Genomic DNA, 48,680 nt, shown 5'->3' with positions numbered 1-48,680 from the left:
GATGCCCCTGGAGGGACTCGAACCCCTGCGGCTCCGCGCTCTGCGCGCCCGTCCAGGGGCACTTCTCACAAGCGCCGATCGGCTACGCGGGCAGCTCGGGCAGGGCCAGGAGCGCGATGCCGAGTGCGGCCGCCACCGCTCCCAACGCCGTGATCGCCACGCCCGGCAGGGCGCTGCCGCCGTCCCGCTGCCGGACGATCAGGACGCCGCCGACGATGCCGACGAGCCCGAGGACGAGGAGGGTGGTCGAGAACACCATGAGGAGCCTTCCGGTTGGTGGGAATGGTGCTGACGTCGCCGAGCCTGCGTGGGGGAGTCGCCGGCGCACACGCCACCGTGAGTGCCCGTCGCGCTCAGACGGCCGGGGACCACGCTACCTGGAGGCCCCGATCGCCGAGGGGCCAGAGTGGGCACATGCCGACCGCCGCTGAGACCGCCCGCACGACCCGCTACGACCGGCAGATCGGCCGTCGCGACCTCACCGAGTGGCGCTCGAGGCCGGGCCGGCGTCTCGCGTCGCGGCACAAGGCCGTCGCGCAGAAGGTCGGCGCCCGTCGCGCCCTGGTCGCGACGCTCGCCGTCGGCGGAGGCATCGCCCTCGCGGCGACCGCCGGGGCGGCCTACATCTACGACGGTGTCACGGGTCGGGACGGCATCGAGAGCCTCGACCGGCCGGCGCTCGAGCGCGCGAAGAAGCTCCGGAGTCCGGCGACGAACGGCGCGGCCGCCGCCCTCGCCCACGTCTTCGGGCCCGTCGTCCTGCCCGCCGTCACCGTCGGAGCCGCGGCAGCCTTCGGCTTCCGCGACCGCCACCCCAGTCCCGTCGCCCTCGTCGTGGCGGCCGGTGCGGGATCGCTCGCCATGACGGTCGTGGGCAAGAGGCTCATCAAGCGCAACCGGCCCGACCGTCACGAAGCCATCCCACCGTACGAGAAGTCCCCGTCGTTCCCGTCCGGCCACACGCTGAACACCACCACGATCCTCGGCGTGCTCGCCTACCTCCTGGCTCTCCGGCAGGAGAAGCAGGCACCGCAGGTCGCTTTCGTCGGGGCGGCGGCCGGGACGGCCGGCGTCGTGGGGTTGTCCCGCGTGCTGCTCGGGGCCCACTGGTTCACCGACGTCGCCGTCGGCTGGGTCAGCGGCATCGGCTGGCTCTCGCTGATCGTCACGAGCCACCGGCTCTACCTGAGCACCCAGGACGACGACGACGTCCACGAGTGACGCGGAGCACGACCGACGGGACCACCGCGGCGGGCGTGCGCCGCGCCTCCTCGTCCGGCGCCTCGTCCTGGGACGGCGGCGACGGGCGTCACGCGCGGTCGTGCAGGGTGACCTGGTAGCCGTCGGGGTCGACGAAGGTGAAGGTGCGGCCGAAGGGGCCGTCGACCGGCGGGGTGGCGATCTCGACGTCGGCGGCGACCAGGGCGTCGTGGATCGCCTGCGCGTCGGGGGCGAGCAGCCAGAGGCCGACGCCGCGACCGAGCGGGGCCGCGTCGAGGTCGACGCCGGGCAGCGGGCCCCGCACGGCGAACGCGATCGGGGTCGTGGCGAAGACGACGGCGTGCGGCGGGCCGTCCTGCCGGGTGAGCCCGAGGTGCCGTTCGTAGAACGCGGCCGAGCGCTCGACGTCGCGGACCTGGAGGGAGATGAAGTCGGGGCCGGTGGCGGTCATGGTGCCTGCTCTCGTGTCGTGGCGGTTGATGTCAGTTGACTGACACGGCAGAACCTATGTCAGACTACTGACATGAGTCAAGCCGCGTCGACCATCGACCTCGAGACCTCCGTGGGCTACCTGCTGAAGGAGGCGTCGAGCGCCCTCCGCGCCGCCATGGAGGCCGAGCTGCGCCCGTTGGGCATGACGATCACGCACTACTCGTGCCTCGAGCTCCTGGCCCAGCGCCCCGGGCTCTCGAACTCCGAGCTCGCCCGCGGCGCCTTCGTCACGCGACAGTCCATGAACGTGCTGTTGCAGTCGCTCGAACGCGACGGGCTCGTGCGGCGTGCCGACCGGGCGCCGTCGGGGCGGGCGTTGCCGACCGAGCTGACGGCGGCGGGCCGCCGCCAACTGGCGACGGCGAGTGCGGCCGTGCGGGGCGTCGAGGACGCGATGACGCGGGGGCTCGACCAGGAGGCGCGGCGCCAGGTGGTCACGGCCCTGCGGGGATTCGCGGCCGCGTTGCGCTGACCGACGTCGTCGGGGCTCGTCTCGTCGCGCCTCCCCGTGTGGTGCCGGGGACGGGTCAGGCGCTCTCGCGCCACATGATCTCGGTCGGCAGCAGGAGCGCGGTGTGCGTCTCGTCGGTGCCGCCGAGCTGGTCGAGGACCTGGCGGGCGGCCCGTCGGCCCAGCTCTTCGGCGGGCTGGCGCACGGTCGAGAGGGGCGGCGTGCAGCGCAGCGCCCACGAGCTGTCGTCGAAGCCGACGATGCCGAGGTCGCCGGGCACCGAGATCCCGCGCCGGTGGAGGACGTCGAGAGCCCCGGCGGCGACGGCGTCCGACGCCGCGAAGACGCCGTCGACCCGGGGGTCCCGCTCGAGCAGCTCGGTCATGCCGTCGACGCCGGCCGAGTAGCTGTAGAACGGGTTGCGCACCACGAGGTCCGGGTCGTAGAGGTCGCCGAGCGCGGCGCGGAAGCCGGCGAGGCGGTCTTCGCCCGAGTCGCGGTCGAGTCCCGAGGCGAGCATGCCGACCCGGGTGCGCCCCGTCGACACGAGACGGCGCACGATCGCCTCGGCGGCGGCCTGGTTGTCGATGCCGATGAACGGGATGTCGGGAGCGTCGCTCGGGTGGCCGACGAACGAGGCCGCCAGCCCGAGCTCGGCGACGGCCTGCGAGATGGGGTCGCCCGTCCGGGCGGACAGGATGATCGCCCCGTCGACGAAGCCGCCGCGCAGGTACTCGACCACGCGGTCGCTGTCGCGCTGGGAGTCGATCATCAGCGTGACGAGTTGGTGGTCGGCCTGCGACAGGACGGCGTTGGTGCCGATCAGGATGTTGCCGATGTTCGGGTCGTCGAGCACGACCGAATGGGGCTCGTGGACGATCAGCGCGATCGCGCGCGACCGCTGGGTGACGAGGTTGCGCGCAGCCGCGTTGCGGACGTAGCCCACCTTGGCCACGGCGGCCTCGACGGCCTCGCGCGCCTGGTGCGAGACGTACGGTTCGTTGTTCAGCACGCGCGACACGGTGCCCCGGGAGATGCCGGCTTCGGCTGCCACGTCGTGGATCGTGGCACGCCGACGCGGAGATCTCGGACCGGGCATGTCGGTCACCCTAGCGGAGCCCGGGACCCTCGGGATCGTTCCCGGGAGGGCGAAGGGAGGGCGAAGGACGGACGGCCGGTCGGGTAACCGTACGATCACGGTCGGCCCCTCCGCTTTGACAAACCGGCGGCCGTGGGCTTAGCTCTGTGAACGTTCCCAGAAAGTGCCACCCGATCCTTCGGATCATCGTCTGGGAACGATCACAGAAACCCTGTGAACCTTCGCCGTCGAAGGGCCTCCGGCCGTTCGTGAAGGATACCCGCCGAAGAAGCCGAGGCCCCGTGTGACCCAGACTGCTGCCGAGCCCGCCGTCGTCGCCCCGCCGTCCCCGCGTCCGACGAGACCGCGGAAGCCGTTCCGGTACCGCAAGGCGATCGCGATCTTCATCGTCCCCTTCGCGGCGCTCTTCGCGGCGTTCTACCTGACGCCCATCCTCTACGCCGTCTTCCAGTCGCTGCAGAAGGTCGAACGCGAGGGCACGTTCGGTGCCCCGACCCAGGTCTTCGGCGGCCTCTCGCAGTACGCGTTGGTCTTCCAGAACACCGAGTTCTGGTCGTCCATCGGCCGGGTGCTGCTCTTCGGCGTCGTTCAGGTCCCGGTGATGCTGCTGCTCGCCCTGCTCTTCGCGCTGCTGCTCGACTCGCCCCTGCTGCGCGGCAAGCGGTTCTTCCGCCTCGCGTTCTTCGCGCCCTACGCCGTGCCCGGCGTCATCGCGGCGATCATGTGGGGCTACCTCTACTCGCCGAGCCTCTCGCCGTTCTCGGCCGTCACGTCGCGGGCCGGCCTCCTCGACGGCGGCACGGTGCTCTGGGCCGTGGCCAACGTCGTCACCTGGGTGTTCGTCGGCTACAACATGCTGATCATCTACTCGTCGCTCTTGGCGATCCCCACCGAGATCTACGAGGCGGCCCGCCTCGACGGGGCCTCGCAGTGGCGCATCGCCGTGTCGATCAAGATCCCGCTGGTCGTCCCCGCGATCGTGCTGACCGCCGTCTTCTCGGTCATCGGCACCCTGCAGCTGCTGACCGAACCGCTGGTCTTCCGCCAGTTCACGTCGACCATCTCGTCGACCTTCACGCCGAACATGCTCGTCTACTCGACGTCCTCGGTGCCCAACTTCAACCTCGCGGCGGCGTTCAGCGTCGTCCTCGCGGTCGCCACGTTCATCCTCTCGATCGGGTTCCTCCGGTTGACCCAGCGGAAGGCCGACCAGTGACCGTCGACGCCCCCATCCGTCCCGCCCAGTCGTTCGACGACGCGACGACCCCTGCTCGCCGACGCGGCGGGGGGCCCCGCGAGAGCGTGATGTCGCGAACGGCCGCCATGGTCATCATGGGCGCCTTCACGCTGTACTTCCTCGTGCCGATCTTCTGGCTGCTGGTGTCGTCGACCAAGACGCTCGACAACTTCAACTCGAGCGCCGCCCTGTGGTTCTCGCCGACGTCGGCGCAGGACTTCGTCGGCAACGTCGGCCGGCTGTTCACGTACAACGACGGCATCTTCCCGCGGTGGATGCTCAACAGCATCGTCTACGCGACGGTCGCCGGCGCGCTCGGCACGATCCTGTCGGCGATGTGCGGCTACGCCCTGGCCAAGTACCGCTTCTGGGGTCGGGAGGCGCTGTTCAACATCTTCCTGGGTGGCGTGCTCGTGCCGGCGACGGCCCTGGCGCTGCCGCTGTTCCTGATCTTCAGCAAGGTCGAGCTGACCGACACCTTCTGGGCGGTCTTCCTGCCCAGCATCGTGAGCCCGTTCGGCGTGTACCTCAGCCGCATCTACGCCGCGTCGAGCGTCCCCGACGAGATCGTCGAGGCCGCCCGAATCGACGGCTCGAGCGAACTGCGCACGTTCTTCACCGTGGCGATCCGGCTGATGTCGCCCGCCCTCGTGACGGTGTTCCTGTTCCAGTTCGTCGCCATCTGGAACAACTTCTTCCTGCCGCTGGTGATGCTGCGGTCCCAGGAGCTCTTCCCGGTGACCCTCGGTCTCTACACCTGGAACTCCAACGTGAGCCAGTACCCCGAACTGCGCACCCTGGTGCTCGTCGGCGCGCTGGTCTCGATCATCCCCCTGCTCGTCGCCTTCCTCAGCCTGCAGCGCTTCTGGCGCAGCGGCCTGGGGTCCGGCGGCCTCAAGTAGCCGATCCCGCGGCCCCGGCCGTCCCGATCTGCCGCTCCCGTCCTGATCCACCGACCCGCACCTCCTCGACCTCCTCTCCGCAAGGCAACGACGTCGTTCCCTCCCGTGGCCGGCCCCTCCGGCTCCGCACCCCGATTGGACACCAGATGAAGACATCCCGAGTACTCACGATCGCGGCGGCCGCCGTGGTCTCGACCATGGCCCTCGCCGGTTGCAGCTCCGGCAGCGGCTCGGACGGCGCCTCCGGCGACTCCGCCTCGTGCGAGGCGTCCTCCGGCAAGGTCACCCTGAACTTCACGACCTGGGTGCCGAACATGGACAAGGTCGTCGCCCTCTGGAACGAGGAGAACCCCGACATCCAGGTCAAGGTCTCGATCGTGCCGAACGGCAACAGCGGCACCTACCAGAACTTCTTCAACCAGCTGCAGGCCGGCAACGCCCCCGACATCGGTCAGGTCGAGTACGACACCCTGCCCGCCTTCCGCGTGCAGGACGGACTGGCGAACATCGCCTCGTGCGAGGGCGTCTCCGCCGCGAAGGCCGACTACTCCGACGGCCTCTGGAACCAGGTGACCTTCGGCGAGGACGACTCCGTCTACGCGATCCCGCAGGACTCCGGTCCCATGGCGCTGTACTACCGCAAGGACCTCTTCGAGCAGGCCGGCCTCGACGTCCCCACCACGTGGGAGCAGTACGCCGAGGACGCCGTGACGATCAAGGAGATGGGCGGCAGCATCACCAACTTCGCCAAGGGCGACGTGAACCAGTTCGCCGGTCTGGTGTCGCAGGCCGGTGGCCAGTGGTTCGACACCGCGGACGGCACCTGGAAGGTCGACATGGGCGACGAGGCCTCGACCAAGGTCGCCGACTACTGGCAGGACCTCATCTCGAAGGACCTCGTCACGACCCTGCCGAGCTTCACCGACGAGTGGAACAACGCGTACAACACCGACCAGGACTGGACCTGGGTCTCGGCCGTCTGGGGTGCCAACACCATCTCGAGCGGCGCCCCCGACACGTCGGGCAAGTGGGCCGTCGCGCCCATGCCGCAGTGGAAGGACGGCGAGTCCGCGTCGGCCGCCTGGGGCGGATCGTCGAACGTCGTCTTCAAGGGCAGCGAGCACCCCGCCGAGGCGTCGAAGTTCCTGGTGTGGCTGAACACCTCGACCGAGTCGCTCGAGGCGCTGAACAAGGAGGCCAACCTGTACCCGGCCTCCACGACCGGTGCCGACCTGCCGGCCCTGACCTCGGGCGTCGAGTTCTACGGCGACCAGGCCATCTACGAGGACTTCGCGAAGGCCGCCGAGAACATCCAGCCCTTCACGTGGGGCCCGACGATGACGCAGACCTACAGCGACATCTCGGACGGCTTCGGGGCGGCCGCCTCGGGTGACGGCACCCTCCTCGACGCCTTGGAGTCGGGCCAGGAGAAGACGGTGGCCGCGATGAAGGCCCAGTCGATCACCGTCGAATAGCGATGAGTCGAGGAGGCGCGGTGTCGGTGATCCCGGCACCGCGCCTCTTCTGCGTCTCCGGCGGGTGTCCGTCCGCGGCGCCTCAGCGCCCCGCGGTGGCCCGGTTCCTCGCCCGCGCGACGAGGTACAGCACGGTGCCCGCTGCGAGCAGGATCGCCCCGAACAGCCAGACCTGCCCGCTCTGCTGCGACATCAGCAGCAGGCAGGACGCGACGCCGGCCACCGGCACGGCCGTCCAGACGCGGAAGTGCGCGTGGTCGACCCGGTCGCGACGCAGCACCAGCACGGCCACGTTCGTGCTGATGAACACGAACAGCAGCAACAGGACGACCGTCTCGGCGAGGGCGCTGATGTCGCCGACGGTGGTCAACGCCATGGCGACGGCCGTGGTGACCGCGATCGCGGCCCAGGGCGTCTTCCGTCGGGGCAGGACCGCACCGAACGAGCGGGGCAACAGCCCCTGCTCGGCCATGCCGAAGGTCACGCGGCTCGCCATGATCATCGTCAGCAGGGCGCCGTTGGCGACGGCCACGAGGGCGATGAGGCTGAACACCCAGGTGGGCACGCCGACGCCGGTCGCGGCGACGACCGCCAGCAGGGGACCGGTCGAGTCCGCGAGCTCGGCGGGCGGCAACGCCACGGCGCTCGCGAGCCCGACGAGCACGTAGACCACGCCCGCCGTCGCCAACGCGCCGAACAGGGCGCGGGGGTAGACCCGGCTCGGTTCGCGCACCTCCTCGGCGACGTTCGCACTCGTCTCGAAGCCGACGAACGAGTAGTACGCGATGATCGCCGCACCGAGCGTGGCCAGGGCGGGGTTCGCGTCGACGGGGAACTCCCCGACGCGCGAGACGTCTCCGCCCCCGCCGCCGAGCATCACGGCCACGACCACGATCACGATGACGAGCCCGCTCACCTCGACGACGGTCATGACCACGTTGCCCCGCAAGGACTCGCTGATGCCCCGGGCGTTGAGCAGGGCGACGAGTGCCAGGAAGGCGATGGCGGTCGGCACCGGGGGCAGGTCGACGAAGGTGCCGAGGTAGTCGCCGGCGAAGGCCAGCGAGAGGCCCGCCGCACTCGTCACGCCGGCCGCCAGCATGCTGAAGCCGACCAGGAACGAGACCAGTGGCCGACGGAACGCCCTCTCGGCGAAGATCGCCGCCCCTCCTGCCTTGGGGTACTTGGTGACGAGCTCGGCGTACGAAGCCGCGGTCAGCAGCGCCAGGAGCAGGGCGAGCACGAGCGGGGCCCAGAGCGCCCCACCGACCTCGGCCGACAGGGTTCCCATCAGGGCGTAGATCCCGGCTCCGAGCACGTCGCCGAGGATGAAGAGGTAGAGCAGCGGGCCCGTGATCGCCTGCTTGAGCTTGGACTGCCCGACGGCCGGGTCTCCGGTCGGGGGCTGCGAGACGTCGCGGGTCGCCGGCTCGGCCATGGGTCCTCCTCGATCGGGCCGGGCGGGGTGCGCAGGCCTCGCCGACGAACGAACCACGACCGAGCCGTCGGGGGCCGAGTGCCGGCCGGGGGTTGACGAACGGTCGCCTCGTGGGCCATGAGCTGGCCGACGGGGTCGGTCGGGTCGCCGTGTCGGGGCGACCGGATCGCTGCGTTGAGCCGCCCCGGTCGGGCGTCGCGGCCCGCTCAGTCGGTGGGGCGGGCGGCGTCCGACGGCCCGGCCGCCTCGGCGAGCCCGGCCCCGTGCGTCGGGGTGCCGTCCAGGGTGCGGCCGAGCGACACCGTGCCCTCGTCGTCCGCGTAGTGGCCGTAGGCCGCGATCGGCCGGTAGCCGGCCGACTCGTAGAGGCGGATCGCGGTGTCGTGGGCCACGTTGGTCTCGATCACCATCTCGGTGACGCCGGCGTGTGCGGCCGACCGTTCGAGCCCGTGCAGCACGAGCCGGGACAGGCCGTGCCCGCGCCGGTCGGGCCGCACGTACATCCGCTTCAGCTCGGCCCGTCCGTCGGGCAGCAGGCGCCAGGCGCCGAGCGCCACGGGCTCGCCGGCCTCGTAGGCCACCGCGAACGTGCCCCTCGGCAGCTCGAACTCGGAGCGGTCGATCGGGCTGTCGTCGCGCCCGCCGTAGATCTCGACGTACAGCTCTTGCAGTCCCTCGACGAGCTGCTGCACGTCGGGGTGGTCGTAGGGGCGGGGTTCGATGCTCGTCGCGGGCGCCGGAGTGGTTACCGGACCATCTTCGCCGATCAGGCGAGGTGTGGCTCGGCCCGGTGCGGCCCGGTGCGTCAGCCCGCGTCGCGCCCGGTCACCCGGTCGAGACCGGACGAGGAGGCGCGGCGAGCGTCCCCGAGGTCGCACCCGAGGGCCACGAGCACGCGGGCGACCAGCTCGACCGTCCACGCGGGGGTGACGAGTTCGGGGTTCGACCACCAGGTGTGCAGCCCGCCGAGGAGGCTGCCGCCGACCAGGGACAGCGCCAGGTCGACGTCCAGCTCGGCGAAGGAGCCCGCCGCCTGCCCGGCCTGCACGAGAGCCCGTGCCTGCGGCACCAGCGCGGCCTCGGCGTCGAGCAGGCGCAGGCCGTTGCGCGCGACGACCACGGCCACGGCCGGGTCGCTCTCGGCCAGCCCGAGGACCACGTGCATCGCGATCGCCGCGGTCGTCACGGGGGAGTCGTCCGCGCGCCCGAGCGTCGCCATGCGCTCGGTCTGCGCGTCGAGCACGGTCTGCACGGCCTCGTCGAACAACGCGTCCTTGCCGGCGAAGTGGTTGTAGAACGTGCCGAGGCCGACATCGGCCAGCTGCGTGATCTCGGCGACGGGGACGGCGGCGTAGTCGGCCCGCCGCAAGAGGACGACGCCGGCCTCGACAAGCTTGCGACGCGTGTCGCGCGTGCGGCGGGACGTCCTCGAGGGGGCGACCCGCGCCTCCTCGTCGTCCGGTTTCACAGCGGCCTCTCACGTGTCGGGCGGGATGTCTCGCTACATTCTGTCACGACTGACGAATCCGTCAATCATGACGAATCATTCGAGGAGACACCGTGCCCGACGTGACCATCACCGCCGCCCGCCCGGACCAGCTGGACGCGGCCGCCGCCGTGCTCGCCGAGGGGTTCCGCGACGATCCCGTCATGCTCGGGTTCGTCCCGCGCGGGCGGCGGCGCCATGCCCGTCTGGTCGACCTCTTCTCCGCGATGATGCGGTCGATCCCGGCGGGCCGTCGCACGGTCGACGTGGCCGTGGCGGACGCCGGCCGGGACGTCGTGGGGGCGGCCGTCTGGGAGGCGCCGCGCACCCGACCGTCCTCGCCGCTGCGCCTGCCGGTGTCGTTCGCGGAGCTCGGGCAGCTGCCGCGGTACCTGCGGGCGCTCGGACTCGGCGGGCTCGTGCCGGCGGCCCGCCACCAGGCGACCCTGGCGGCGCCCCGGCCGCGGCTGCCGCACTGGTACCTCGGCGAGATCGCGGTCGGCGACGCGGCCCGAGGGCTCGGCGTGGGCACCTCGTTGATCGAGCACCGCCTCGCGGCGATCGACGAGACGGGCGGCGCCGCCTACCTCGAGTCGTCGACCGAGCGGAACCGGGCGCTCTACCGGCGCCTGGGCTTCGTCGAGCTGGGGCCGATCCGCGGGCTCCCGGGCGCGACGCCCGCGGCGATGTGGCGCCCGGCGACACGCACGACCTGAGCCGCGCGGGCGGGCCGTCCAGACCGGGCATGTATCTTCATGTCGAGAGACTTCTGCGCGGTAGCGTAGAGGCAGCACCACCGAGCACACGCATGCCCGACAACGAGGGAGCACCTGCCGCATGGCGAAGATCATCTACACGCTGACCGACGAGGCGCCCATGCTGGCGACCTACTCGTTCCTGCCCATCATCCAGGCCTACGCCAAGACCGCGGGGGTCGACGTCGAGACCCGCGACATCTCGCTGGCGGCCCGCATCATCAGCCAGTTCCCCGAGCGCCTCACCGACGAGCAGCGCCAGGGCGACGCCCTCGCCGAGCTGGGGGCTCTGGCGAAGACGCCCGAGGCCAACATCATCAAGCTGCCGAACATCTCGGCCTCGATGCCGCAGCTCAAGGCCGCCGTGGCCGAACTCCGGTCGCAGGGCTACGACCTGCCCGACTACCCCGACTCGCCCTCGACCGACGCCGAGCGCGACGTCAAGGCCCGGTACGACAAGGTCAAGGGCAGCGCGGTCAACCCCGTGCTGCGCGAGGGCAACAGCGACCGTCGTGCTCCGCTCTCGGTCAAGAACTACGCCCGAAAGCACCCGCACCGCATGGGCGCCTGGACGGCCGACTCGAAGACGAACGTCGCGACCATGGGCGTCGACGACTTCCGTTCGAACGAGAAGACGGTCGTCATCCCGGCCGACGACACCCTGCGCATCGAGTTCGTCGGCGCCGACGGCGAGACCCGCGTGCTGCGCGAGTCGATCCCCGTGCTGGCCGGCGAGGTCGTCGACGGCACCGTGCTGCACGTCGCCGCGCTGCACGAGTTCCTCGCCGCACAGATCGCCCGGGCCGAGGCCGAGGGCGTCCTGTTCTCGGTCCACCTCAAGGCCACGATGATGAAGATCAGCGACCCGATCCTCTTCGGTCACGTGATCCGCGCCTTCTTCCCCCGCGTCTTCGAGCAGTACGGTGCCGACCTGCAGGCTGCCGGGCTCGACCCCGCCAACGGTCTCAACGGCATCCTGCAGGGCCTCGCGGCACTGCCGAACGGCGACGAGATCAAGGCCGCCTTCGACCAGGGGATCGCCGACGGGCCCGACCTCGCCATGGTCGACTCCGACAAGGGCGTCACCAACCTCCACGTGCCGAGCGACGTCATCGTCGACGCGTCGATGCCCGCGATGATCCGCACGTCGGGCCACATGTGGGGCCCCGACGGCGACGAGCACGACACCCTCGCCGTCATCCCCGACTCGAGCTACGCCGGCATCTACCAGGCCGTGCTCGACGACTGCCGCGCGAACGGCGCCTTCGACCCCGCGACCATGGGCTCGGTGCCGAACGTCGGCCTGATGGCGCAGGCCGCCGAAGAGTACGGCTCGCACGACAAGACCTTCGAGGTGCCCGGCGACGGCACCGTCCGCGTCGTGAACCAGGCGGGCGAGACGCTCATCGAGCACGAGGTCGCCACGGGCGACATCTGGCGCGCCTGCCAGACGAAGGACGTCCCGATCCGCGACTGGGTCAAGCTCGCCGTCACGCGGGCCCGCGCCAGCCAGACCCCGGCGGTCTTCTGGCTCGACGAGACCCGTGCCCACGACGCGACCCTGATCGGGCTCGTCCGCACGTACCTCGCCGAACACGACACCGAGGGCCTGCAGATCGAGATCCTCTCGCCCGTCGACGCGATGGCGTTCTCGCTCGAGCGCATCCGCCGTGGCGACGACACCATCTCGGTCACCGGGAACGTGTTGCGCGACTACCTGACCGACCTGTTCCCGATCATGGAGCTCGGCACCTCGGCCAAGATGCTCTCGGTCGTGCCGTTGATCAACGGCGGCGGCCTGTTCGAGACGGGTGCCGGCGGTTCGGCCCCGAAGCACGTCTCGCAGCTCGTCGAGCAGGACTACCTGCGCTGGGACAGCCTGGGCGAGTTCCTCGCCCTCGCGGTCAGCTTCGAGCACCTCGCGACGTCGACCGACAACGCGCGGTCGCAGATCCTCGCCGACACGCTCGACCGCGCCACCGGCACCTTCCTCGACGAGAACAAGTCGCCCGGTCGCAAGCTCGGCTCGATCGACAACCGCGGCAGCCACTTCTACCTGGCCAAGTACTGGGCCGACGAGCTCGCCGCCCAGACCGACGACGCCGAACTGGCCGCTGCCTTCGCCGGGCTGGCCGCCACCCTCGGCGGGGCCGAAGAGGCGATCGTCGCCGAACTGATCGAGCCCCAGGGCACGGCCGTCGACATCGGGGGCTACTACCACCCCGACGCAGCCAAGACCGAAGCCGTGATGCGCCCGTCGCGCACGCTGAACGAGGCGCTCGCGACGCTGTAGGTCGTCGGTCGCCGGGCGCAGGTCGCTCGAGAACAGGAGGCGCGGTGCCGGTCGGCACCGCGCCTCCCGTCGTCCGTCGGGTCGGGCCGTCGTCTGGTCGGTCGTCGACTGGTCGCGAATCGTCCTTCGGGGGCGCGTGAAGGACGATTCGCGACCACTCGGCCACTCGACCGGCGGGGCAAGGCGTCAGGCGGGGCAGGGCGTCAGGCGGGCAGGCGTCAGGGATGCAGGGCGTGGCGGGCGGTGGCGCGGACGGCGTCGGTGACGGCCTCGAGGAGGGGCGAGGCGAGGGTCCAGCGCTGCCAGAAGAGCGGCACGTCGACCGGGTCGCCGGCGGCCAGTTCGACCAGACGGCCGGCGTCGAGTTCGGGGCCGGCCTGCGCCTCGGGCAGCATGCCCCAGCCGAGGCCGAGCACGACGGCCCGGGCGAAGTCGGCCGAGGCGGGCACGTGGTGCCGGGGCGCGAGCGGCTCGTGACCGGTGAGCCGACGCGCGAAGTCGTGCTGCAGGTCGTCGGCGCGGTCGAAGACCACCATCGGGGCACGATCGAGCCGTCCGTGGTGGAGGCCCCTGCGCTCGGCGGTTCCCCCTGCGCTCGGTCGGGCGCCCAGCCACCGTTCGACGAACCCCGGACTGGCGACCGCGCGGTAGCGCATGACGCCGAGCGGCTCCGAGCTGCAGCCCTGCACGGGCTCCCGGGTCGCGGTGACGGCGGCGAGCACGTCCCCCGATCGCAACAGCTCGGCCGTGTGCTGTTGGTCGGCCCGGCGCAGGTCGAACACCACGGGCACCGTGGGCGGGACGGCGGCCAGCGCGTCGAGGAACCAGGTCGCCGTCGAGTCGGCGTTGACGGCGATGGGGAGGGTGGTGGGGACGGGGTCGTCACCGTCGTCCCCTCCGTCGGGTCGGCCGGCGCCGAGCCGGGCCAGCGCGTCCGACGTGAGCAGGTCGACCTGGCGGGCGTGACGCAGCACCACGTCACCGGCCTCGGTCGTGGTGACCGGTGTCGTGCGTCGCAGCAGCACCTGCCCGGCCGCTCGTTCGAGCTGCTTGATGCGCTGCGACACCGCGGACTGCGTGACGTGCAGGCGTCTCGCCGCCGCCTCGAACGTGCCTTCGTCGACGACGGTGCGGAGGGTGTCGAGCTGGTCGAGCGCGAAACGGGCCATGAGTCGAGCTTATGCAGCATCACGAACATGAGTTGGCGTGATGGCCTGGTGCGCGCCTAGCGTGTCGCCATGACCTTCGCGACCGTGCTGCCCGCCGCCCTCTTCGGTTTCGGCACGAGCCTCGCCCTGATCGTCGCCATCGGTGCCCAGAACGCCTACGTGCTGCGCGTCGGGCTCCAGGCCGTGACCCGCGTCGTCGTGCCGGTCGTCGTGGTCTGCGCGGTGAGCGACGCCGTGCTGATCAGTGCCGGGGTGGCCGGGGTCGGCGCGCTCGTCGAGGCCGCGCCGCAGGCGGTCGTCGTCGTGCAGATCGTCGGGGCAGGGTTCCTGCTGGTCTACGGCGCCTTCGCCGCGAAGCGCGCGATCCGGCCCGTCGGCGCGCTCACGGTCGAGGCCGGAGCGCCGCCCGCCCGGGTCGTCCCGGCCGTCCTGGGCGCCCTCGCCTTCACCTGGCTGAACCCGCACACCTACCTCGACACGATCGTGTTCCTCGGCTCGGTGGCGAACCACCAGCCGCCCGAGCTGCGGTGGTGGTTCGCGGGCGGGGCCGTCACGGGCAGTCTCGTGTGGTTCTCGGCGCTGGGGTTCGGCGCGCGCCTCCTGCGTCCCCTGTTCGCGAAGCCGGTCGCGTGGCGGGTGCTCGACGCGGTGATCGCCGTCGTGATGGTCGCCCTCGGGCTGCGGCTGCTGTTCGGGCTCTGACGGCCGGCCGCCCCTCGAGGGGTCGGGACGGGCCGCTCGGTTCCGCTGGTGAGCGGCACGTCGTGACGTCTCGCCGCCGGTAGGGTCGCCGCATGGTCAGCTTCGCCGACAAGCCCGTGCTCGACGTGACGGTCGAGCAGTGGCGCGAGTACCTCGAGGGCGACCCCGACGCGGGTGGGGTGCGACTGACGCTCCGCAAGGTGCGGTCGACGAAGCCCGGCATGACCTGGTCGGAGGCCCTCGACGTCGCCCTCTGCCACGGCTGGATCGACGGCCAGACCAGCCGACTCGACGACGACTTCACGCTCACGGCGTTCCAACCGAGGCGCAAGGACAGCCCCTGGTCCCAGGTGAACCGCGAACACGTCGCACGCCTGACCGCCGAGGGTCGGATGACCCCCGCGGGTCAGGCCGAGGTCGACCGGGCGAAGGCCGACGGCCGCTGGGACGCCGCCTACCGCCAGAAGGACGCCGTGCCTCCTGACGACCTGCAGGGAGCCCTCGACGCCGACCCGGTGGCGGCGGCGCACTTCGCGACGATGACGAAGACCGAGCGGTTCCGGGTGTACTTCCGGCTGGCCGCGCTGAAGCGGCCCGAGACCCGGGCGGCCCGCATCCGCGACGTGGTCGCGGCGGCCGCCCGCGGCGAACAGCACTACCGCTGAGCCGCCCGCAGGAGGCGCGGGTCGCGTCATGGGCGCACCCCGCCACGATATAAACACACCGCCACGCAAACTCATGGCGGTTCGTTTACATCGTGGCGGGGTGGCGGGGTGGCGGGGTGGCGGGGTGGCGGGGTGGCGGGACGTGACGGTGCGGCGGCGGCGCGACATGCCGCCCGCAGGAGGCGCGGGTCGCCTCAGCGGCGCGAGCGCTGCTTCCAGAAGCGGCCGGCGAGGCGCGCCAGACCGACCAGCGCGACCGACAGCACGGCGAGTGCGACGAGCAGCACGACCATGTAGAGCGCCACGGGGCCGTAGCCGCCCAGCGCCTCCGGGTCGTAGAAGGGGTAGGGGTAGAACGACGTGACGGCGCCGCGGACGAGCGAGTACACGCTGTAGAGGACGGGCACGACGAGGCCGAGGCCCGCAGCGGCCCAGGGCAGGCGACGGCCCACGGGCAGCACGAGCCAGTCGACCAGCACGGCGACGGGCATCACCATGTGCACGACGACGTTGACCCAGGGCAGCACGCCGCCGGCCACCTCGGTCAGCAGCAGGTTGAAGACGAGGCCGACGAACACCATGTTCACGACCGCGATCAGCCGGACGACGTCCCAGGCCCGGCTGCCGGGACGGCGGCGCAGGGTGCGGACGCCGCCGACGGTGAAGACCACGACCGCGAACAGGTTGCTCAGGTTCGTGAAGAACGAGAAGAAGTTGACGACGCTGTAGTCGTTCTCGAGGGTGTCGGCGAACTGGGCGGAGACGGCCACGAGGGCGAGCGCGGCGAAGCCGAACCGGTACGGGACCATGAGCTGAGCGCGCGTCATGTGCTCACCCTAGTGAGGCGGAGCCGACCCGAAGCCGCTCACGAGGTCTTCGGGGCCGGACGCCGGCGTCCGGGTCAGGCCTGCTCGATCTTCTCGATCAGGGTCGCCTTGGTGTGACGCGACACGTTCGTGATGCCCTTGGTTCGGGCGAGGGCGCGCAGCGCGACGAGGGTCTGCGCGTGCAGGTCGACGTGGGCGTCGTGACCGTCGGACAGCTGGACGGTGGTCTCGTCGACCTCGGGCAGGGGCGGCGTGTAGATGGAGCGCGGCTCGGCCGGGGTGGCGGACGACGTGCTCGACGACGAACCGCTCGACGACGAACCTTTCGAGCCCTGCACGGCACCCTTGGCCGTCTTCTTGGCGTCCTTCAAGCCGGACGTGGCGTCGTCGAGGGCGTTCTCGAGCGGCTTCACCGACGGGCGGCTCTTCTTGGCGAGCTTCTTGGCGCGACGCTTGGCCTCGGCGACCGCGGCGCGGGCATCGGTGACGGCGTCCTCGGCCTTGTCGTAGGCCTTGGCGGCGGATTTCTTGAGCTTCTTCTGGTCGGCCACGGGATCGGCCCCTCTCTCGAACGTGCGGAAATCGTGCCTGTGAGCGTGGCACGCCCACCTGGGACGGCTGTCAGTCGACCGGCGTCGTCTTGCCGCTCGCGATGCGGTCCCGCTCGGCACGGAGCGACTCGATCGTCTCGGGATCGAGGAAGTCCACGAACGGGTTCGGCTGCCCCGTGCGGGCGGCCACCACCTCGGTGTAGGCGGCCGAGGCGCGGCGCACCTTCGCAGTGGCGCGACCGAGCCTTTTGGACGACGACGACTTCGCCGTGACGACCTCGGCGTGGTGCTCGAGGGCCTCGACGAGTTCGGCGAGTGCGGTGGGGATCTTCTTGGCCATGCGGGGGCCTCTCGGGTGAGGGAAACGGGTGGAGGGGCGTCCCGGACCGGTCGGGAGGGTGACGGACGCCGACCGGATCATCACCCCACCCGGAGAACGGCAGGTGAACGGACCCGCGGCGCGGGTGCGGACGCGGCTAGGCTCGCCTGCCGTGACGGGCGCGCGGGTGTGGCTGGTCGACCTCGACCTCGACCTCGGCCGAGAACGCGACGCCGGCGCGCCTCCGGCGAGCGAGGTCTGCGACGCGCACGAACGGGCCCGCGCGGCGGCCTTCGTGGACGCGACCGACGCGCGTCGGTACCTGGCCTCGCATCGTGCGCTGCGCCTCCTGCTCTCGTCCGTGACCGGCCGGGAGGCCGGGTCGATCGAGTTCGGACGCGAGGCCTGTCGCTCGTGCGGTGGTCCGCACGGTCGGCCGGTGCCGGTGCCGTCGGACGACCTGCACGTGAGCCTCAGCCGGAGCGGTCGCTGGGCTGCCGTGGCGGTGCGGGCCGGGGCGCCCGTCGGCGTCGACGTCGAAGGGGCCCGTCCGGCCGGTGCGCTCGATCACCTCCGGCCCGACGTGAGCCCCGAGGACGTCGACGTGGACGTGCTGCGCGCCTGGGTGCGGAAGGAGGCGCTGCTCAAGTCGACGGGGGAGGGGCTGACCACCGCGATGTCGACGCTCCGTCTGGGGCCCGGGCCCGGGGGCACGACCACGGACGGTCGACGCGGACTGGTCCACGACCGGCGCTCGGCGACCGGGGTCCTCCTCGCCGTCGCCGGTCCGGCCCTGGACGCGGTCGAGTTCACCGACGTGACACCTGGGGTCCCTACCGTGCGGCCGTGAGCCAGACACTGCCCGGCGTGATCGCCGGTTCGCCCGCGGCCCCCGCACCCCGGACGCTCGTCGACGTCCTGCGGGCCACGGCGCTCGAGCACCCGGACGCCTCGGCCCTCGAGGACGAGCGGGGTGCGTGGAGCTACGCGGAACTCGTCGTCCGCGTCGGAGCCGCTTCGCGCGCGCTCGCCGACGCCGGGGTGCGTCGCGGCGACCGGGTGGGCGTGCGCATGCCCTCGGGCGACTCGTCGCTCTACCTGACGATCCTCGCCGTCCTGGCCGCCGGGGCCGCCTACGTGCCGGTCGACGCCGACGACCCCGACGAGCGGGCCGCCCTGGTCTTCGGCGAGGCCGGCGTCGTGGGCATCGTCTCGGCGGGGGGACGCTTCACCCCGCGTGACGCCGACCGACCCGACAGCCTCGTGCTCGCCGCACCGGCCGGGCACGTCAGCGGGCGGGGCACGGCGCTCGCCGACGACGACCGGTCGCCGACCCCGGACGACGACGCCTGGGTGATCTTCACCTCGGGCTCGACCGGCACGCCGAAGGGCGTCGCCGCGAGTCATCGCTCGGCGGCCGCCCTGGCCGACGCCGAGGCGAGGATGTTCCTGTCGTCGCCCGGGCTCGATCCGCTCGGACCGGGCGACCGGGTGCTGGCCGGACTGTCGGTCGCGTTCGACGCCTCGTGCGAGGAGATGTGGCTGGCCTGGCGCAGTGGCGCCTGCCTGGTGCCGGCCCCTCGCAGCCTCGTCCGGTCGGGTGCCGATCTCGGGCCGTGGCTCGTCACCCACGGCATCACCGTCGTCTCGACCGTGCCGACCCTCGCGGCCCTCTGGCCGGACGAGGCCCTCGAGAGCGTCCGGTTGCTGATCTTCGGCGGAGAAGCGCTCCCGCCCGAGATCGTCGACCGCGTCGTCGGCGACGACCGTGAGGTGTGGAACACCTACGGGCCGACCGAGTCGACCGTGGTGGCCACCGGGGCGCTGGTGCGTGCCGGAGAGACGGTGAGGATCGGTCTGCCGCTCGACGGGTGGGACGTGGCCGTCGTCGACGCCGAGGGCGACCCGGTCGCGGAAGGCGAGGTGGGCGAGCTGATCATCGGCGGCGTCGGCCTGGCCCGCTACCTCGACCCCGCCAAGGACGCGGAGAAGTACGCCCCGCACGCGCAGCTCGGCTGGCAGCGCGCCTATCGCAGCGGTGACCTCGTGCGGTTCGACCGGGCCGGACTCGTGTTCCAGGGGCGGGCCGACGACCAGGTCAAGGTCGGCGGGCGCCGGATCGAGCTCGGGGAGATCGAGACCGCGCTGCAGGCCCTGCCCGGGGTCGGCGGCGCCGCCGCGGCGGTGCGGACGACGGCGGCCGGCAACCAGGTGCTCGTCGGCTACCTCGCGGTCGCGTCCGCCGAGACCTTCGACCGAGGCGCCGCCCTCGCCCGCCTCCGGGACGGACTGCCGGCCGCGCTGGTGCCGCTGCTGGCGCTGGTCACCGGCGACCTGCCGACGAAGACGTCGGGCAAGATCGACCGCGACGCGCTGCCCTGGCCGTTGGTCGACTCGTCGACCGGTGGCGACGGGAGAGGTGGCCGGCCCGACGGTGCCGGTTCGATGACCCCGGTCGAGCAGCTCGTCGCCGACCGCTGGCGCGAGGTCCTCGGCGTACCCGTCCCGGACGCCGACGCGAACTTCTTCGACCTCGGCGGGGGATCGCTGGCCGCCGCCCAGCTCGTGGCCCGGCTGCGCGAGCTCGACCCCGAGTTCACCGTCGCCGAGATCTACTCGCACCCCCGGCTCGGCGCGCTGGCCGAGGCGCTGACGGTGGCGGACGTCGACGACGAGGCCCCGCCGGCCGTGTTCCACCGGTCGGTGCCGACCCCGCGCCGCACCCAATGGCTGCAGACCCTGCTCGGGGTGCCCCTCCTCGTGCTGTCGGGTGCGCGCTGGCTGACCTACGCCCTGACCGCGAGCACCGTGCTGCGCTGGTGGAGCGGGTTCGACGCCCTGCCGGCGGTCGACGGCGGGCTGCTCGTCGTCGCGATCCTCGTGTTCGCGACCCCGCCGGGACGCATGGCGATCTCGGTGCTGGCCTCGCGCCTCCTCCTCCGGGGGGTCGAGGCGGGCGATCATCCGCGCGGCGGCAGCGTGCACCTGAGGCTCTGGCTGGCCGAGCAGGTCGCGCACCAGATCGGGGCGGTCGGGCTCGCCGGCGCCCCGTGGATCAGCTACTACGCGCGGGCCCTGGGGGCTCGCATCGCACCCGACGTCGATCTGCACGCCCTGCCGCCCGTGACCGGCATGCTGCGCATCGGTCGCGGGGCGTCGGTCGAGCCCGAGGTCGACCTGGCCGGGCACTGGATCGACGGCGACGTCGTCCGCATCGGGGCGATCCGCATCGGTGCGGGCAGCACGATCGGCATGCGGAGCACCCTGCTGCCCGGCACCCGGATCGGCAAGGACGCCTCGATCGCGCCCGGGTCCGCGGTCTTCGGACGGGTGCCGTCGGGTCAGCACTGGGCCGGGTCGCCGGCCGAGCGCATCGGCCGCACCCGCGCCTGGTGGCCGGAGGACCGACCCCCGGCACCCACCCGGTGGTTCGTCGCCTACGGGGCGTCGGCCGTCGTCGTCGCGTTGCTGCCGGTGGCGTCGCTGAGTGCAGGAGGCGCGGTCGTCGCGCTCGGCGTGCGGGGTGCGGGTTCGCTGACGGACGCGTGGTGGCGGGCCCTCGCCCTCCTGGTGCCGGGCACGCTCGTGGCCGGGCTGGTGGCCGCCGTGCTGGTCGTCGCGCTCACCCGGCTGTGGGCCCTCGGGGTGACCGAGGGCACCTTCGCGGTGCGGTCGAGGGTCGGTTGGCAGGTCTGGAGCACCGAACGCCTGCTCGACCTGTCGCGCACCCTGTTGTTCCCGCTCTACTCGAGCCTGTTCACGCCGGTCTGGCTGCGCCTGCTCGGGGCCGAGATCGGGCGGGACGTCGAGGCGTCGACCGTCCTGCTGCTGCCGTCGATGACGACCGTCCGCGACGGAGCCTTCCTGGCGGACGACACGCTCGTGGCGTCGTACGAGCTCGGCGGCGGCTGGCTGCGCGTGGCCCGGGCCGAGATCGGTCGGCGGGCGTTCCTGGGCAACTCGGGCATGACCGCCCCGGGCCACAAGGTGCCGAAGGACGGTCTGGTGGCCGTGCTCTCGTCGGCTCCGCGCAAGTCCAAGGCGGGGTCGTCGTGGCTCGGTTCACCCGCGGTGCGCCTGCGCCGCACGGTCGCCGTCGCCGACGAGACCCGCACCTTCCGCCCGGCCACGCACCTCCGGGTGGCCCGCATCGCGTGGGAGCTCAGCCGGATCGTGCCCGTCGTCGTCACCTGCGGCATTGGCCTCGGCCTGGTCGTCGGACTGTGGGCGCTGGTCGACGCGATCGGGGTCGGCGCGACGGCCGCGGTCGGCGGCGTCGTGATGCTCGCCGTCGGGGCGGCGGCCGCCGGGGTCACGACGCTCGCCAAGTGGGCGCTCGTCGGGCGCATCCGGGCCGGCGAGCACCCGCTCTGGTCGTCGTTCGTCTGGCGCAGCGAGGTGTCCGACACCTTCACCGAGATGTGCGCGGCCCCCTGGTTCGCCCACGCGGCGGCCGGCACCCCGGCCCTCGTGTGGTGGCTGCGCTCGCTCGGGGCGTCGATCGGTCGCGGCGTGTGGACCGACAGCTACTGGTTGCCCGAGGCCGACCTGGTGCGACTCGACGACGCGTCGACGGTGAATCGAGGATGCGTCGTGCAGACCCACCTGTTCCATGATCGAATCATGAGCATGGACACCGTCACCCTGGCCGCCGGCTCGACCCTCGGACCCCACAGCGTCGTGCTGCCCGCGGCCCGCCTGGGCGAACACGCCACGGTCGGACCCGCGTCGCTCGTCATGCGCGGCGAGGTCGTCCCCGTCGGCAGCCGGTGGAGCGGCAACCCCATCGGCCCGTGGCGGGACGTCACGTTCGCGGACTACCACGCCGTCTCGCAGTGACCGGTCCGGCGGCGACCCCGAACGGCTACACGCCCGAGAGCGGAAACACCGGGTACGGCGTGCGCTCGTACGACCTCGTGGTCGGGTACCGCGTGGCGACGAACCGACTGGACGGCGTGGCGACGCTGACGGTCGTGCCGACCGAGGCCCTCCGCACGCTCGTGTTCGACCTGCTCCGCCTCCGTGCCGCGAAGGTGCGGGTGGACGGGCGCAAGGCGCGTCACGCGCAGTCGGCGACGAAGCTGACGGTGACGCTGCCCGAGGAGACCGTGCCGGGTGAGCCGGTCGAGGTGGTCGTCGAGTACGCGGGCTCGCCCGCACCTCGCCGCACCCGCTGGGGCACCCTCGGCTGGGAGGAGCTGACCGACGGTGCACTCGTCGCCTCGCAGCCGAACGGGGCGGCGACCTGGTTCCCGTGCAACGACGAACCGGCGGACAAGGCGACCTACCGGGTGCAGGTCACGACCGAGCAGCCCTACGCCGTCGTCGCCCACGGTGAGCTGACCGACCGGCACACGCGGTCCGGCCGCACGACCTGGGTCTACGAGCAGCCCGAGCCCACGGCGACGTACCTCGCGACGGTGCAGATCGGTCGCTACGAGTTGGTGCCGGTCGTGCTCGCGGGGGTGCCCGGCGTCTTCGCCGGGGTGCCCGCGATGCGGTCCCGCATCGGTCGTGACTTCGGCGAGGTGGCCGACATGATGGCCTGCTTCGTCGAGCGGTTCGGTCCGTACCCCTTCGCGTCGTACTCGGTGGTCGTCACCGACGACGACCTCGAGATCCCGCTCGAGGCCCAGGGCCTCGCGATCTTCGGGGCGAACCACGCCGACGGGGCGGGCGGGTCTCGTCGGCTGATCGCGCACGAACTGGCGCACCAGTGGTTCGGCAACAGCGTGGGCCTGACGACCTGGAGCGACATCTGGCTGAACGAGGGCTTCGCCTGCTACGCCGAGTGGATCTGGTCCGAGGCCTCGGGCGGTCCGTCGGCCGCGCGCATCGCCGCCCAGACCCGCGCGCGGCTGGCCGGTCTGCCCCGCGACCTGCTCGTCGGCGACCCCGGCCCCGACCTCATGTTCGACGATCGCGTCTACAAGCGCGGGGCGCTCGCGGTGCACGCGCTGCGCTCGGCGGTCGGCGACGTCGCGTTCTTCGACGTGCTGCGCGCCTGGACCGCCGAGCACCGACACGGCGTGGCGACCACGGCCGACTTCGTCGCCCTCGCCACCCGCGTCTCCGGCCACCCCGTCGGACCGCTGCTGCGTCCCTGGCTCGACGAGCGGGCCCTGCCGCCGTCGCCGTGACGATAACGTGACGGCATGACCGCCCCGACGCCGTCCGCACCGCCCGTGATCGCCCTGCTCCGCGACCTCGTCGCGATCGACTCGACCAGCGGCTCACCGGGCGAGGCGGCCGTCCTGCGCCGCGTCGCCGCGGAGTTCGAGGGCGTCGAGGAGGCGCGGGTCGCCTTCGCCCCCGGGGCCGACGGCGAGCCCGCGGCCCTCCTGGTCTCGCCGACGTCCGTCGGCGCCGACAGGCCGCTGCTCGTCTTCGCGTCCCACGCCGACGTCGTCCCGGTGACCGACGCCTCGGCCTGGACCCACGATCCCTTCGCCTCGACCGCCGTCGGCGACCGCCTGTACGGGCGGGGTGCCTCGGACATGAAGTCCGGCCTGGCCGCCTCGATCGTCGCCGTACGGGACCTCCTGCGCCAGGGTGCACCCGTCGCGCTCGCCGTCTCGACCGGTGAGGAGGTCGGCTGCCTCGGGGCTCCTGCCGTCGTCGACCTGCTCGCGGGCCTGCGCGTGGGGGCCGTGGTGATCCCCGAGTCGACCGACGGGCAGGTCGTGCTCGGTCACCGCGGCGCGCTCTGGGCGACCGTCCGCACCTCGGGCGTCGCCGCGCACGGCAGCACGCCCGAGCGGGGCCACAACGCGATCCTCGACCTCGTGGCCGTGCTCGGGCGCCTGGACGACCTGCCCCTCTCGTCCCATGCCGACCTCGGGCGCGAGACGGTCAACGTCGGCGTCGTGTCGGGCGGCAGCGTGCCGAACATCGTGCCCGACGTCTGCGAGGCGCGCATCGACCTGCGCGTCGTCCGGGAGGACGTCGACGAACTCGTCGACTGGTGGCGTGGCCAGCCCGAGGTGACCGACGTCCGCGTCGACCTCGACCTGGCCGCGGTGTGGACCCCGCGCGACCATCCCTGGCTCGCCGGGCTCGACGCCCCGGTCTCGGAGGCGCCCGCGTCGTACTTCACGGACGCCTCGGTGCTCGTGCGGTCGCTCGAGGACGGGGTGCCCGTCGTGGTCTGGGGCCCGGGCGACCCCACCGTCGTCCACACGGTGGACGAGTCCGTGTCGGTCGAGGCGGTCCTGCGGGCCGTCGAGCAGTTCGGCCGCGTCGGCGGGCGGTGGGCCGTCGAGCACTGACCGACGCCCGACGGGGCGGACGGGTCAGGCGGGCTCGGGAGTCGACGACCGCGTGCTCTGCCGGCGGACGAGCCTCGGCGCGAACGACACGCGCGCGCCTCCGAGTCCTCCGTCGTCGGAGCCCCGCAGCGAGAGCAGTCGCAGCGCCTCGGCGGCCATGCGGTCGGTCGGCTGCGCCAGGGTCGTCAGGGCCGGGGTCACGTACGAGGCGAAGACGATGTCGTCGAAGCCCGTGACCTGCAGCTCGTCGGGCACCGACACCCCGAGTTCGCGGGCCGCCCTCAGCACGCCCATGGCGATCAGGTCGTCCGCGCAGACGATGGCGTCCGGGCGGTCGTCGGAGGTCAGCAGTCGGCGGGCCGCCGCGTCGCCGCTGTCGACCGAGTAGTCGCCGAGCACGACCCCGTCGCGCACCTCGCGGATGCCGAGTTCGGCCGCCCAGTGCCGGAAGCCCCGGAGGCGCAGGGTCGTCGACGAGTTCGTCAGCTCGGAGGTCACGAACGCGGCCGAGCGGGCACCGGTCCCGGCGAGGTGCGTCAGGACGAGCTTCATCGCCTCGGCGTCGTCGAGGCCGATCCAGTCGGTGCCGGCGACGTCGACCCGGCGGTCGAGCTGCACCAGCGGGACGGCCCGGGCGGACGCGGCGACGGCCGCCGCGCTCTCGGTGTCGTGCACGGGGCTGACCACGATGCCGTCGACGTGCCGCTCGATGAGCGACCGGAGGTGCTCGGCCTCGACGGCGGGGTCCTGCCGCGAGTCGCAGAGGAACAGCTGTTTGCCCTCGCCGTGCAGCGCGCTCTCGAGGCTGTCGACCAGGGTCGTGAAGAACGGGTTGAGGATGCTCGGGACGACCATGCCGACCGTGTCGGTGCGGCGGGTGCGCAGGGCGCGGGCGATGCCGTTGCCCGAGTAGCCCAGCTCGTCGGCCGCCAGCCGCACGCGGGCCTCGACCTCGCGGCCGACCGGGCGCGACGCCGACATGACGCGCGAGACCGTCGCGGCGGAGACGCCCGCCCGGCGGGCGACGTCCGAGATGGTGACGGCGTTCATGGGCTCCTCAGGGCGTGGCCGCCGGGGACGACGGGTGATGCCGTCATCGTATCGTCCCCTCGCGGGAAACCGATTGCCCGCTCGAGATCACTTTTACACGTCGGAAACACAAAGGTGTTGACACTCGAAACACGGAGGCGTCACTCTTGACGCAGTTCCCGACGGAAATCGATTGCCCGTCGATCTCGACCCCACCGAGATCGCCCCCTCGCCAGTCCCGCATGCTCCACCTCGTCCTCCCCAGGAAGGCTCCTCATGCCCACGACCCGTACCGTCCTCGCCGCATTCGCCGTGGGCGCCATCGCCATCGGCACCCTCGCCGGCTGCGACTCGTCCTCGACCACCGCCTCCGGCTCCGCGTCCGGCGGCTCGACCTCGACCCGCCCGGCCCCCACCGACGTCCCCCAGGCCTGTGCCCCCGAGGGCGGCGGCACCCTGCAGCTCGGCATGGTCGACATCAACGAGCAGACCGCCTTCTTCACCCAGATGAACGAGGGCGTCCAGGACGTCGCCGACGAGGCCGGTGCCGACCTGCAGATCGTCAGCGGCGACAACGACAGCGCCACGCAGGTCTCGGGCGTCGAGAACCTCGTCGCCTCGGGGGTCGACGCGCTCATCGTCGACCCGGTCGACGCGACCGCGCTGATCCCGGCGCTCACGGCGGCCAAGGCGGCCGGCATCCCGGTCGTCGCGGCCGACGGTTCGGTCGAGGACGCCTCGGCGATCGACTCGTACGTGGGCACGGCGAACGAGGACGGCGGCGCCCAGCTCGGGAAGGCCTTCCTCGACATCACCGGCGGCGAGGGCGAGGTCGGCGTCGTCGGAGCGCTCAACAGCGCGATCCAGATCCAGCGCCAGAACGGCTTCACCGACGCGGTCGAGGCCGGCGGCATGACCATCGGCACGATCGTCGACGGCCAGAACGTCAACGAGGACGCCCAGGCGGCGGCCGAGAACCTGTTGACCGGCAACCCCGACCTCGAGTACATCTACGCCACGGGCGAGCCCGCGCTCAACGGTGCCATCGCCGCGGTCAAGAGCCAGGGCGCCCAGGACCGCGTCACGATCGTCGGCTGGGACCTCTCGCCCTCGGCCGTCGAGGGTCTGCAGGACGGCTACGTGAAGGCCGTCATCCAGCAGGACACCTTCGGCTTCGGCTACGAGGCCGCGAAGGCCGCGATCAACCTGGCCTGCGGCACCGCCGACGTGCCGGCGACCGTCGACGTGCCGATCACGATCGTCACGCCCGACAACCTGGCCGACTTCTCGTACTACCTGGAGGGCTGATGACCGACGTCACCACCGGCGACCTGCTCGTCGAACTCGAGGGCATCCGCAAGTCGTACGGCGCCGTCGACGTCCTGCGCGGCGTCGACCTGCGCCTCGCGCGCGGCGAGGTGCTCGGCCTGGTCGGCGACAACGGCGCCGGCAAGTCCACCCTCATGAAGGTGCTCGCCGGTTCGGTCCAGCACGACGGCGGCCGCATCAGCATCAAGGGCAAGGAGGTGCGGTTCCAGTCCCCGAGCGACGCCCAGGCCGAGGACATCGGCATCGTCTACCAGGACCTGGCCCTCTGCGACAGCCTCAACGTCGCCGCCAACCTGTTCCTCGGCCGCGAGCCTCGGGTCGGGCCCTTCCTCAAGGTCGGGGCGATGCACGCCGAGGCCACGGCCGTGCTCAAGGAGTTCGGCGTCCGCGTCACGTCCACGCACCAGCTGATCTCGCAGCTGTCGGGTGGTCAGCGCCAGTCCGTCGCCATCGCGCGCGCCGCGTCGGTCGACCCCGACGTGCTGATCCTCGACGAGCCGACCGCCGCCCTCGCCGTCACCGAGGTCGAGTCGGTGCTGCGCCTCATCAAGGAGGTCGCGGCCCGAGGGGTCGGCGTCATCCTGATCACCCACCGGCTGCAGGACCTCTTCCGGGTCTGCGACCGCATCACCGTCATGTACGAGGGGCGCAGCGTCGACGACGCCCGCATCGACGACCTCACCATCGAGTCGCTCGTCGACATGATCACCCGTGAAGGGAGCGCTGCCGCATGACCGCGACGACCTCTGACCCCACCCGCACCGACGGCCCCGAGCCGGGTCGCGGACACGGCTCCACCGACGTGCGCGAGCGCCGCTGGGAAGCCCTGCAACGCGTCAACAAGTCCACCCTGTTGATGCTCGTCGTGACGCTGGTCGTCATCGTCGTCTTCTCGGTGGCGACCCCGACCTTCCTCACCGGCACGAACCTGCGGAACGTCGCCGTGCAGGTCGCCCCCGCGGCGATCGTGGCCGTCGCGATGACCTTCGTCATCACGGCGGGCATGATCGACCTCTCGGTCGGGTCGACGCTCGCCCTCGTCTCGGTGATCGGGGCGGTCCTGCTGCGGGCCGGTCTCGAGTCGGTGCTGGTGATCGTCATCTGCCTGGCCGTCGGAGCCTTCTGCGGGTTGGTCAACGGCTGGTTCTCGAGTTACCAGGGCATCCCGTCGTTCATCGTCACGTTGGCCACCATGTCGATCGTGCGGGGCGTCGCCCTGCTGATCACGAAGGGCTACTCGATCGCCATCGGCTCGGGGCTGATCTTCGCCCAGGTCGGGCAGGGCCGGCTGTTCGGGCTCGGGTACCCGGCCTGGCTCGCGCTGATCATCGTCGGCGTCGGCATCGTGGGGCTGCAGCGCATGCGGTTCGGCCAGTACATCACCGGCATCGGCTCGAACGAGGAGTCGGTCCGCCGGGCGGGCGTCGACACCCGCTTCGTCAAGATGATGGCCCTCGTGCTCAGCGGCACGGCGGCCGGCGCGGCCGGCATCATCACCGCGGCCCGACTGGGGTCGGGCGACGCCAACTCGGGCGTCGACTTCGCCATGACGGTGATCACCGCCGTCGTCATCGGCGGCACGAACCTGCTCGGCGGCAAGGGCAGCGTCATCGGCACGGCGATCGGGGCGATCCTGACCGGCGTCATCACCAACGGCCTCACGCTGCTCGGCCTGAGCCCCTACATCGTGCCCATCGTGACCGGCAGCCTCCTGATCATCGTCATCTGGATCAACCTGCGGGGCGGCTCGTTCACCGACCTGGTGCGCAAGCGGGTGACCCGATGAGCCGCGTCGGAGGGTTCGGCGTCGAGACGACCACCGTCGTCGACGTGCAGACGGTCACCGGTCCGGTGCCGAGCGACCGACTCGGCTACACGCTGCCGCACGAGCACCTGATCAACAGCATCGAGGAGGGCGGGCTCGAACCCGACCCCGACTTCCCCGAGCTGTTCGACGCCCCGGTCACTCCCGAGATCGCCTGGTTGCTGCGCGACCGTCCGCTCGCCTGCCGCGACAACTGCGTGCTCGACGGCGACGACGACGCGGTCGACGAGCTCGTGGCGTTCCGCGAGCTCGGCGGCAGCACGGTCGTCGAGCTGACCTCGGACGGACAGGGGCGCGACCCCCGACGTCTCGCCGAGATCTCGCGCCGCAGCGGGGTCACCGTCGTCACCGGCGGCGGCTGGTACCTCGAGCGGTTCCACCCCGAGGCCACGGGCCGCGACACCGTCGACGACCTGGCCTCCCGCCTGGTCGCGCAGTACCGGGCCGACCCGGCCGAGACCGGGGTGCCCCGGTCGGGCGTGATCGGCGAGATCGGCGTCTCGCCCGGCTTCACCGAGCGGGAGGAGCGTTCGCTGCGCGCGGCCTGCCGCCTGCAACGCGAGACCGGCCTGCCGATGTTCGTGCACCTGCCCGGCTTCGTCCGGCACGGCGGCCGCGTGCTCGACGTCGTGCTGCGCGACGAGGGCGTCGACCCCACGGCGGTCGTCCTCTGCCACATGGACCCGTCCGGCAGCGACCCCGACTACCAGCGCAGCCTCGCCGAGCGCGGGGTCTGGCTCGAGTTCGACATGATCGGCATGCCGTACCGCTTCTCCCTGCCCGGCGAAGGGCAGTCGCCGTCGCCGGTCGAGACGGCCACGGCCATCGCCCGTCTGGCCTCGGCCGGGTTCGGCCGCCGTCTGCTCTTCAGCCACGACCTCTTCCTCAAGAGCATGTTGCGCAAGCACGGCGGCAACGGCCTCTCGTACGTCCCCGCCGTGTTCCTCGACCGGCTGACCGACCTCGGCGTCGACGCCGAGATCGTGCACGGCGTCGGCACTAGCAACGTCCGCGACCTCTTCGAGGGCGCCGCCCTGACCCGCTGAGGGGCGACGACGCGGCACCGAGCCGCTCGCGCCTCCTCGTCCCGAACCGTCCCGTCACCACCGGAAGGCCCCACCATGTCCCGCATCCTCATCGCCGGCGAGAGCTGGATCACCGCGACCACCCACACCAAGGGCGTCGACGAGTTCACCGCCCACTCGTACACCGAGGGCGTCGCGCAGCTGCGCACGGCCCTGCAGGCCGGCGGCCACGAGGTCGTCCACCTGCCCGCCCACCTCGTCGCCACCGGCTTCCCCGAGACGCAGGAGGCGCTGGACGCCTACGACGTCGTGGTGCTGTCCGACATCGGCGTCAACTCGCTGCAGCTCGCGCCCGCCGTCTTCGAGAAGAGCATCCCGGGTCGGGACCGCGTCCGCGAGCTCGCCCGCTGGGTCGAGGCCGGAGGCGCGCTGCTGATGATCGGCGGCTACCTGTCGTTCTCGGGCTGGCAGGGTCGTGCGGGCTACGCCCGCACCGAGATCGCCGACGTGCTGCCGGTCGAGATGCTGATCGGGGACGACCGCGTCGAGCGCCCGGCCGGCGTCGTCGCCACCGTGCTCGACGCCGAGCACCCCGCCCTCGGCGGCGCGGGCACGGAGTGGCCGCTGCTGCTCGGCTACAACCGCACCGTCGTGAAGCCGGGCGCGGTCGAGCTCGCCCGCCTCGACGGCGACCCGCTCGTCGTCGTCGGCGAGGCCGGCGCGGGGCGCACGGCGGTCTTCACGAGCGACTGCTCGCCGCACTGGGCACCGCCGGCGTTCTGCGAGGAGTGGGACGGCTACGCCCGGGTGTTCAACGGCATCGTGTCGTGGCTGACCGGCCGCTGACGATGGCGGGCACGACCCGGCCCGAGGGCGTCGGCACGGGCCGGGCGGCGGCGCTGGTCGCCCGCTGCTCGGCCGAGCTCGACGCCTCGGCGTCGGTGCCGCTGCTGGCCCGGATGGCCGACGGCACGCTCGACGACCCCGCCTTCGGTCGCTACCTCGCGATCGAGCAGGCGTTCGTCCGGACGGCGGCCCGCCTCGCGGGCTACTGCCTCTGGCAGCAGCCGGAGTGGTCCCGCGCCGAGCGTCACGCCGAGGCCGTCGCCGACCTCGTCGGTCCGCAGAGCCGGTACTTCGAGCGGTTGCTCTCGACGCGACCGGTCGACGACGTGACCTCGACCGACCTGCTGCGCCGCGCCTCCGTCCTCGAGGGGGCGGTGACGGCGGCACTCGCCGAGGGCGGCTACGCCGGGGTCGTCACCAGCCTCGCCGCGGCCGAGACGCTCTACCTGCGGTGGTGCATGCGGGCGGCCGAGCGTGCCGTGCCCCGACCGGACGACGTGCAACGGTGGATCGAGCTGCACGTCACCGACGGCTTCCGCGCCCAGGTGGCCTTCTTGCACCAGCTGGTCGACGAGCTGCCCGCCGACGTGACCGACGCCCGGCTGGACGCCTGGTTCGTCGGCATGCTGCGCGCCGAGGACGCGTTCCACGCGAGCGCCCTCGTCGAGGTGGCCGCGTGACCGGGCCCACTGTCGGCCCGGTCGACCCGGTCGGCCCGGTCGGCCCGGTCGGCCCGGTCGCGGTCGACCTGCGCGCCGTCGAGGCCCGCCTCGCCGCGGCCGGCATCGCCTCCGAACGGGTGGCCGTCGGACCCGACGCCGTCGTGGTCGTCTCGTCCTACGGCGGACGCGTCTACGGACCCTTCTTCGCCGAGGGCGAGGCCGAGAACTGGCTGCCCGACGCGTTCGCCGACGACGACGCGTTCGGCGCGTTGGTCGACTCGGGCGACTGGAACGTCGGCGGCGACCGGGTCTGGATCGGGCCCGAGATCGCCTACATGATCCGCGACCGCAGCGACTACTGGGGCAGCTACGTGATGCCGCCGTCGCTCGACCCCGGCCGCCACGACCTCGGCCGCACGGGCGACCGCGTGACGCTGTCACGGGTCGCCGAGCTCGAGGCGTTCACGGAGCCGACCGGGCTCGTGCGGGCCGACCTGACGCTCGTCGTGCGGCCGGCGGCCCACCCGCTGCGACACCTGCGCGGGGCGTCGGCCGGGGGCCCCGGCGGCGCACCGCTCGTCGACGCCGTCGAGTACGGCGGCTACGTGACGGAGGTGCGGCTCGGCATCACCTCGGACGGCGCGCACGAGGCCGAGTCGTGGATGCTCGACCAGGTGCGGGCGGGCGGCACGGCGTTCGTCGCGGCCGTGCCCGACACCCAGGTGACCGACTACTACGAGCCGGTCGGCGACCTGCTCGCCGAGGTGCCCGGCGGCGTCGCCGTGTCGCTGACCGGTGCCGACCGCTTCAAGATCGGCTTCGCGGCACCGCACGTCACCGGACGCGTCGGGTACGTGCGCGCGGTCGGCGACCCGGCCGACGACCGTGCCGTGCTCTTCGTGCGCGGCAGCCACAGCGACCCGTCGGCCGAGTACTCGGAGGAGCCCGACCCGTCCCCGGGGGTCCGGGGAGACTCGCTGCACCTGTACGACGACGACGGCGGGCTCGGCGGGTTCGCCGAGATCGAGGCCCGGGGCACGCCCGTCCTCGGCCCGCGACCCGAGGCGGTCACCGACCGGTTCGCCAGCTGGTGGTTCCGGGGGAGGACGGACGACGTCGCCCGCGTGGCCCAGCACCTGCTCGGGGTGCCCGCCGCGACGGTGGCGCAGGCCGCCCGGGGGGCCGCGCCGCGCCTCCTCGGTCCGTCGGCCGCGTCGTCGACCGCCACCACGTCCCCGTCCCCGTCCCCGTCCCCGTCACCCACCCCAGAGCCGTCCCCGAGAGGCACGACATGACCCACGACACCGACCCGGCCGCGGCGCAGCGCGCGGAACGCGCCTACGACGACCTCGTCGCCCTGGTCCAGCACGGCCCGCGGTTCCACGGCACCGCCGGGATCGCGGCCGCGGCCGACTGGCTCGAGCAGCGACTGACCGCGGTCGGGTGGCCGGTCGCCCGGCAGCCCGTGACGCTGCCCGGCTGGCAGCCGGGCAGCGTGCACCGGGTCGCGGTGCAGCAGCCGATCGTCCGTGAGCTGCCCGCCTGGCCGATGCTCTGGAGCGGGTCGACCGGCGGTGCGCGCCGGGGCACGGTCGAGGCCGTCGGCCCGCAGGGGCTCTGGGGCGACTCGATGGTCTGGCAGAAGTTCGTCGTGCGGGCGGACGGCGGCGACGTCGTTGCCTACCTGCACGCGCGGGACGACGGACCCGCCGCACCGCAGCCGCTGCCCTCCGGGTCGGACCACGACGTGGCCCACCTCGCGATCGGCCGCGTGGACGGTCTGCAGCTGACCGAGTGGATCGCCGACGGCAAGCCCGTCGAGGTCGAGATCGAGGCCGACGGCGGCCCGGTCGACGCCGCGACCAGCGACAACCTGGTCGTCGACGTGCCCGGCACGGGCGACGGGTCGGTGCTGCTCTGCGCGCACTACGACACGTTCTTCAACACGGTCGGCGCCTACGACAACGGCAGCGGCACGATCGCCCTGCTGCAGCTGGCCGAGCGGTGGGCGGCGGCCCCGCCGGTCTCGTCGGTCCGCCTCGTCTTCTTCACCGCCGAGGAGTGGCACCTGGGCGGGTCCCGGCACTTCGTCGACAGCGCCTCGTCCGACGAACTCGACGCCATCGACTACGTGCTCAACGTCGACGGGCTCGGGCGCGGATCGTTCGTCGAGGCCTTCGGTGCCCCCGAGGCGTTCTCGACGGCGTTCCGCGGGGCGCTGCTGCAGCACGCCGCGGCCACCCGACCCGACCTCGAGCTGGTCACCCGGTTCCCGCCGACGACCGGCACCGACGACGCGTCGTTCTACCGGGCGGGCGTGCCCAGTGCGTTCCTGACCTTCAACGACCTGCACCGCCTGCACCAGCCCGACGACGAACCGAACCGCGGCATCGCGGCGAACGTCGCGTGGACCGTGCCGCTCGTCGAGCACCTCGTGGCGACCCTGGCGCGACCGACGCGGGCCGCGCCTCCCGGGGTGTTGTAGACCAGGCGGCACGGCACGTCGTGGCGTCGCGGCGTGCCCGGGTGCCGGGCGCCGGGCTCAGGCCACCGGCTCGGCGAAGACGATCCGGTTCTGGTCGTAGTGGCCCGAGCCGCGGTCGAAGACGCCGCCGCAGGTGATCAGCCGCAGCTGGTCGGTCGGCTGCGCCCCGAAGACCCGGGCGGTCGGGAACTCCGCCTTCGGCGCGTCGACGACCTCGGTGACGGCGTAGCCGACGACGTCCCCGTCGACCGTGGTCACGTCGACCCGGTCGCCGACGACGAGTTCGTCGAGGCGGGCGAAGACCGCGGGGCCCGACGCCGAGTCGACGTGGGCGGCGATCACGGTCGGCCCGCGCCCGCCGGGTCGGCCCCCGCCGGTGAACCACCCGACGTCGTCCGCGTCCACGGGTACCTCCATGGCGCCGTCGTCGGCGATGCCGAGATCGATCAGCGGGGCGTCCAGCCCGATGGCCGGCACCGAGACGGCCGCCGGAGCGACGCCCTCGCCGACCACCTCGCCGCTGCCGTCGACCCCGCCGCCGTCGACCCCGCCCACCGCAGGAGGTGCGGTGCCCGTCGCCGACGGAGCCGCGGTCGTCGAGGGGCTCGCCCCCGCCCCCGGGGCCGGCGTCACCGTCGGTGCGACCACCCCGGGTGACGCGCACCCGGCGAGGGCCAGCACGACGCCGACGGCGACCACCGGGCGGAGGGAGCGGAGCACGTCAGGCCCGGGCCGCGCGCTGACGACGGGTCAGGACGTACGCACCCGCACCGAGCAGGGCGAGGGCCCCGGCGCCACCGGCCGCGAGGCCGAGACCGCCGGCCGACGCGCTCTCGGCGGCCGCGCCTCCGAGTCCCGTGTCGACGCCACCGACGGGCACCTGCGTCAGCTGGCCGCGGACGACGCCGGCCGCGAACGTGGCCGTGTGCGAGTCGCCCGTGAAGCCGGCCGGGTTCGCCTCGAGCTGCTTCAGGCTGAAGCCGGTGCCCGTGTCGGCCCCGGCGGCGCTCATGACGCCGGTCGTGAAGGGCCCCTGCAGGCAGCCGCTGCTCGTGCGCGTGCCGTCACCGCGGTCGACCGGGTTCGGGAACGAGATGCGCGGCGGGCCGGCCTGGCCCTTCGCGGCCTCGTGGATGTGCGTCGCGGTCTTCGCCGGGCTCTGGTACTCGCCCGTGACGCCGCGCAGGGTGATGTCGTAGCAGATCACCTCGGTGTCGCTGTTGACGCGGAAGTCGAACGTGCCCGTGGCACCGGCCTCGCCCGGTGTGGCGACCCCGTCGTTGTTGATCACCTGGTCGGGCGTCGCCATGACCGTGTAGGCGCTGGTGAAGGTCGCGGGCTCGGGCACCTCGGTCTCGGCGAACGCGGGCGTCACGCCGAACAGGGTGACGGCGGTGGCGGCGGCGCCACCGATCGTCAGGGTGCGGATGGCGGTCTTCTTGGTCGTGCGCGTCATCTTCGGCATGCTCCGGGTCCTCTCGACGGGGCGGCGCCCGGGCGGGTGCCGCTCGACAGGGCCTACGTCGTCGGGCCTCGATGCGTTCACCAGGTGCCGAGAAAGTTTTCTCGACGGTGCGGTGAACGCCGGAGGCGCAGCGGACGTAGACCCCGTCGGCATCCGCGAACGGCGTGGATAGGCTGGAGGGCAGACGGATGATCGCCGTCATGGGTCGCGCGGGGCCCGTCCCGGGCCGCGTCGCAGATCGGAGCCCGATGAGCGAGGGGTCGTCCGGTCTCGACGTCCGGGCCGCGTTCGTCGAACACGGCTCGTCGCTGCTCGGTTTCGCCGTCAACGCCCTCCGCGACCGGGCGCTCGCCGAGGACTGCGTGCAAGAGACCTTCGTGCGTGCCTGGCGCGCCCGCGACTCGTTCGACGCCGACCGCGGCAGCGTCCGCACCTGGCTGTTCGCGATCGAACGCCGCGTCGTGCTCGACGTGTACCGGGCACGCACGCGCACGCCGTCGGTCGTGCCGCTCGAGCACGCCCCCGACCCCGTGGCGACCGTCGCCGACCCGCTCGAGCGCCTGGGCATGGCCGAGGGGCTCGCCCGCCTGAGCGACGACCACCGGGCGGCCGTGGTGGCCGTCCACCTCGAGGGCCTGAGCTACCGCGAGGTCTCCGAGCGCACGGGCGTGCCCGTCGCGACCCTCCGCACCCGCGTGTTCCACGCGCTGCGTGCCCTCCGCACCCACCTCGACGACCAGGAGACGACCGATGACTGACCGCACGCCAGGGGTGGGGGCCGATGACGGTACCGGTGCCGGGGACGGCGGGGGCGCCGACGGTGTCGGGGGCTCCGACGCCCGCCGCGACGAGTTGACGGCCGCGGCGCTCGCGGACGACCTCTCGCCGAGCGAACGCGTCGAGTTCGACGCGTTGCGGGCCGCCGACCCGTCGATCGACGCCGAGTTGGCGTCGCTGGGCGTCGTCGTCGGAGGGCTCTCGGACTTGGGTCGCTGGGACGAGGTCGCCCCGAGCGACGGACTCCGCGAGCGCGTCCACGCCGTCGCCCGGGCCGGAGACGACCCGGCCGCCGGGCGGGCGACCGATGACGGCATCGCCTCGGACGTCGGCACCGCCTCAGGCGCCGGCACCGCTTCCGACGTCGGCACCGTCTCCGATGCCGGCGCCCTGTCCGGCGCCGGCACGACGGGGGACGACCCGACGCTCCCGCGCATCGGTCCGCACGTCGCCACCGCCCGCTCGGGCCGGGGCCGTCGCCCGCTGCTGATCGCCGTCGCCGCCGCCGCGTGCCTGGCGATCGGGGCCGGGGGCGGAGTCCTGCTCGCGATGCCTCGCGACACGGTGGTGGCCGGCCCGGCCGGCACCCTCGGCGCCGTCGAGCACGTGGACTTCGTCGGTCAGCCGGCCGGGGTCGACCTCGACGGAGACCTCGTCGCCCACACCTGGGGCACCGAGACCGTCCTCAGCATCGACGGCCTGCCGACGGGCTCGGCGTTCACGGTCGTGGTGGTCGGGGGCGACGGGCGCGAGTACGAGTCCGGTGCGTTCCTCGGGTCGGACGTGCGCGTCGACTGTCGGTTGAACGCGGCCGTGCTGCGGCCCGACGTGGCGTCCGTCGAGATCCGTGCAGCGGACGGCCACGACATCGCCGTCGCGTCGGTGCCCTCGGTCGCCAGTTGAGCTGTGCCTCCCGGCCGTGCCGACCCGCGCCTCCTGCTCTCGTCCGTCGAGATGTCACGACGTGCCGCTCACCTCGGGACGTGAGGCGCGAGTCGTGACGTCTCGGCAGGGTCAGACGACGGTCAAGGAGGCGCGGGTCGCCTCGATCGTCGCGAGCAGCGACCTCGAGTCGGCCAGCGAGTGCAGAGGCGAGTCGCGCAGCCCGGCATCGACGTAGGACGCCAGGGCCGTCGCCTGGTAGGCCAGGCCCTGGCGGCCGGTCGGGACGGTCGGGTCGTTCCAGACGGCCGAACCGCGGCCCGTGGTCAGCTCGAACGTCGCGGGGAAGACCAGGTTCTGCAGGGTGCGGATCGAGCCGGTCGTGCCCGAGATCGTGCCGAGTCCGGGCGAGGTCGTGAGCAGGCTGGTCGCCGCGGTGGCCAGCACCCCGTCGGCCGTGCGGGTGACGACGGCCGCGTCGAGGTCGACGCCGTCGGCCCGGGTCGAGCCGGTGGCGTGCCACTCGACGGGGTGACCGGTGGCGAACTGGGTGAACCAGAAGGCGTAGACGCCGATGTCGAGCAGGGCGCCGCCGCCGAGGGCCGGGTCCGTCATGCGTCCGCCGGCCGAGAGGTCGTTCGCCCAGGCGACGTCGGCGGTCGCCAGTCGCACGTCTCCGATCGCCCCCTCGGCGAGCAGTTCGGCGATGACGGTGGTGTGCGGCAGGTAGCGCGTCCACAGCGCTTCCATCGCGAGGACCCCCGCGGCGCTCGCCGCGGCCACGATCTCGTCGGCTTCGGCCGTGCTGGTCGCCATCGGCTTCTCGATCAGGACGTGCTTCCCGGCACGGATCGCGGTCAGGGCGTCCGGCAGGTGCCGGGTGTGAGGCGTGGCCACGTAGACGACGTCGACGTCGGGGGATGCGACCAGCGCCTCCGCGTCCCCGTGGGCGGTGTCGACGCCGTGGGCGCGGGCGAACGCCTCGGCCCGGTCGAGGCTGCGCGAGGCCACGGCGACCACGCGCTGGTCGGTGTGCGCGTGCAGGGCGTCGGTGAAGTCGCCGGCGATCTCGCCCGGGCCGATCACGCCCCAGCGGAGGACCGGCCCGCCCCGCAACGGGACGGCCGTCGAAGCGGGGAAGCTCGGGGTGCTCGGGGTGCTCGGGGTCTGCGGGGACATGCGTTCTCCTCGGGGTCACGTCGTCGTGGGTGCATCCATCTTCGCGGGTGCGGGCGCGGGTGCGGGCGGCTGCCAGTGTGCGTGTGCGGCTGCGGGTGTCTGACGGTCGCCCCTCGCCCTCACTCGTGTTCGGCGAACCGCCCGATGCCGATCACGTCGAGCAAGCGCAGCTTGGCGTCGTCGTCAGACCCGGGCGTCGCCGTCAGCACGAGGAGCGTCTGCGACTGGTCCTCGGTGAAGAGGGCCTGGCAGTCCACCTCGATGCGGCCGAGCTCGGGATGCAACAGCGTCTTGCGGTCGTCGAAACGTTGGTGGACCGCGTGACGGCTCCAGATCGTCGCGAACTCGTCGCTCGAGGCGAGCAGCGCCTCCACCAGTTCGCGCGGTCGCCCGCGGCCGCCCGCCAGGCTGAGCGCCGCCCGCAGCCCGGACGCCTGCAGCTCGAGCTGGTGCGCGTGGTCCTCGACCGGGTAGGAGGCGCGCTCGGCCGGGTCGGTGAACCACCGGTGGAACGCGCTGCGGTCGAGACCCTCGTGCCTCATCTGGTCGCCGAGCAGGGCGACCGCGAGCCGGTTCTGCGCGAGCGTCTCGGCCAGGTCGCTGAGGACGAGCGCGGGGGTGTCGTCCAGACGGTCGAGCACCCGCAGCAGGGCGGGACTGACGTGGTCGCCGCCGCGTGTGCGGCGCGGCGGGTGGTGACCGGTCAGGCGGTAGAGATGGTCGCGCTCGTCGAGGCTCAGCCGCAGCGCCCGGGTGAGCGCGACCAGCATCTGCTCGGACGGTTGGGGGCCGCGCTGCTGCTCGAGCCGCGCGTAGTAGTCGGTCGACATGCCGACGAGCCCCGCCACCTCTTCACGACGCAGTCCCGCGGTTCGCCGACGCACGCCCTCGGGCAGCCCGACGTCGGACGGCCGCAGCGCCTCGCGGCGGTGGCGGAGGAAGTCGGCGAGTTCGGCGCGGTCCATCGCCCCATGCTGTCAGCCCCGTCGCTCGCCGACCAGGGAGTGGCGATCCCTGGACGAGCGCTCTCTGCCGCCTCGCGCCTCCCCGGGTCAGAGTGGGGTCGTCGCCCCGACCACCCTCGGCGCGGCGACGACCACCGGCCGCGCCGAGCGCGGCACACCCGAAGGAGCAACCGTGAAGATCAGCGGCAACACCGTGTTCATCCCCGGAGCCACGTCCGGCATCGGCCTGGGCCTCGCCCTGCGCCTGCAGGCCGCCGGCAACACCGTCGTCGTGGCGGGCCGACGCCGGGCCCTGCTCGACCAGATCGTCCGCGACCACCCGGGCCTCGAGGCCGTCGAGCTGGACACCACCGACCCGCAGGCCGTCGTCGACGTCTCGGCCGAGGTGCAACGCCGCTGGCCCGAGACCAACGTCGTGGTCGCGATGGCCGGCATCATGCAGACCGAGGACGTCACGACAGGTGAGTTCCTCCCGACCGCCGAGGCGATCGTCACGACGAACCTGCTCGGGCCGATCCGCCTGATCGCCGCGTGGACGTCGTTCCTGCAGTCACGGCCGGCGGCATCGATCGTGACCGTGTCGTCCGGGCTCGCGAGCGTGCCGCTGCCGATCACGCCGACCTACAACGCGACCAAGGCGGCGATCCACTCGTTCAGCGAGGGCATCCGCGTGCAGCTCGCCGGCACGAGCGTCCAGGTCGTCGAACTCGTGCCGCCGGCCGTGCAGACCACCCTGCTCGGCCAGCAGGACGACCCGTCGGCCATGCCGCTCGACGAGTACCTCGACGAGACCATGGCGCTGCTCGAGGCCCAGCCCGACGCCCACGAGATCCTGGTCGAGCGGGTCAAGTTCCTGCGCAACGCCGAGGCCGAGGGGCGCTACGACGAGGTGCTGGCGCGGCTCAGCGGTCACTGAGGCGGGCTGGGGGCCGCACCCTAGGCTGGGTGGATGAGCACATGGGATGACTGGGGTCCGGCGGTGGTGGCGATCGTCGTGGCGGTCGTGTACCTCGTGATCGTCGTCAGCATCGTGCGTGCCGTCCGACGGCGTGCCGACACGACGCAGCTCGAGCGCACGGTCTGGACGGTCGCCGCCGTCCTCTTCCCGCTCGGTGCCGGTGCGGTCTGGCTGCTGCTCGGGCCGCACCCGCTCGGGCTGCGCATCGACCACGAGCACGACTGAGCCGGGCCCGGCCGGGTGTCGGTGGCCGCACCTAGCCTGCGGGGGTGACCAGCCCGACGCCCCGACCCGACGACACCTGCCGAGGAGGCACGGGGCGGCTCGGCGACGACTCCTGCGGTCGTCCGGTCGATCCGTCGTCCCCCGTGCCGCTCTGCGATCGGCACCTCGCGCTCGTCGCCGACTGGGCCGCCTCGCTCGAGGGGTCGGGCGAGGGAGTGACCGACCTGCTGCCGTCGCCGTGCCTCGCGTGCGGGTCGCGGCTCGGCGTGCACTGGCCGTCGGGGTGGCTCTGCGCCGTCTGCGAGTGGCGTCAGGGCGACGTGCCCGACGGCGAGCTAGGGGTCGTGCGGGTCGACGTCGTCTACTACATCCGCTTCGAGGACCGCATCAAGATCGGCACCTCGTCGAATCCCCGACAGCGGCTGAGGACGCTCTGGCACGACGAACTCCTGGCCTTCGAGCGCGGCGACCGCCTGGTCGAACGGCGACGGCACGGCCAGTTCGCGGCGTCCCGGTTCGGTCGCACCGAATGGTTCGCCCGGAGTGCCGAGCTCGACGCCCACGTGGCGGCGCTCGCCGAGGGCATCGACGATCCGTGGCAGCGCTACGCCCGCTGGCGCAGCGAGGCGCTGGCCCTGCGCGGCTGAGCCCGACTGGCCTGGCTGGCCCACCTGGCCTGGCCGGCCCGCCTGGCCTGGCTAGCCTGGCTGGCCCGGGGGTCGCGTGACACCACGTTCTGAACGTCGCACCGTGTTTCGTGCAGCGCACCGCGACGAGATCGAGTGCCGTGCACGAAACGCGGTGCCGTGTCGTGGTCCCGCCCGCCCGCCCGGCCCTGCCGCCCGGGGGCGCGCCGTACTCAGCGGCGCAGGTAGGCGTCGACGAGCAGCGGGCCGCGGATGGCACGCAGCTCGTCGAGCAGCAGGGGCACCGTCTGCCGCGTCAGCCCCGAGAGTTGCAGGTCGTGGGGGCCGAGCGGGGGCAACTTTCCGGTCCGGAGCCGCACGACCTCCCAGCCGGCGGCCCGCAGGGCGGCGTCCTTGCGGCGGTCGGCGGTCTCGCGGTGCCCGACGTGCTCGAGCCCGTGCCGGCCGGTCGAGTCGTACTCGATCGCGACCCGCAGCTCGCTCAGCACGATGTCGGGCCACACCTCGACGTGGTCGAAGAACGGACGCCCGACCCGCACCGCGTTCAGACCGGGCTCGAACTCGAGCCGGGCCGTCAGTCCGGCTCGCAGCTCGGCCTCGACCGCCGACGCCGGCTTCGGGGCACACGCGCTGACGAAAGGCGTACCGGTCGGCAGGGCCGGCGTCTTGTCGCACACCGGCCGGGAGGCGCGGGTCGGCCGAGGGGCGCGGGCCGGCGGGGAGGAGCGCTCGGTGCGGGAGCCACTGATGGCCGGGGAGGCGAGCTCGGTGCGGGAGGCGCCGGTGGGCGGGGAGGCATGCTCGGTGCGGGAGGCGCCGGTGGACGGGGAGGCACGCTCGGTGGGGATGTGGCTGACTAGCGGCGAGGTGGGGGAGGCGCGGGAGGGCTCGGGACTGCGGCTCGCCTCCGCGCGCGGCGTCGTCGACGGCAGACCCGTGCTCGAGCCGCGGCGACGCCGGGGCGGGGGTGACGTGGCCGCCGGCACCGCGCCTCCTGCGGTCTGGGCCGCCCAGGCCTGGCCGGACGCCGTCCCGGCATCGCCCGGTGCCGGCCGGGCCTGGCCCGGTGCGCTCGCGCCCTGCGCCGGCATGCCCTCGGCCTGTGCGCGGACCGCCGCCGCGGGTGCCATCGGCGGTCTCATCGGCAGGGCGCGCGGAGCGGCGAGCTCGCTGCACTCGGGGCACCACGACGACCGCCGGCGCTCGCGCCCGGGCCGGTGCCGCTGTTCGTCGGGGGTGGCGACGAAGACGTGGCCCGCGTCGCAGAGCCAGCACAGCCACACGTCGGCCGCGGGCGGGATCTGGCTGAGCACGATGCCGCCGTTGTGTTCGGGCCGGTACTGCCGCACGAGCACCGGGTACGACGCCCACGCCTCGCGGTAGCTGCCCACGGGGTAGGGCACGGCGAGGCCGCGCGACGACCGGCGTCGCGCCCACCAGGCGGCGATCGGCTCGGGCACGCGCACACGCTACGACGGGCCACCGACACTCGGCCCGCAGCCCCGCAGCCCCGCAGCCCCGCAGCCCCGCAGCCCCGCAGCTCCGCAGCCCCGCAGCTCCGCAGCCCCGCAGCTCCGCAGCCCCGCAGCCCGCCGACACCCCGCCGACACCGCACCGGCACCCCGCCGGGCCACCGGCACCCGGGCCGACTCCGTCGGACACCCGTAGCATCGACCGGATGCCCGACAACGCCCCTCCCGACGTGCCCGACGCCCCCGCCGACGCCCCCACCGACACACCCGCGGACGTCCACGCCCGCGGTTTCGTCCGCGTCCGCGGCGCTCGCGAGAACAACCTGCGCGCGGTCGACGTCGACGTCCCGCGAGACAGCATCGTCGCGTTCACGGGAGTCTCGGGCTCGGGTAAGTCGTCGCTGGCCTTCGGCACGATCTTCGCCGAGGCGCAGCGCCGCTTCTTCGAGTCCGTCGCCCCCTACGCGCGGCGGCTGATCGCCCAGGGCGGCGCCCCTCACGTCGACGAGATCACCGGCCTGCCCCCGGCGGTCGCCCTGCAGCAGCGCCGCGGCGCGCCGAGCTCGCGGTCGACCGTCGGCACCCTGACCACCCTGTCGAACTCGATGCGGATGCTCTACTCGCGGGCCGGCAGCTACCCCGCGGGGGCCGACCGGCTCGAGTCCGACTCGTTCTCGCCGAACACGGTCGCGGGGGCCTGCCCGCGCTGCCACGGGCTCGGCATCGCGCACGAGGTGACCGAGGCGTCCGCCGTCCTCGACCCCGACCTGAGCATCCGCGACGGCGCGATCACCGCCTGGCCGGGAGCCTGGCAGGGCAAGAACCTCCGCGACGTCACGAGCGTGCTCGGCTACGACATCGACCGCCCCTGGCGTGACCTGCCGCAGGCCGATCGCGACTGGCTGCTCTACACCGAGGAGCAGCCCGTCGTCGAGGTGACCCCCCAGCGCGACCGCGTCGCCAAGCCGTACAAGGGCCGCTTCTGGAGCGCCCGCGCCTTCGTCCTGCACACCCTCGCCGACTCGCAGAGCGAGACCCAGCGGACGAAGGTGCTGCAGTACGTCGAGAGCGGTCCCTGCTCGCTCTGCGGCGGCAGCGGCCTGACCCGGGCGGCGCTCGCCGTGACCTTCGCCGGCCGGACGATCGCCGAGCTCAACGCCCTGCCGATCGCCGAGCTGGGCGACGTCCTGCGGCCGACGGTGACCCTGACGAGTGCGTCGGCGGCGGTGTCGAACGCGTCGTCGGGCGAGGTCACCGAGGTCGCCGTCCGCATCGCCTCCGACCTGCTGGCCCGGACGACCGTGCTCGCCGACCTCGGGCTCGGGTACCTCAGCCTCGGCCGCGCGACGCCGACCCTGTCGCCGGGCGAGATGCAGCGTCTCCGCATCGCGACCCAGCTGCGCTCGGGCCTGTTCGGCGTCGTCTACGTGCTCGACGAGCCGAGCGCCGGCCTGCACCCCGCCGACGCCGAGTCCCTCGTCGAGGTGCTCGAGCGGCTGCGGGCGAGCGGCAACTCGGTGTTCGTCGTCGAGCACGACATGAGCATCGTGCGTCGCGCCGACTGGGTCGTCGACGTCGGCCCGGGGGCCGGCAGCCAAGGAGGCGCGGTGCTCTACAGCGGGCCCGTCGCCGGGCTCGCCGGGGTCGCCGACTCCGTCACGAGGCGGTTCCTCGACCCCTCCGCCGCCGGTCGCGCCCAGGGCGGGTCGCCCGTCCGCCGCGAACCGACCGCCACCCTCGAACTGCGTGGCGTCACCCGGCACAACCTCGACGGCGTCGACGTCGACCTGCCGCTGGGCGTGCTGACCGCGGTCACGGGGGTGTCGGGCTCGGGCAAGTCGACGCTGGTCGGCGGCGTGCTCGCCGAGACGGCGACGAGCCACGAGCGGGTCGACCGCGTCGTGCAGGTCGACCAGAAGCCGATCGGCCGGACTCCGCGGTCGAACCTCGCGACGTACACGGGCCTGTTCGACGCGGTGCGCCAGGCCTTCGCCGCGACCGACGAGGCACGGGCCCGGGGCTACGGCGCCGGACGCTTCTCGTTCAACGTCGCCGGGGGCCGCTGCGAGGTCTGCCAGGGCGAGGGGTTCGTCTCGGTCGAACTGCTCTTCCTGCCCGGCAGCTACTCGCCGTGCCCCGAGTGCCACGGAGCCCGCTACAACGCCGAGACGCTCGAGGTCACCTGGCACGGCGCGACCGTGGCGGACGTGCTCGCGATGACGGTCGACGAGGCGGCGACGTTCCTCGCCGAGGTGACCAGCGCCTCCCGGGCCCTCGAGACGTTGCGGCAGGTCGGGCTCGGCTACCTGCGACTCGGTCAGCCGGCCACCGAACTCTCGGGCGGCGAGGCGCAGCGCATCAAGCTCGCGACCGAACTGCAGCGGGCACGCTCGGGCCACACGCTCTACCTGCTCGACGAGCCCACGACGGGCCTGCACCCCGCCGACGTCGAGCTGCTCGTCACCCAGTTGCAGCTGCTCGTCGACGCGGGCAACACGGTCGTCGTGGTGGAGCACCACATGGGCGTCGTGGCGGCGTCCGACCACGTCATCGACCTGGGCCCCGGCGGAGGGGACGCGGGCGGGCGCGTGCTCGCCGTCGGGACTCCCGAACAGGTGGCCGGAGCCACCGGTAGTCGCACCGCGCCGTACCTCGCGGCGGCGCTGCCCGCCTGAGCCGCCGGGGGCCGCTGACCCGAGGAGGCGCGGTCCAGCCGACCCGCGCCTCCTCGGTTCCGTCGTCGGTCGGGCTACGGCGAGACCATGCCGCCGTTGACGTTGAGCGTCTCGCCCGAGACGAAGCTCGACTCGGCCGAGGCGAGGAACACGTAGGCCGGGGCCTGCTCGGCGGGCTGGCCGGCGCGACCGAGCGGGGCCTCGCTCGAGCCGAACTCGGGCAGCGACTCGGGGTCGACGCCGTCGGTCACCTGCAGCACGGTCCAGGTCGGGCCGGGCGCGACGACGTTGACGCGGATGCCCTTCGTGATGAGCTGCTGCGCCATGCCCTTCGACAGGTTGTTGACCGCACCCTTGGTGGCGGCGTAGTCGAGGCGGTCGGGCGCGGGCGTGTGGGCCTCGGCCGAGGCGGTGTTGATGATCGTCGAGCCGGGGGCGAGGTGCGGCACGGCGGCCTTGACGATCCAGAACGGGGCGTAGACGTTGGTGCGGAAGGTCAGGTCGAACTGCTCGTCGGTGATGTCGGCGATGTCCTCGTGCCAGACCTGCTTGCCGGCGACGTTGACGACGGCGTCGAGGCCGCCGAGTCCGTCGACCGCCTTCTGCACCAGTTCGCGACAGAAGGAGGCGCTGGTCAGGTCCCCGGGGAGGGCCACGGCCTTCTGCCCCGCGGCCTCGACGAGCGCGATGACGTGGTCGGCGTCGGACTGTTCGCTCGGCAGGTAGTTCAGGGCGACGTCGGCACCCTCGCGGGCGTAGGCGATCGCGACGGCGGCGCCGATGCCCGAGTCGGCACCCGTGATGAGGGCCTTGCGCCCCTGCAGGCGTCCCGTGCCGCGGTAGGTCTCCTCGCCGAGGTCGGGGACGGGCGTCATCTGCGACTGCAGGCCGGGCTCGTCCTGGTGCTGCACCTCGGGGCTGATCGTGGGGTAGAGCGTGCGCGGGTCGGAGAAGGTGTACTGGTCGCGGGTCATGCGGGGTCCTCTCTGGTTCTGGGGTGCCCTGGACGCTACGCCGGACCGCCTCCGCCGACGCGGCGCGTTCGGGGTACGGGCCCGGACGCAGCGGACGAGTGGCCGCGGATCGTGCCCGCCATCGTGGCGGAGGACGATCGGCGACCACTCGTCCGGGTCGTCGTGCGGGCTAGAGGCCCTGGGTCATGATCAGCGCGCCAGCGACCATCGAGCCGATGTTGGCCACGATGCCGATGAAGCCGAGCACGATGCCGACCGTCGCCATGGTGCGGGCGGCGGGCTCGCGCTTGCGCGACAGGAAGCCGAGCACCACGGCGGCGATGGCGAGGAGGATCCACAGCACCGGCAGGAAGAGGCAGAAGACGATGCTGACGATGCCGAAGACGAGCGACAGGACGCCCATCGTCTTCTTGGTCGTCGTGGCGGGGCCGGTGGTGCCAGGGCCGGGGTAGGGGGTGGCGTCGGTCATGTCGGGTCTCCTCAGAATCGGGGTGAGCATTTCTCGTCGAAGCTAGCGACTTTCGGACCGTGAAGGCCGGGTGATCGGCTGGCGGGACCCGACCCGACCCGACCCGACCCGACCCGACGCGACGCGACGCGTCGCGACGAGCGGTGGCGGGCGCCGCGGCTCGGAGGAGTGCGGAGGGGGCGTCAGTGGGGTGCGTGGATCCGTCAGCGGGTGACGGCGAACGCCGGGGGAGGCGCGTCCACGATCGTCGCCGCGCCGCACGCGATCGCGCGGCTGATCCGCTCGACCAGTTGGTCGGGGACGGGGCGGCCCCAGCCGAAGGCGACGGTGTCCTTGGCGCGTCGGTGAGGGGAGACGTCGCCTTCGAGGGCTTCGTCGAACCGGGGCACGGGGTAGATGCCGAGGTGGCGCGTCCAGGCTGCGAAGTAGAGCGTCTGCCCGTCCTCGAAGCGGATGGCCGGCATGCCGTACCGCAGGCTCTCGACGCCGCCGGTGCACCCGGCGTGGATGGCCCGCCTCACCCGTTCGAGCGCTTCGCGTCTCTCGGGCGGGAACCCCGCGATGTACTGATCGACCACGGTGTCGCTCATGACGAGTCCTCTCGTTCGCTGGGCACCAGTGTGCGACGGAACGAGCGCGGGCGCCAGCCCCCGGGCCGAGCGTTCGTGTGCGGCGTCGAGGTCTGCATCGGATCACATCGCTTCTTTCACGCCCGACCTGATGAGGAACCAGTTGACGGGATAGGAGGTCGCGAACCCGGCGAGCATGGCGATCTGCATGACGAACCAGAATTCCGGGCTGACGACGTCCGCGCGCCCGCCGAAGAGTGAGGGCAGGACGAGGAACTGGGCCAGCGCCATGACCCCGTACATTCCGACCTGCCACGCCGAGATCGACAGGGCGTCGGCCTTGAGGGCGGCCACGATGCCGGCTCGGAGGCCGAGGCCGCGCATCGGGGCGATCGAGAAGTACTGGAACACGATCCCGAGAGCGAAAGCGAGGACGAAGTCGATGATCCAGCCGGCGAAGATCTCGTCGTCGTACAGGGTGCCCCGGCCGACGACGACGCCGATGACGGGGAAGGCGACGAGGGCGAACTCTGCGACGAGGTCGCCGATCGCGCAACCCGCGCCGCAATGGCTGGTACCCGTGGCGACGGAGACCGCCATCGAACTCCCGCGCTCGTCCTGGCTCAGTCCTCGCAGGGCGGCGCGCGCGGTCCGACGGTAGAACAGCAGCCACGCGAGCCCGCCGAACAGCATCGTCATGGGCCACACCACGTTCATCACGGCCATCGGCTGTGGGCGACGGGCCACGTCTACCGCGACGCCGACCGCGCAGACGACACCGATGGCGATGAAGGTCCACGAGAGGAACGTGAACCCGACGGGGAACGCGCCGACGGTCAGGACAGGTGAGGCGGCGACCATCCATCGACCCAACACCCTGACGATGCCGAGCGTCGACGTCGACGAGAACGTCGTGAGGCCCACTGCTCGTCGCCGATCTGCTCGGCACGTGCCTCCGGCCCGATCCCGGGGGATGAGTCGGTCAGGCCGCTTCCGTTTCTGCGATCAGTCGACGGAGGGTGATCAGGGAATCGCGGATGCGGGTCTTCATCGTCCCGATGGCGACCCCGGCCTCCCGGGCAGCTTCGCTGTGGCTCAGCCCGCCGAAGTACACCAGCTCGAGGGCTTGCTGCTGCAGGTCGGTCAAGGTGCGCATGGCCTTCGTCACTCGCTCGTGCTCGACCCGGGTCTCGGCCGTCTCCGCCACGTCGTCCCGTGCGTCGACGAATTCCTTGGCACCGACCGCGAGGTCGCGGTCGCGTGAGGACTGGGAGGCGCGCACCCGGTCGACGGCGCGGCGGTGCGCCATCGTGAGCAGCCACGACGATGCCTTGCCACGCGCGGGATCGAAGCGCCCGGCGGTCTGCCAGGCCTCCAGGAAGATCTCCTGCGTGACCTCCTCGGACTGCGCCGGATCGACCAGGATGCGACGGACCAGTCCGAGGACACGGGCAGCCGTCCGGTCGTAGAAGACCGCGAAGGCTTGCTGGTTGCCTTCGGCGACGAGGACGAGGAGGTCGTCGTCGGAGCGCTCGGTCCCCACGGGTGGCGCAGGTGCAAGAGACATGGCGTCCAGTCCGGGGGGCTCGGGATCGAGGTTTCGTGCCACCGACGGCACCCCTCGAACTCTATGCGCTTGAATTGAAAGCGGTGACCCCAGACCGAGGGTCACGAGTCGTGTCTGCGGTGGTCGTCAGCTGCCGGGCAGACGCGGAGGTGACGGGCGCGGTGAGCACGGCGCTCGTCACCCCCGCCGCGTCTCCTGACCCCCGGCCGTCAGTGCGCGAAGAACCCGGTTCCGAACGATGCACCCCGATTCTTCTGGGTGCGTCGTTCGAAACCGGGTTCACGGCCGCCAGACCTCGGGCCGGA

48 protein-coding genes are annotated in these 48,680 nt (G+C 72.8%); 27 read left to right on the top strand and 21 right to left on the bottom strand.

Annotated features, from left to right (window positions below; all coding sequences use genetic code 11):
- Window positions 1–82: 82 nt before the first annotated feature.
- Window positions 83–259 (bottom strand): hypothetical protein, encoded by a 177-nt coding sequence (locus ASL10_RS15775; protein WP_157485168.1) that lies wholly within the window; start codon window positions 257–259, stop codon window positions 83–85.
- A gap of 155 nt (window positions 260–414) precedes the next feature.
- Here ASL10_RS15775 and ASL10_RS00235 point away from each other — a divergent pair, with 155 nt between their 5' ends.
- On the top strand, window positions 415–1,221 hold the full coding sequence (locus ASL10_RS00235; RefSeq protein ID WP_056043066.1) for a phosphatase PAP2 family protein: 807 nt from the start codon (window positions 415–417) through the stop codon (window positions 1,219–1,221).
- Window positions 1,222–1,309: 88 nt separating this feature from the next.
- On the opposite strand, the gene ASL10_RS00230 is transcribed toward ASL10_RS00235, so the two are convergent.
- Complete coding sequence (locus ASL10_RS00230) at window positions 1,310–1,672, bottom strand: VOC family protein (protein WP_056043063.1); 363 nt, start codon at window positions 1,670–1,672, stop codon at window positions 1,310–1,312.
- Window positions 1,673–1,744: 72 nt separating this feature from the next.
- Here ASL10_RS00230 and ASL10_RS00225 point away from each other — a divergent pair, with 72 nt between their 5' ends.
- The gene (locus ASL10_RS00225) at window positions 1,745–2,185 is read left to right on the top strand and encodes a MarR family winged helix-turn-helix transcriptional regulator (RefSeq protein WP_056043060.1); all 441 of its coding nucleotides are present in this window, start codon (window positions 1,745–1,747) and stop codon (window positions 2,183–2,185) included.
- A 55-nt stretch (window positions 2,186–2,240) separates the two neighbouring features.
- Here ASL10_RS00225 and ASL10_RS00220 read toward each other — a convergent pair whose 3' ends face one another.
- On the bottom strand, window positions 2,241–3,218 hold the full coding sequence (locus ASL10_RS00220; RefSeq protein WP_369794347.1) for a LacI family DNA-binding transcriptional regulator: 978 nt from the start codon (window positions 3,216–3,218) through the stop codon (window positions 2,241–2,243).
- A 328-nt stretch (window positions 3,219–3,546) separates the two neighbouring features.
- Here ASL10_RS00220 and ASL10_RS00215 point away from each other — a divergent pair, with 328 nt between their 5' ends.
- The 3 genes from ASL10_RS00215 to ASL10_RS00205 all read left to right on the top strand — a co-directional run bounded on the left by ASL10_RS00215 (window position 3,547) and on the right by ASL10_RS00205 (window position 6,877).
- The gene (locus ASL10_RS00215; RefSeq protein WP_056043057.1) at window positions 3,547–4,479 is read left to right on the top strand and encodes a carbohydrate ABC transporter permease; all 933 of its coding nucleotides are present in this window, start codon (window positions 3,547–3,549) and stop codon (window positions 4,477–4,479) included.
- 89 nt (window positions 4,480–4,568) lie between these two features.
- Window positions 4,569–5,402, top strand: coding sequence for a carbohydrate ABC transporter permease (locus tag ASL10_RS00210; RefSeq protein ID WP_056044474.1), 834 nt, complete (start codon window positions 4,569–4,571; stop codon window positions 5,400–5,402).
- Window positions 5,403–5,548: 146 nt separating this feature from the next.
- The gene (locus ASL10_RS00205; protein WP_056043054.1) at window positions 5,549–6,877 is read left to right on the top strand and encodes an ABC transporter substrate-binding protein; all 1,329 of its coding nucleotides are present in this window, start codon (window positions 5,549–5,551) and stop codon (window positions 6,875–6,877) included.
- Between the two features lie 82 nt (window positions 6,878–6,959).
- On the opposite strand, the gene ASL10_RS00200 is transcribed toward ASL10_RS00205, so the two are convergent.
- The 3 genes from ASL10_RS00200 to ASL10_RS00190 form a co-directional block, all read right to left on the bottom strand.
- Complete coding sequence (locus ASL10_RS00200) at window positions 6,960–8,315, bottom strand: APC family permease (RefSeq protein ID WP_056043051.1); 1,356 nt, start codon at window positions 8,313–8,315, stop codon at window positions 6,960–6,962.
- 206 nt (window positions 8,316–8,521) lie between these two features.
- Window positions 8,522–9,007, bottom strand: coding sequence for a GNAT family N-acetyltransferase (locus ASL10_RS00195; protein WP_200922546.1), 486 nt, complete (start codon window positions 9,005–9,007; stop codon window positions 8,522–8,524).
- 113 nt (window positions 9,008–9,120) lie between these two features.
- Window positions 9,121–9,783: a TetR/AcrR family transcriptional regulator gene (locus ASL10_RS00190; protein ID WP_056043049.1), complete on the bottom strand. Its 663-nt coding sequence runs from the start codon at window positions 9,781–9,783 to the stop codon at window positions 9,121–9,123.
- Window positions 9,784–9,875: 92 nt separating this feature from the next.
- Between ASL10_RS00190 and ASL10_RS00185 the strand changes: the two genes are divergently transcribed.
- Together ASL10_RS00185 and ASL10_RS00180 are read left to right on the top strand one after the other, a co-directional pair.
- Window positions 9,876–10,517, top strand: a complete 642-nt coding sequence (locus ASL10_RS00185; RefSeq protein ID WP_056043046.1) for a GNAT family N-acetyltransferase — start codon at window positions 9,876–9,878, stop codon at window positions 10,515–10,517.
- A 121-nt stretch (window positions 10,518–10,638) separates the two neighbouring features.
- The gene (locus ASL10_RS00180) at window positions 10,639–12,849 is read left to right on the top strand and encodes an NADP-dependent isocitrate dehydrogenase (protein WP_056043043.1); all 2,211 of its coding nucleotides are present in this window, start codon (window positions 10,639–10,641) and stop codon (window positions 12,847–12,849) included.
- A 218-nt stretch (window positions 12,850–13,067) separates the two neighbouring features.
- Here the strand turns inward: ASL10_RS00180 and ASL10_RS00175 are convergent, their stop codons facing one another.
- On the bottom strand, window positions 13,068–14,018 hold the full coding sequence (locus ASL10_RS00175) for a LysR family transcriptional regulator ArgP (protein ID WP_056043040.1): 951 nt from the start codon (window positions 14,016–14,018) through the stop codon (window positions 13,068–13,070).
- Between the two features lie 69 nt (window positions 14,019–14,087).
- Here ASL10_RS00175 and ASL10_RS00170 point away from each other — a divergent pair, with 69 nt between their 5' ends.
- Window positions 14,088–14,720 (top strand): LysE/ArgO family amino acid transporter, encoded by a 633-nt coding sequence (locus ASL10_RS00170; RefSeq protein WP_056043037.1) that lies wholly within the window; start codon window positions 14,088–14,090, stop codon window positions 14,718–14,720.
- Window positions 14,721–14,812: 92 nt separating this feature from the next.
- Window positions 14,813–15,385, top strand: coding sequence for a YdeI family protein (locus ASL10_RS00165; protein ID WP_056043034.1), 573 nt, complete (start codon window positions 14,813–14,815; stop codon window positions 15,383–15,385).
- Window positions 15,386–15,579: 194 nt separating this feature from the next.
- On the opposite strand, the gene ASL10_RS00160 is transcribed toward ASL10_RS00165, so the two are convergent.
- From ASL10_RS00160 to ASL10_RS00150, 3 genes are all read right to left on the bottom strand, one after another.
- Window positions 15,580–16,212, bottom strand: coding sequence for a Pr6Pr family membrane protein (locus ASL10_RS00160; protein ID WP_157485167.1), 633 nt, complete (start codon window positions 16,210–16,212; stop codon window positions 15,580–15,582).
- Between the two features lie 74 nt (window positions 16,213–16,286).
- The gene (locus tag ASL10_RS00155; RefSeq protein WP_056043030.1) at window positions 16,287–16,763 is read right to left on the bottom strand and encodes a Rho termination factor N-terminal domain-containing protein; all 477 of its coding nucleotides are present in this window, start codon (window positions 16,761–16,763) and stop codon (window positions 16,287–16,289) included.
- A 70-nt stretch (window positions 16,764–16,833) separates the two neighbouring features.
- Window positions 16,834–17,103: a hypothetical protein gene (locus ASL10_RS00150; RefSeq protein WP_056043027.1), complete on the bottom strand. Its 270-nt coding sequence runs from the start codon at window positions 17,101–17,103 to the stop codon at window positions 16,834–16,836.
- A gap of 151 nt (window positions 17,104–17,254) precedes the next feature.
- On the opposite strand from ASL10_RS00150, the gene ASL10_RS00145 reads away from it, so the two are divergent.
- From ASL10_RS00145 to ASL10_RS00130, 4 genes are read left to right on the top strand one after another with little or no spacing between them, the layout of a single operon-like run.
- Complete coding sequence (locus tag ASL10_RS00145) at window positions 17,255–17,932, top strand: 4'-phosphopantetheinyl transferase superfamily protein (protein ID WP_157485166.1); 678 nt, start codon at window positions 17,255–17,257, stop codon at window positions 17,930–17,932.
- Window positions 17,929–21,921 carry a Pls/PosA family non-ribosomal peptide synthetase gene (locus tag ASL10_RS00140; RefSeq protein WP_056043021.1) on the top strand — a complete coding sequence of 1,331 codons (3,993 nt, stop codon included), beginning with the start codon at window positions 17,929–17,931 and terminating at the stop codon, window positions 21,919–21,921. Before ASL10_RS00145 ends, ASL10_RS00140 begins: the two co-directional genes overlap by 4 nt.
- Complete coding sequence (locus ASL10_RS00135; RefSeq protein WP_056043018.1) at window positions 21,918–23,222, top strand: M1 family metallopeptidase; 1,305 nt, start codon at window positions 21,918–21,920, stop codon at window positions 23,220–23,222. The genes ASL10_RS00140 and ASL10_RS00135 overlap by 4 nt, the downstream gene beginning before the upstream one ends.
- Before the next feature lie 15 nt (window positions 23,223–23,237).
- Entirely contained in the window at window positions 23,238–24,350 is a 1,113-nt protein-coding gene (locus tag ASL10_RS00130; protein ID WP_056043016.1) for a M20 family metallopeptidase, read from the top strand.
- Window positions 24,351–24,374: 24 nt separating this feature from the next.
- Here ASL10_RS00130 and ASL10_RS00125 read toward each other — a convergent pair whose 3' ends face one another.
- Window positions 24,375–25,400, bottom strand: coding sequence for a LacI family DNA-binding transcriptional regulator (locus ASL10_RS00125; protein ID WP_056043012.1), 1,026 nt, complete (start codon window positions 25,398–25,400; stop codon window positions 24,375–24,377).
- A gap of 255 nt (window positions 25,401–25,655) precedes the next feature.
- Between ASL10_RS00125 and ASL10_RS00120 the strand changes: the two genes are divergently transcribed.
- The 8 genes from ASL10_RS00120 to ASL10_RS00085 all read left to right on the top strand — a co-directional run bounded on the left by ASL10_RS00120 (window position 25,656) and on the right by ASL10_RS00085 (window position 33,551).
- Window positions 25,656–26,687 carry a substrate-binding domain-containing protein gene (locus tag ASL10_RS00120; RefSeq protein WP_056043009.1) on the top strand — a complete coding sequence of 344 codons (1,032 nt, stop codon included), beginning with the start codon at window positions 25,656–25,658 and terminating at the stop codon, window positions 26,685–26,687.
- Window positions 26,687–27,442 carry an ATP-binding cassette domain-containing protein gene (locus ASL10_RS00115; protein WP_056043006.1) on the top strand — a complete coding sequence of 252 codons (756 nt, stop codon included), beginning with the start codon at window positions 26,687–26,689 and terminating at the stop codon, window positions 27,440–27,442. Before ASL10_RS00120 ends, ASL10_RS00115 begins: the two co-directional genes overlap by 1 nt.
- Window positions 27,439–28,494, top strand: a complete 1,056-nt coding sequence (locus tag ASL10_RS00110; RefSeq protein WP_052505095.1) for an ABC transporter permease — start codon at window positions 27,439–27,441, stop codon at window positions 28,492–28,494. Before ASL10_RS00115 ends, ASL10_RS00110 begins: the two co-directional genes overlap by 4 nt.
- Window positions 28,491–29,579 carry a phosphotriesterase gene (locus ASL10_RS00105; RefSeq protein WP_056043004.1) on the top strand — a complete coding sequence of 363 codons (1,089 nt, stop codon included), beginning with the start codon at window positions 28,491–28,493 and terminating at the stop codon, window positions 29,577–29,579. The genes ASL10_RS00110 and ASL10_RS00105 overlap by 4 nt, the downstream gene beginning before the upstream one ends.
- A 75-nt stretch (window positions 29,580–29,654) precedes the next feature.
- The gene (locus ASL10_RS00100) at window positions 29,655–30,404 is read left to right on the top strand and encodes a glutamine amidotransferase (protein WP_056043001.1); all 750 of its coding nucleotides are present in this window, start codon (window positions 29,655–29,657) and stop codon (window positions 30,402–30,404) included.
- Window positions 30,386–31,084, top strand: a complete 699-nt coding sequence (locus tag ASL10_RS00095; protein ID WP_157485165.1) for a TenA family protein — start codon at window positions 30,386–30,388, stop codon at window positions 31,082–31,084. Before ASL10_RS00100 ends, ASL10_RS00095 begins: the two co-directional genes overlap by 19 nt.
- Window positions 31,081–32,361, top strand: a complete 1,281-nt coding sequence (locus ASL10_RS00090; protein ID WP_056042995.1) for a hypothetical protein — start codon at window positions 31,081–31,083, stop codon at window positions 32,359–32,361. The genes ASL10_RS00095 and ASL10_RS00090 overlap by 4 nt, the downstream gene beginning before the upstream one ends.
- A complete protein-coding gene (locus tag ASL10_RS00085; RefSeq protein ID WP_056042992.1) occupies window positions 32,358–33,551 on the top strand; it encodes a M28 family metallopeptidase in 1,194 nt (397 codons plus the stop codon). The genes ASL10_RS00090 and ASL10_RS00085 overlap by 4 nt, the downstream gene beginning before the upstream one ends.
- Window positions 33,552–33,608: 57 nt before the next feature.
- On the opposite strand, the gene ASL10_RS00080 is transcribed toward ASL10_RS00085, so the two are convergent.
- Both ASL10_RS00080 and ASL10_RS00075 read right to left on the bottom strand, forming a co-directional pair.
- Entirely contained in the window at window positions 33,609–34,271 is a 663-nt protein-coding gene (locus tag ASL10_RS00080; protein ID WP_056042989.1) for a class F sortase, read from the bottom strand.
- Window position 34,272: 1 nt separating this feature from the next.
- The gene (locus ASL10_RS00075; protein ID WP_056044472.1) at window positions 34,273–35,007 is read right to left on the bottom strand and encodes a CHRD domain-containing protein; all 735 of its coding nucleotides are present in this window, start codon (window positions 35,005–35,007) and stop codon (window positions 34,273–34,275) included.
- A 257-nt stretch (window positions 35,008–35,264) separates the two neighbouring features.
- Here ASL10_RS00075 and ASL10_RS00070 point away from each other — a divergent pair, with 257 nt between their 5' ends.
- Window positions 35,265–35,774, top strand: coding sequence for an RNA polymerase sigma factor (locus ASL10_RS00070; protein ID WP_043594763.1), 510 nt, complete (start codon window positions 35,265–35,267; stop codon window positions 35,772–35,774).
- Window positions 35,767–36,696 (top strand): hypothetical protein, encoded by a 930-nt coding sequence (locus tag ASL10_RS00065; RefSeq protein WP_157485164.1) that lies wholly within the window; start codon window positions 35,767–35,769, stop codon window positions 36,694–36,696. The genes ASL10_RS00070 and ASL10_RS00065 overlap by 8 nt, the downstream gene beginning before the upstream one ends.
- 111 nt (window positions 36,697–36,807) lie before the next feature.
- Here the strand turns inward: ASL10_RS00065 and ASL10_RS00060 are convergent, their stop codons facing one another.
- Window positions 36,808–37,854 (bottom strand): Gfo/Idh/MocA family protein, encoded by a 1,047-nt coding sequence (locus tag ASL10_RS00060; protein ID WP_082460025.1) that lies wholly within the window; start codon window positions 37,852–37,854, stop codon window positions 36,808–36,810.
- Between the two features lie 119 nt (window positions 37,855–37,973).
- Entirely contained in the window at window positions 37,974–38,819 is an 846-nt protein-coding gene (locus tag ASL10_RS00055; RefSeq protein WP_056042983.1) for a helix-turn-helix transcriptional regulator, read from the bottom strand.
- 172 nt (window positions 38,820–38,991) lie between these two features.
- On the opposite strand from ASL10_RS00055, the gene ASL10_RS00050 reads away from it, so the two are divergent.
- Genes ASL10_RS00050 through ASL10_RS00040 form a run of 3 tightly spaced genes read left to right on the top strand, consistent with a single transcriptional unit; the run spans window position 38,992 to window position 40,649 of the window.
- Window positions 38,992–39,735 carry an SDR family oxidoreductase gene (locus ASL10_RS00050; protein WP_056042980.1) on the top strand — a complete coding sequence of 248 codons (744 nt, stop codon included), beginning with the start codon at window positions 38,992–38,994 and terminating at the stop codon, window positions 39,733–39,735.
- Between the two features lie 33 nt (window positions 39,736–39,768).
- Window positions 39,769–40,002 carry a PLDc N-terminal domain-containing protein gene (locus ASL10_RS00045; RefSeq protein ID WP_123571665.1) on the top strand — a complete coding sequence of 78 codons (234 nt, stop codon included), beginning with the start codon at window positions 39,769–39,771 and terminating at the stop codon, window positions 40,000–40,002.
- 44 nt (window positions 40,003–40,046) lie between these two features.
- Window positions 40,047–40,649, top strand: a complete 603-nt coding sequence (locus ASL10_RS00040) for a GIY-YIG nuclease family protein (protein ID WP_056042974.1) — start codon at window positions 40,047–40,049, stop codon at window positions 40,647–40,649.
- Window positions 40,650–40,861: 212 nt separating this feature from the next.
- On the opposite strand, the gene ASL10_RS00035 is transcribed toward ASL10_RS00040, so the two are convergent.
- Window positions 40,862–42,109, bottom strand: a complete 1,248-nt coding sequence (locus ASL10_RS00035; RefSeq protein WP_056044468.1) for a hypothetical protein — start codon at window positions 42,107–42,109, stop codon at window positions 40,862–40,864.
- A gap of 218 nt (window positions 42,110–42,327) precedes the next feature.
- On the opposite strand from ASL10_RS00035, the gene ASL10_RS00030 reads away from it, so the two are divergent.
- The gene (locus ASL10_RS00030; protein WP_056042971.1) at window positions 42,328–44,796 is read left to right on the top strand and encodes an excinuclease ABC subunit UvrA; all 2,469 of its coding nucleotides are present in this window, start codon (window positions 42,328–42,330) and stop codon (window positions 44,794–44,796) included.
- 74 nt (window positions 44,797–44,870) lie between these two features.
- Here the strand turns inward: ASL10_RS00030 and ASL10_RS00025 are convergent, their stop codons facing one another.
- From ASL10_RS00025 to sigK, 5 genes are all read right to left on the bottom strand, one after another.
- Window positions 44,871–45,770: an SDR family oxidoreductase gene (locus ASL10_RS00025; RefSeq protein WP_056042968.1), complete on the bottom strand. Its 900-nt coding sequence runs from the start codon at window positions 45,768–45,770 to the stop codon at window positions 44,871–44,873.
- A 169-nt stretch (window positions 45,771–45,939) separates the two neighbouring features.
- Window positions 45,940–46,239: a hypothetical protein gene (locus tag ASL10_RS00020; protein ID WP_056042964.1), complete on the bottom strand. Its 300-nt coding sequence runs from the start codon at window positions 46,237–46,239 to the stop codon at window positions 45,940–45,942.
- A gap of 203 nt (window positions 46,240–46,442) precedes the next feature.
- Window positions 46,443–46,829 (bottom strand): iron chaperone, encoded by a 387-nt coding sequence (locus ASL10_RS00015; protein ID WP_056042961.1) that lies wholly within the window; start codon window positions 46,827–46,829, stop codon window positions 46,443–46,445.
- A 102-nt stretch (window positions 46,830–46,931) separates the two neighbouring features.
- Window positions 46,932–47,732 carry a DUF4396 domain-containing protein gene (locus ASL10_RS00010; RefSeq protein ID WP_235452242.1) on the bottom strand — a complete coding sequence of 267 codons (801 nt, stop codon included), beginning with the start codon at window positions 47,730–47,732 and terminating at the stop codon, window positions 46,932–46,934.
- A gap of 58 nt (window positions 47,733–47,790) precedes the next feature.
- Complete coding sequence (sigK, locus tag ASL10_RS00005) at window positions 47,791–48,375, bottom strand: ECF RNA polymerase sigma factor SigK (protein WP_056044464.1); 585 nt, start codon at window positions 48,373–48,375, stop codon at window positions 47,791–47,793.
- Between the last annotated feature and the right edge of the window lie 305 nt (window positions 48,376–48,680).

This window comes from Frigoribacterium sp. Leaf8, assembly GCF_001421165.1.
Taxonomy (GTDB): Bacteria; Actinomycetota; Actinomycetes; order Actinomycetales; family Microbacteriaceae; genus Frigoribacterium.
Note: the sequence above shows the minus strand (reverse complement) of the source record. Positions and strands in the feature narration are given on the sequence as shown.

Coding starts and splice junctions, on each gene's coding strand:
- ASL10_RS00150 (WP_056043027.1), bottom strand. CDS start 17,103: ATGGCCAAGAAGATCCCCACCGCACTCGCCGAACTCGTCGAGGCCCTC.
- ASL10_RS00070 (WP_043594763.1), top strand. CDS start 35,265: ATGAGCGAGGGGTCGTCCGGTCTCGACGTCCGGGCCGCGTTCGTCGAA.
- ASL10_RS00165 (WP_056043034.1), top strand. CDS start 14,813: ATGGTCAGCTTCGCCGACAAGCCCGTGCTCGACGTGACGGTCGAGCAG.
- ASL10_RS00085 (WP_056042992.1), top strand. CDS start 32,358: ATGACCCACGACACCGACCCGGCCGCGGCGCAGCGCGCGGAACGCGCC.
- ASL10_RS00225 (WP_056043060.1), top strand. CDS start 1,745: ATGAGTCAAGCCGCGTCGACCATCGACCTCGAGACCTCCGTGGGCTAC.
- ASL10_RS00120 (WP_056043009.1), top strand. CDS start 25,656: ATGCCCACGACCCGTACCGTCCTCGCCGCATTCGCCGTGGGCGCCATC.
- ASL10_RS00020 (WP_056042964.1), bottom strand. CDS start 46,239: ATGACCGACGCCACCCCCTACCCCGGCCCTGGCACCACCGGCCCCGCC.
- ASL10_RS00210 (WP_056044474.1), top strand. CDS start 4,569: ATGTCGCGAACGGCCGCCATGGTCATCATGGGCGCCTTCACGCTGTAC.
- ASL10_RS00230 (WP_056043063.1), bottom strand. CDS start 1,672: ATGACCGCCACCGGCCCCGACTTCATCTCCCTCCAGGTCCGCGACGTC.
- ASL10_RS00235 (WP_056043066.1), top strand. CDS start 415: ATGCCGACCGCCGCTGAGACCGCCCGCACGACCCGCTACGACCGGCAG.
- ASL10_RS00100 (WP_056043001.1), top strand. CDS start 29,655: ATGTCCCGCATCCTCATCGCCGGCGAGAGCTGGATCACCGCGACCACC.
- ASL10_RS00175 (WP_056043040.1), bottom strand. CDS start 14,018: ATGGCCCGTTTCGCGCTCGACCAGCTCGACACCCTCCGCACCGTCGTC.
- ASL10_RS00105 (WP_056043004.1), top strand. CDS start 28,491: ATGAGCCGCGTCGGAGGGTTCGGCGTCGAGACGACCACCGTCGTCGAC.
- ASL10_RS00025 (WP_056042968.1), bottom strand. CDS start 45,770: ATGACCCGCGACCAGTACACCTTCTCCGACCCGCGCACGCTCTACCCC.
- ASL10_RS00015 (WP_056042961.1), bottom strand. CDS start 46,829: ATGAGCGACACCGTGGTCGATCAGTACATCGCGGGGTTCCCGCCCGAG.
- ASL10_RS00110 (WP_052505095.1), top strand. CDS start 27,439: ATGACCGCGACGACCTCTGACCCCACCCGCACCGACGGCCCCGAGCCG.
- ASL10_RS15775 (WP_157485168.1), bottom strand. CDS start 259: ATGGTGTTCTCGACCACCCTCCTCGTCCTCGGGCTCGTCGGCATCGTC.
- ASL10_RS00160 (WP_157485167.1), bottom strand. CDS start 16,212: ATGACGCGCGCTCAGCTCATGGTCCCGTACCGGTTCGGCTTCGCCGCG.
- ASL10_RS00180 (WP_056043043.1), top strand. CDS start 10,639: ATGGCGAAGATCATCTACACGCTGACCGACGAGGCGCCCATGCTGGCG.
- ASL10_RS00055 (WP_056042983.1), bottom strand. CDS start 38,819: ATGGACCGCGCCGAACTCGCCGACTTCCTCCGCCACCGCCGCGAGGCG.
- ASL10_RS00170 (WP_056043037.1), top strand. CDS start 14,088: ATGACCTTCGCGACCGTGCTGCCCGCCGCCCTCTTCGGTTTCGGCACG.
- ASL10_RS00065 (WP_157485164.1), top strand. CDS start 35,767: ATGACTGACCGCACGCCAGGGGTGGGGGCCGATGACGGTACCGGTGCC.
- ASL10_RS00125 (WP_056043012.1), bottom strand. CDS start 25,400: ATGAACGCCGTCACCATCTCGGACGTCGCCCGCCGGGCGGGCGTCTCC.
- ASL10_RS00205 (WP_056043054.1), top strand. CDS start 5,549: ATGAAGACATCCCGAGTACTCACGATCGCGGCGGCCGCCGTGGTCTCG.
- ASL10_RS00200 (WP_056043051.1), bottom strand. CDS start 8,315: ATGGCCGAGCCGGCGACCCGCGACGTCTCGCAGCCCCCGACCGGAGAC.
- ASL10_RS00045 (WP_123571665.1), top strand. CDS start 39,769: ATGAGCACATGGGATGACTGGGGTCCGGCGGTGGTGGCGATCGTCGTG.
- ASL10_RS00030 (WP_056042971.1), top strand. CDS start 42,328: ATGCCCGACAACGCCCCTCCCGACGTGCCCGACGCCCCCGCCGACGCC.
- ASL10_RS00075 (WP_056044472.1), bottom strand. CDS start 35,007: ATGACGCGCACGACCAAGAAGACCGCCATCCGCACCCTGACGATCGGT.
- ASL10_RS00130 (WP_056043016.1), top strand. CDS start 23,238: ATGACCGCCCCGACGCCGTCCGCACCGCCCGTGATCGCCCTGCTCCGC.
- ASL10_RS00115 (WP_056043006.1), top strand. CDS start 26,687: ATGACCGACGTCACCACCGGCGACCTGCTCGTCGAACTCGAGGGCATC.
- ASL10_RS00060 (WP_082460025.1), bottom strand. CDS start 37,854: ATGTCCCCGCAGACCCCGAGCACCCCGAGCACCCCGAGCTTCCCCGCT.
- sigK (WP_056044464.1), bottom strand. CDS start 48,375: ATGTCTCTTGCACCTGCGCCACCCGTGGGGACCGAGCGCTCCGACGAC.